The following is a 57,671-nucleotide window of genomic DNA, read 5'->3' as shown; positions in this document are numbered from 1 at the left end:
CAGGAGAACCGCCAACTACCAAAGGGTATACTCCTTCGGTTTTTGCGGCCCTTCCTAAGTTACTTGAGCGGAGTGGCACCTCCAGTAAGGGATCGATTACAGCATTTTATACTGTTTTGGTTGAAGGTGATGATATGAATGAACCGATCGCTGATGCAGTTCGTGGGATTCTTGACGGTCATATCATTCTTTCACGTAAAATAGCGGCGCACAACCATTATCCAGCCATTGATGTTCAAAACAGCCTAAGCCGATTGATGAAGTCACTAGTCGATGACCAGCATTACCAGCATGCAAGCGAATTGCGCGAAAACATGTCTGTTTACGCTGATTCAAAGGACTTGATCGATATTGGTGCTTATAAAGCAGGATCGAATGCAGTTATCGATTATGCTATTTCATTGCATCATCCGATTGATGATTTTCTCTGCCAAAAGGTTGATGAACATTCCACATATGAACAAACGTTAAATCAATTAAATGAGCTGTTTAGTGATGTAACTTCACTTGAAGGACAGCGGCAATAGTGGCTTGAGGGAGGAGATCAATCATCAAACGATTTGAATTTTCATTAGGGAATATCCTTGAATATCGAAAACAGAATGAGCAGCGCATCAAGCGAAACTATACTGCACTTCGCCAAGAACTATCCAGCAAGGAAAACGAAGCAGAAAGATTAAGTATCGAGAAATTTAACCTGATGGACGTCGGTGAATTGACTGTTGGCAGGATGCAAGTTCAGCAACGCTATCTGATTGAGCTTGACCGGCGCATTGGAGAGATAAAAACAGAATCGCTTGAGTTGCAAAATAAAGTTGAGATGGCCCTTCAAGAAGTTGTCCAGGCACAAAAAGAACGCAAGGTACTTGAAAAGCTCGAAGAGAAACAACACTTGGTATATCTTCAGGAAATTAAACATGAGGAACAAAAGCAACTAGATGAAATGGGAAACCGCTCCAAGTTTGCTTTTTAATATTGAAGGGAGGTGAATAAATGCAAAAAATAAGTACTAAAGACATTAGCGTTTCTGCTTCGGGTATTGATGGAACGACAGCCGCTGAGACAAAGGATGCTGGCAGTTTCAAAAAGATACTAAAAAAATGCAGCACTAAGAAAACTGCTTCAGCGATCCAGCAGACGATGAAGGAACAACAGCTCGACAAAAAGCAGAAAGCGCTGCTTGAAGAAGGCACGGATGGACGAGCGCCGAAAAATTCGTCGGACAATAAACAAGTTGATGCAGACGCGAAAGCGACAGTCGCAGTGTCTGCAAAGAAAGATGAAGACGAAGGAGAAAAAAACAAGTCGGTTGTTGGAGAACAAACTTTATTAACAGCAACAATGCAAGAAACTTTGCCAGTACAACCAGTATTGTCAGCGGGCACAGGCGAAAAGGTGGGGCAGTCCGCCGCAAGTACAGATTCAAAGAGTGACAAGCAGGATAAGTGTACAATAACTGCTGCAACAAATGAAAAGGCAATTCAGGTTTCCAGTACACAAACAGAAATAGCGGATGAGACCCAGCCAGAAACGGCGGGTATCCAAGATGATGCTAAGTCTTCAGCAGAAAATCAGCCTATGGCTCAAGTAGCAGGAACAGCAGATGGCAAAAAAAATCCTGAAGCTGCTGCTGGTACGAAAGTAACAGGAACCTCTGATAATGAAAAACAGAAGTTGAGAGTCGGCTCTGATGGTCAAAATGCCGAAAAGCCAAAAGCAGCGGGAAAAATAACAGCGAACGAGGTATTAAAAGCTGTTAAGACAGATGAAGTAACTGCAGAAACTGGTCAGAAAACACAGGAAAATATTCCAAATGAGACAAAAGCAGATGCAACGACACCTCAGAATGAGCAAAAAGAGCCAGCGAATATTCCAGTGGATGAGATTAATGGGGCTGAAAAAAATTTAAATGCAAAAAATTATAAAAATTTGAGTACCGAAAATTTAGACAATACGAGTACAAAAGCACTTAAATTTGGAGTTTCAGATAATACACAAAATCCGGCAATCGAATTGCAAAATGAGGGGGCAAATGCCGCTGAAAAAAATTCTGTAAAGTATGATGATGAATTGGCGGCTGATATTACCCAAAATTCCGGTGGAGTTTCTGACAATACTGTGGAAAAAACAAGTACTAAAGGTCCAACAGTTGTTAAACAAATTGTAGTCGGACAGCTTACTGCTGTTGAAACGCAAAACCCACTTGTTGTTGATCTGCGTCCAAGTGGACAGACATCGGCAAGTGTGACAACAAGTACGGCAGCAGAAAATGGAAATTTGTTGAGCGCAGAGCAGACTTCTGAAATAGCACGTCCAATCGTACAAGATTTAAAGACAATGACTAATGGGGCAAACAAGTCACTGACATTGCAGCTGTTGCCTGAAAATCTGGGAAAAGTCAGAGTTTCCTTGAGTGTGACAGAACAGCAGGTGCGCTTGGAATTTAAAGTCCAAAGTGAACATACGAAACAGTTGTTGGAATCTATTTCAACTAAACTGGAGCAAGTTTTGAAAAATCAAGATACAGGTAACGGGACGGTTGGTGCGAAAGAAAACACTACGCAAGTTAATAATTTCGATTCACTCCAGCTGGACCTTTTGAACCAGCAGTCTTCGCAAAGGCAATTCGAGCAGCGAACCTTCAAACGGCATGCTAAGGGAAGTCTTTATCAAGAAAAATTGGAAGCACAGAAGATAAAGAAAGAGACAAAAGAAGAAAAAAGCAAAAGTACAATCAGTATTTTAGCTTAATAAGGGAGATTGTATATATTGAACAACACGATATCTGATGCTGTTCCATCAATTGCTGATGCAACGGCTTATAATACCACCAAAAATTCTTCAGGCGTTTCGATGGAGTCTTTTCTTAAAATCATGGCTGCATCGATGAGCAACCCTTCAATGAGTGGTAGTGATTCGGGAAGCAGCGGTAGCGGAACAGACTATGTTTCACAGCTTGCGCAATTCACGACACTTGATCAATTGAACGCCATGGGGAAAAACCTTACAAGCTCTGTTATGATCATGCAACAGCAGGAAGCATTTAACCTTTTAGGCAAGAATGTCACGCTCAATGACGGTGGCAGCAATATTACCGGCAAAGTTGATAAAGTCCGTTTTGAGAATGGTTATGCAACCTTAGTTGTAAACAACAAAGAATACAGTATGAGTACCTTGAATGAGGTTGGGTGATTCGATCGATGTCAATGGAGATTTCACGGGTCCATACTTCAGCACTGGCGGCGCAGAATACTGTTTCATCAAAAAAAGAACAGAGTAATGAGCTCTTTTCAAAAGTTCTGGATGAAAAAAAGCAGAATCTTAAGATTTCAAATCATGCACGTAAACGGCTAACGGCACGAGATATGCACCTTCATAATGATGATTATCAGCAAATCTCAAATGCCTTGACTGAATTGGAACAAAAAGGCAGTAAGGAGTCACTCCTGCTGTACAAAGATATGGGATTGATTGCAAATATTCATAACCGAACGATCATTACAGCAATGAACATGCAAGAAATTAATACAGTAACCAACATAGATAGCACAAAATTTATAAAGTAAATAGCTGGACTGAAAAGGGGCTATTGCATTTTCCGAATGACAGAAGAAGATGCGGCAAATTAATAGGGGGAATAATAATGTTAAGATCACTTTACTCAGGCGTTAGCGGAATGAAAAACTTACAGACAAAAATGGATGTGGTGTCAAATAACATTGCAAACGTAAATACAACAGGTTATAAATCAAGCCGTGTATCTTTTCAGGATATGGTGAGTCAAACAATGTCGAATGCGACCGCGCCCACTGGCAATGGCGGCGGAATCAACGGTAAACAGATCGGTTTAGGGGTTCAAACGGGCTCAATTGACACTTCAACAGGCGCAGGGGCACCACAATCGACAGGAAATCCGACAGATTTGTATATTGGCGGTGAGGGTTATTTTGTGGTCCGCAATGCTGACAATGGCACATATTATACAAGAGACGGATCTTTTAAACTCGATGCTAATGGAACTCTTGTCAATTCAGGCGGTTTGAAAGTGATGGGATATGCTACTTCAGGCGGTGCACAAGTTGAAGGCGGAACACCAACTTACAGTGGAACTGCTACTCCAATTACGATTGCTTCACAAATTGGGGGCCAGAATTACAGCAACAACTCATTAGCGGTTGACGAGAATGGGACAGTTACTGCTAAGTATGGCAGTCAGACTTATGTGATTGGTAAAGTAGAGTTAGCAACATTCTTCAATCCGGGCGGTTTGCAGAAGATGGGGGGAAATAACTACGCAGCAACGGCTAACTCGGGTGCAGCAGTTCTGGGTCAGGCTGGGGAAAACGGCAGTGGAAATATTCAATCTGGTAAGCTCGAGATGTCCAATGTTGACCTTTCAAATGAATTTACAGAAATGATCATTGCAAACCGTGCATATCAAGCAAATGCAAGAAGTATCACAACATCGGACGAAATGCTGCAGGAATTAATTAATTTAAAGAGATAGTCGGGTAATTTTAAATAACAATTTATAAAAAAGGGTGGATGTCTATGATTGCTTTGGTTTCTATGAATGGTCATCAGTTTTATTTGAATCCTGATTTAATTTACCGCATTGAAGAAACACCTGATACTGTAGTGATCTTGACTGATGGTAAGACTTTGATTGTTAAGCAATCTGCGGAAGAGATTGTTGACCGGATTATTGAATATCGGAGAAAAGTCTTTCGGGAACTCCCAAAAGACGAAAGAAAATAAGAGATAGAGTTGGTGACATATGGCAAAAGAAAATGAAGAAACAGAAGGTCGTAAAAAAAGCGGAGTGAAGTGGATCATTATTCTCCCCTTGATTTTGATTATTGCTGTAGGAGGCGGGATCGGCGGAACTCTCTTAACTTCGAAGTTTCTTGCGAATGAGAAGACCGAAGCAGCTAAAAAAAGCAGCGATACTGCTAAGATTTCCAGTAAACAAGTTATCGTACCGGTTAAAAAGTTTTTGGTTAATTTGGCAGATGACGGTTCGGGTTCAGATAAGTATGCACGTGTTTCACTTTCACTTTTAGTGGCTAATTCAGATAATAGCAAGAGTATTAAGAAAAACACAGCAGTTGTCCGTGATAGTGTGATTAATGTTTTACGTCAAAAGAAGGCATCAGATATTTTGAATTCTGCGGACAGTATCCCGAATCTGAAAAATGAGTTAAAGAATAATATTAATCGATCTTATGGGCAGCAAATTGTGCAAGAGGTGTTTGTGACAGACCTAGTTGTGCAGTAAAGGAGGGGAGGCCCGCTAATGTATATCTTTTTTTCACTTATCAAAATATGCGTATTTTTGTTGATTATTATTTACTTGATCAACATTTTTCTTAAGTATCTGAACAAGTATACTAATCAAACTAACAGTACGTTTCGGATTTTGCGAAAAATTGCTGTTAGCAAGACCTCCTCGATCGGAGTAGTTCAAATTGTTGATAAATATTATGTTATGAGTTTCTCTGAACAGCAAAACGAGATCTTGAAAGAATTAACAGAAGAGGAAGCAGTGAAGTTCCTTGCCTCATTAGAACGAACACCGAGCAAGGCAGCACCTGAATTTTCAGATGTTTTGAAAAAAGTTACTAAAAAGTTGTCAAATAAAAAAGGAAGTAGCAAATGAGAAAGAAAACAGCACTGCTGAGTGCAGCAGGGACCGCCTGCGGAGCCTTTATTCTTTTCCCTGTCGACGCTTTGGCGATCAGCACGAACGATGTTACATCGACAGTTAATAATTTATTGTCCAGCGGGAATGGGTCAAACCAGATTATTAATACCTTTTTGCTGCTTACACTTTTATCAGTCGCACCGATTTTGCTGGTTATGACAACTTCTTTTACACGGATCATTATGGTTTTGTCGTTTGCCCGCAGTGCCTTAGGAACACAGCAGAATCCACCTAACCAAGTTTTGATCGGGCTGGCACTGTTCTTAACGTTCTTTACAATGCGGCCTGTGTACACGGATATTTATAAAGACGCGATTGTACCATACAATAAGCAGGAAATTTCGCAAAAGCAGGTTTTCAACCGATCTGAAGTGCGTATGAAGGCGTTTATGTATAAACAGACAAGAAACAAAGATATTCAACTGTTTTTAGATGCCTCTAAGGACAAGCACCACTATAGATCGTATAAAAAAATTCCGATGACGGTCATTACACCTGCCTTCATTATCAGTGAACTAAGGACGGCTTTCAGTATTGGGTTCCTGTTGTTTATTCCGTTTTTGATAATTGACATGGTCGTTTCAAGCATTCTGATGTCGATGGGGATGGTAATGCTGTCGCCTGTCATGATAGCATTGCCGTTTAAAATCTTGTTGTTTGTAATGGTTGATGGCTGGTATCTGTTAGTCGAGTCGCTTATTCGAAGTTTTTACTAGGAAGTTGGAACGTGATTTATGACAGTCGAGATGGTTTTAAACGTAGTGCGGGATGCATTTATTCGGATCATTTTAATCGCAGGGCCTGCTGTTTTAGTTGGGATGGTCGTCGGTTTTATAATCAGTATTTTTCAGGCAACGACCCAGATCCAAGAACAGACACTAAGCTTTGTCCCCAAGTTGATTGCGATTTTTGTGACGTTGATTTTAGCGGGAAACTTTATGTTGAATATTCTGCTGGAATTTACGAAGTCTATCTTCAAAATGATTTCTTCATTGTAAATAAGTATAAGTAAGTGAGGTGGAAAAGATGGCTCAAGTTCAGATGGGGGCATTGATTCTTTGCCGTATCATGTCGTTTCTCGTCATTGGGCCGGTTTTTTCACAACGTGATTTTCCGAATATGGCAAAAATGGTCGTTGGTCTCAGTTTAGTAATTGCTGCATTCCCAGCTGTAGGAAACTATAAAGAAGTTTCAATGATTTTATTCTCATTGGCAGCAGTCAAAGAGATTCTATTCGGACTCGCAATGGGATATTTAAGCCAGTTGGTTTTTAATGCAGTGATGATGGCAGGACAGATGATTGATTTTCAAGTCGGATTCTCAATGGCACAGGCTTATGATTCAACGATGCAGATGATGACATCTCAATTTGGGAAGCTATATTATTGGCTTGCGTTATGCGTTTTTTTTCTGTTGAATCTGCACCAGCAATTGATTTTCGGCATTTTAGAGTCATTCAGGATAGTACCCTTGGGAGCAATGGTGCTTAAAGGTTTTACGGTTGAGGGGATCGTCAAACTGTTTGCGCAAACGGTCGAAATGTCTTTAAGTTTAGCAGCCCCCTTGGTCGTTTCAGTTCTTGTAATTGACCTCGTTTTAGGAATAATTTCAAGATCGATTCCCCAGATCAACGTTCTGATGTTAAGTTTGTCAGTTAAAACGGCAGTTGCATTGATTATTTTTCTGCTGCTTTTGCCGAATTTGATGAGTTTTCTAGGTACACATTTAGCTGAATCTATTTCTAACATGATGGATTTTGTCAGATCTATCCAACAAGCGAGGTAAGAAGTCGACATGGGAGATAAGGATGGTAAAACAGAACGCCCAACTGCCAAACGGTTAAAAGACGCACGCAAACGAGGTGAAGTTCCTAAAAGTCAAGAATTGAACGCGGCCCTGGCTTTATTGGTTTTCGCAGTTATTATGGTGCCTTCTTGGGAATTTGTCCTTAGTCATTTCATGCCATATATGGTTCAGATGATCCAGCAAATCGGAAGATTTAAAATCGAGTATCGGGACCTTTCGAAGGTCGGAATTCAAGCAGTTTTGATGATCTTTTTACTATGTGCCCCTTTTATGGCGCTCAGCATGGCAATCGGCTATTTAGCTAATTTTTTTCAGGTTGGATTGCTATTCACGACAAAACCGATAAAGCCAGATTTTAAGAAAATCAATCCTTTGAATGGATTCAAACAAATGTTTGGACTCCGGGCAGTCTTCAATATGGTTAAAACACTCGCTAAATTTGGAATAATCGCATATCTCTGTTATCAGAAGTTTATTCAAACGATCCCGATTCTGATTAACCTCAGTTCGGTTGGCACGGGCAAAATTTTGTTTTTTGTCTTGGATTTTGCCAGAGATCTGTCTTTAAAAATTGCATTGGTGCTGTTGGTATTATCACTAGCTGATTATATGTATCAACGTTACACGCATCTTAAGAGCTTACGGATGACAAAACAGGAGATTAAGGAAGAGTTCAAGCAGATGGAAGGCGATCCTAAGGTCAAGTCCCAGCGAAAAGCTAAGTATCAAGAAATGGTCCGCAACGCGGTTGCAAATGTAAAAAAGGCGACAGTATTGATCACCAATCCAACGCATTTTGCTTTAGCGATCAGATATGATCCTGAAAAGGATGAGGTCCCGATTTTACTAGCTAAAGGTGCCGATCAATTGGCTCAGCGAATGAAAGCAGAAGCACGTAAAGAGCATATACCAATGATCGAGAATCGTCCCTTAGCGCATGCTCTGTATAAAAAAGTTGAACCAGGGCAATTTGTACCAGTTGATATGTATGAATCAGTTGCGGAGATCATAGCGTTAGTCTATCGCTTGGAAGAAGAAAGCAAAAATAAAATTTGACCGTTCGATTATTAAGGAGGAACTAAGTGAATGCAAAAGGCAGTCCAGAAGAAAAAGAGTGGCAGAAAACTAAATTATGCTGACGTACTTGTCTCATTTTTAGTTGTAGGAATTATTGGTTTGATTATCATTCCTTTGCCAGCACCTATTTTAGATGTCTTGATTGTTATCAACTTAACGGTGGCAATGAACATCTTATTGATAACTTTATTCACTAAATCGGTTCTGGAGTTTACAACTTTTCCGACACTGTTACTAATTACTACGATGTTTAAATTAGGTCTGAATATGTCGTCAACGCGCCTGATCTTAACGAATGGAAATGGTGGAAACGTAATTGATGCTTTTGCCAACGTTGTGGCGGGTAGTAATTACATCGTAGGGATCATTTTGTTCGTTATTATTATGGTCGTCCAGTTAGTTGTTGTGACAAATGGTGCTGGAAGAGTTTCTGAAGTGTCAGCCAGATTTACACTTGACGCGATGCCTGGTAAGCAGATGGCAATCGATTCAGATCTAAATTCAGGTTTGATTAATGAGAAAGATGCTAGGAAACGGCGTAAGGATCTGCAGCGTGAAGCGGATTTTTACGGTTCAATGGATGGTGCCAGCAAGTTTGTTAAAGGCGATGCGATCGCGGGAATTCTGGTCACCTTGATCAATCTGATCGGCGGAGCAGTTATTTTTTCTGTTAAGGGAGATATGTCAGTTACCGAGGCACTTTCACAATTCGGCAAACTGGCAATCGGTGATGGCCTTGTCAGCGCTATTCCTTCTTTGCTGATTTCAATCGCATCAGGTGTTATCGTAACGCGTTCTGACAATAACAGCTCTTTTGGTCTGGATATTGCACGGGACGTTGTACGTTATCCGCAGCTTTTTAGAATCGTTGGCGTTATTCTGATGGTACTGTCAGTCATTCCAGGTTTCCCGTTTATCCCATTTGTACTGATTGGAATATTGATGTTTGGAGCCAGCATGCTTGTTAAACAGCAGGAAGAAAAAGCCGTAAAGCAGCGCAAGAAGGAAGAACAGACACTCGCTCTTCAGCGCAAAAAAGAGACACAGGATGAAGAAGAGTCAGTGTCATCATTTCAGGTTGAACCGATCGCAATTGAGATTGGATATGGGTTGATCCCTATTGTTGATAGTTCAGTGGACAATAGTCTGATGAGCAGAATTGTATCAATTCGTAAACAGACTGCACGTGAATTAGGAATATTAGTGAACCCAGTTCGTATTCGTGACAATCTGTATCTTGAATCCAATGATTACTCGATCAAGATTCGCGGGAATGAAGTCGGTAAAGGCGATATTTATCCAGATAAGTTTATGATTATTAGTCCTAGTGACGAGCCCTTTCCATTTAAGGGCATTCCGACTAAAGAGCCGGCATTCAATCTTGATGCGATGTGGATCGATGAAAAAGATAAGGAAACAGCTGATCTGCAAGGCTTTACGATTATTGAACCACTAACAGTAATTGCTACGCATTTAAAAGAGATCATTTATGCCCATGCCCCTGAACTGCTAGGCCGTCAAGAGGTCAAGAAGTTGCTCGAAGGTATCAAAGACCAATATAACGTAGTGATTGACGAATTAATCCCAGATATTATGCGACTTGGCGAAGTCGAGAAGGTACTGCAGAATTTGCTAGAAGAAAAAATCCCAATCAACGATCTTGCAACGATCTTGGAAACCCTAGCTGATTACGGTGTCGTGACAAAAGATACAGAGGTCCTGACAGAGTACGTCAGACAGGCGCTCAAACGAACAATTGCTAACAAGTATTCAGATGAGAACAACCAATTGAACGTTGTGACAGTTCACCCTAAAGTTGAAGAGCTCATCATGCAGAGTATCCAGAAAACGGCAACTGGTTCATATCCGGTTTTAAAACCAGAATCTGTTAATCGTATATTAAGTGCACTTGGAAAAATTCAACAAAATATGATGGTCAAAGATACATCATTTGTTGTTCTAACATCACCTAAAATTAGATTAGCTTTTCGAAAACTGATTTCATTCAATTATCCTAATATGGCTGTTCTTTCGTTAAATGAGATTCCGAATGAGATTGCAATCGAAACAGTCGGAAACATCAATATTTAATGAGTTGTGTCGTCGAGAAGAAACTTTGAGCATGAGAGGGGGATGTTTTTGTGTACGAAACGAGCATAGAAGATGAAGTCTTAAAATACTTGCCGCTGGTTGAGCGTGTGGCCAATCGAATATCAATTAAAAGTACAGAGTATGAATATGGAGATCTATATAATATTGGTGTAATCGGTTTGATTGATGCACTAAGGAAGTTTGATGTAACCAAAAAGGTTCCCTTTGAAAGTTATGCGATGATCCGTATCAAAGGTGCAATTATTGATGAAATTCGAAAACATTCTAAAATTTCGCGCTATAAAATGACGATTGTTAACCAGTTTTATAAAGCAAAACAAGAACTGGAACAGAAACTCAAACGTGAAGTTACAGATAGTGAGATTTGCAAGGAAATGAATATTGATGCCGCTCAGCTGGGAAATATCTATGATAGTATTCACTACCTGGCCAGTATTTCTTTGGAAGATACGCTTTTCTCACACGCAGATGAAGGGATCTCACTCCAAGATATGATCCAAGACACACTGGCTGAAAATGGTGAAGAAACCCTTTTGCAAGAAGAACGTAAGCAGGCATTGATAAGTAGCATCAAAAAGCTGTCAGAGCGTGAGCAGCTTGTCTTGAGCCTATATTATGAAGAAGAGGCCACATTAAAGGAAATTGCAGCTATTCTGGATATTTCGATAGCGCGGGTTTCACAGATCCATGGGAAAATCATAATCAAATTAAAAAATCTTATTAAGGAGGAATTATCATGATACGTGCACTCGATACGCTTCGAAAAAGTGTGGATATACTGCAAAAACGTCAGGAAAATGTTAGTGGCAATATTGCAAATGTTAATACAACTGGCTATCGCGCCAAACACCTTTTTCAAAGCACTTTAAAAGAAGTACAGTTGCACAACTATCAAGGTGGTCCAAATGCAAATCAAAGAACTGAAGTCGGCGGTTTTACATTTGAAAATCAATTAGACGGTTCCTACCTTGATGAAACTAAAGGCGCCTTGCATCAAACCGGAAGGGCAACGGATTTTGCAGTTTCAAATGATGGATATTTCACAGTTAGAATGCCTAGCGGACAGGAAGCTTATACCAGAAATGGTAATTTTAATCTTAATGACCAAAATCAATATGTTACACAAGAAGGCTATACGGTCCTGAATACTGCTGGGCAGCCAGCAACAGCGGGGAATAATAATTTTCAGATCACTGCTTTTGATGATCAGCAGGGATTACAAGATATTGGAAATACATATTTTACAAGTAACGCTCAAGGACGAACGCTCCAAGGCGCGGATGTGAGACAGGGCTATCTAGAGCAATCCAATGTTTCGACTGCTGATGAAATGGTCTCTTTGATCCAAACAGGCCGAGAGTTTGAGGCAAATCAGAAGATATTGAACTCGAATAACGAAACGTTGAATAAAGCAGTAAATGAATTAGGAAAGATATAAAGATGAGGTTAGCACAATGAATATGAATAGTCTTCTATCAATCAGCAAGTCTGGTATGAACGGATTGCAAAAAAGTATGGATGTTGTCTCAAATAATATTGCTAATGTTAATACGGTAGGGTACAAGAGCCGCGATACTAGTTTTCAAGAACTTTTGAATAATCAAACAACTGCCCAAGAAGTCACATTGAGTCCTCAAGCGGCAAACACTGCCTTAAATGAAGGTTTGGAAGTCAATCAAGAAAACATCAATTTTGCTCAAGGAAGCCTACAAAATACTGCTTCACCTTATGATATGGCGATAGAAGGTCAAGGCTTTTTTGGAGTTTATGATCAGAATAATAATCTGTTGCTGACCAGAGACGGTGACTTTCATCGTAATGGAAATGGAGAGCTTGTTAATCAGCAAGGATATCGGTTATCAATTGATGCATCTGTGCCGCAAAATCGCTGGCCTAAAGGAAACGTCAGAATCGATTCTAACGGAAGCATCAATGTTCAAGATGGTGAACGGACAGTCCAAGTTGGAAGAATCCCTCTCTACAGCCCTAATAACACAAATGATCTGCAAGCATTAGGCAACAATCTTTATCGAGTTACCGCTGGGGCACAATTGAATACAGCCTTCAATGGCGGGTTGGGTTCTATCCAGCAGTACCATCTAGAAAATTCGACAGTCGATCTGTCTGATTCGATGAGTAATATGATAATTACGCAGCGTGCGTATGGATTAAATGCAAAGGCAGTCCAAGCAACTGATGACATGCTGAGTGTTGTTAATAAATTCTCTGAATGATTAAGGGAGGAGTAAATTGATCAGTTTAAAAAATGTCAACAAACGATATGGTGAACGCGTCAAAGCTTTGATCGATGTTTCTTTTAATGTAAAGCAAGGAGAATTTGTGTATCTTGTCGGCCCCAGCGGAGCGGGCAAGTCGACTCTGCTGAAGTTATTAACACGCGAGGAAACATTGACAAGCGGTTCAATCAAGCTCGGAAATATGCAAGTCGAAAAAGTTGCGTTGAATAAGTTGTATTTGTTGCGTCGGCAAATTGGGATCGTTATGCAAAAAGACCTATTTATTCCATATTATTCCGTTTTTGAGAATATCGCATATTGTTTAGAGGCACTGGGAGTAAGGGGGGCTCTAAAAGAGGAACGAGGATTGGAGGTTCTTGAATTAGTGGGCATGTCTGCATATAAAGATAAAATGCTGCAAGAACTTTCGATTGGACAACAGAAAAAAATAGCCATTGCCCGTGCCATTGTGAATAAACCTTTTGTGCTGATCGCCGATGAACCGACCGCTAATTTGGATACAAAGTCGTCTGCGGAAATCATGAAACTGTTTTTTCGTTTAAATCAGAGGGGAACAACAGTGATAATGGCAACGCACGACAGTACGATGGTCAATTCAATTAGAAAGCGTGTCCTTGAGTTACAAGGAGGCCGTTTGATCCGTGATGATCACGACGGTGGATACACAAGTTATGCTGATCCAAAAGATATTTATGTCTGGTGAGAATTGATGCTTAAAATTTTATGCGAAATCGCCGATATTGAAAGTAAGGGATTGCTATTTTCAAATTCAAAAAAGGAGAGCGGACTTATAAAGGAAAATTGAATAGCATCTTTGAATCTTAAATACTTTAATTAAGTATATCTATTGGAAGGGGTATAACCATGGGTAAAAAATTTTTGAACTTTTTTAAGAAACTTAAGCTGCGTCCACTGATTCCAGCGGGTGTAACAGCACTGATCTTGATTCTGTGTTACTTCTTCATCGTGAAGGGGGCAGGCGACACTCAAGCAGCACATAATTTTATTGTATTTGGAGTAATGGCTGTTATCATCTATGCGATAGCGAGTGAAATCTTTGCATTGATAGCAAATGGTGCTTTTTATACTGAAATGAAGAACTTGCAGAAAATACTAGACGCTGTTAGTTCTGGCGATATGTCTCAATTGGATAAATTTAAATCAAATAACAATGATAATCCAATCATTGCGAAGGTCAAGGATGGTTTCCATGGTGTCATCAATGCGTTTGTTGCGATGATCATTGGAATCAAGGAAGAAAGCGGGCATATGAATGATATCGCAGGGACACTTGCGAAGATGTCTAAGAAATCTTCAACGGCAATTGAGAATATTCGTTCGACGATGAATAGTATTGCAGATGCATCGACTTCACAAACGACAGAAGCTGAACAGACTGCAAGTGACATGCAGAAACTGGCTTCTAATATAGAAGAGATCCACAAAGAAGTTGGCCGAATGAGCGGCTACGCAGAAGAAGCCAAGCAAACTAATACAAGAAATACGGATATGATGGTTCAAGTTTCTGAGAGTTGGGAACAAGAAAGAACTGGCCAATCTGAGATAGTTGAAGAGATGGATAACATGAACAAAGATATTCAGAATATCGGCAATATCGTTCAATTGATCAATGATATCTCAGAGCAGACAAACCTATTAGCACTCAACGCCTCAATCGAAGCTGCCCGCGCAGGTGAAGCGGGACGTGGTTTTGCCATTGTTGCTGAAGAAGTGCGGACACTAGCTGAGGAAAGCGGAAAATCAGCTAAGAATATCCGTGACATTATCGAAGTTATCAGAGACAAGTCAGAACACATGACGGCAGCCTTAAATGACTCTTACGCGAGCGGTGAGAAACAGACTGAAAATGTCAACAAAGCGATCGATTCTACCAAGGAAATCTCTGGGATGGTTGAAAAATTTGTTGAAAGTATTCAAGCCATTGAAAAACATATTGTTGGAGTGGTCGAAGAGAAGGACACTGTGACACAATCAGTCGAAAATATTACGTCGGCGATCTCTGAAACTTCTGCTGGAACGCAAGAAGCAACTGCTAACGTTGAGGAATTCTATAATATTGTTAAGAAATTTGAATCATCTGTTAAGGATATTGAAGACATCGCCAGTGTTCTGAAATTCCAAGTTGACAGTTTCAAGGTTTGATCGCTTTACAGGTGATTGAAAATTACATTTTCAAAGAAAGGGTTGGCGTTAATGGAACAATATGTGGTGTTCAAGAGTCATAAACAGCTATTTGCGATGCCAGTCAAAGCTGTTACACGGGTGATTGAAGCTAGCAATTTTATCACTTTGCCTGAAGTGGCAGATTATATTTTGGGCGTATACGAATATCAGGACCATATGATTCCTATTGTAGATCTGCGAAGAAAACTTTTTGGACAGTACACTGAATCTTCGGATGATAACAAGGTAATTTTATGTGACTGGAAAGAAAATTCGCTGGGGATCTTCGTTGAGAATATTTTGGGAATTTCTTATCTTGAAGAAACAAATTATGAAAAAGAATTGGCAAAAGCTGATTTAAAACGTGGTTATATTGATAAATTCCTGAAGCTGGAAGACAAAGTCGTGATTTCTGTCAAATTAGATTACCTCTTTGATAACCGGCAAGAAACAGAATTGTTAGCAACGGTTGATCAATTAAATGCTGATAAAGGTAATGCTAGTGATGGAACTGATTCAGAATGAAGTTAGAGTGGGGATTGCAGATTATAAAATAGCTCTTGCACCAGCAAAATTGATAACAGTCGGGCTTGGTTCCTGTATTGGAACTATCATCTATAACGAGCAAGCTGGAATCGGAGGCTTGAGTCATATCATGTTGCCTGATAGTCACCCATTCGCCAAGAAACAAGCATTGAACACTGCAAAATTTGCTGATCTTGCGCTTCCAGAAATGGTAGACAAGCTTAAACAAAAGGCCCCTCGTGCAAGATTTAAGGCTAAAATAGTTGGCGGAGCCAACATGTTTGGTTTTAACGCACTTTCTAAGACAGGCAATATTGGTCAACGAAATATTGAAGCAGTTGAAGAAATGTTGAAAGAATTAGGAATACCGCTCATTGCGAGTCATGTGGGTGGAAATAGTGGGCGAACAATGATCGTTGATTTGAAGAATTTTGAAACGATGGTTCGTATCGTTCATCACGATGCAGTATATATATGAAGGAGCTATTAGAGAGAATGAATATTTTAGTAGTTGATGACTCGGCTTTTATGCGTAAAATCATCGTTGATCTGCTTAATGAGATGCCCGGAATCGAGGTGGCTGCCATTGCACGCAACGGCAAACAAGCCCTGGAAACTCTTAATTCGCAAAAAATCGATCTAGTGCTGATGGATGTTGAAATGCCTGTGATGGGTGGACTTGAAGCATTGAAGAATATAAAGAAAACAACGGATACCCCAGTCATCATGCTAAGCTCACTGACTAATAAAGAAATTACGATTGAAGCTTTAGAGTTAGGCGCGGCTGATTTTGTTGAAAAACCGGTTAATTTGATGGCTATTCAAGATGAATGGATTCTTGATTTTCATATGAAAATCAAGAGCGTGCGGACGAAGAGCAAACCGATCTTAAGAACAAGCGAATCTAATATACGGACAATTTCAACTGATGCTGATGCAGGAGAAAAGGTTACAGGCAGTCAACTGGCATCACATGTCAGAGCGCTGGTAATTGGGGCATCGACCGGCGGACCGCGAGCGTTATTAACTATTATTCGTTCTCTTCCAGTTGCGACAAAAGTGCCAATTTTTATTGTGCAGCATATGCCAAAGGGCTTTACAAGTTCTTTTGCACAAAGAATGAATCAGGAGACAAACATTCCGGTATGTGAAGCAGAGGATGGAATGACAATCGATCGAAAAGTTTATCTTTGTCCAGGGGATTATCATATGACCCTTAAGGATGGCAAAATTAGATTGAATCAAAAACCTAAACTGCATGGAACACGGCCCGCGGTTGATTATCTTTTCACATCCGCAGCACAAATTTACCGCAGGAATTTAGTTGCAGTTTTGCTGACAGGGATGGGCAAGGATGGCACCGTTGGAATGCATGATATTCAAGAAAATGATGGTTATACGATTGCTCAAAATAAAGAGACCTGTGTTGTTTTTGGAATGCCGCGGAATGCAATTGAGAATCATGTCGTGAATGAGGTTCTTGATCTGGATTCGATCGGACGCAAAATTAGGCAGATAGTTGGGTGACAAAATGGAATTGAATTTTGAATTTTTTAATGATTGGGTACAGCGTAAATTAGGTATTCGGCTTGAGGCGTATAAGGAAAGACAGATGCAGCGCAGAATATCCAATATTATGGAATCGGCAGGAGCTTCTTCGCTTGAGCAATATGCCAAGATCTTGGAAGCTGACAGTGTAGCGCGGCACGACTTTGTTGAACATCTGACGATTAATGTTACTGAATTTTATCGCAACAAAAGTATTTTTGAAATGTTTGAACAAAGATTGATGTCGCAGATTGTCCCGCAGTTTGAACGACCTAAGATTTGGAGTGCGGCGTGTTCGATCGGTGCTGAACCTTATACTTTAGCAATGATTTTGGCCAAGAATAACGTTGCCTCGGGCAGAATTGTTGCGACGGATATTGATGATGAAATCTTGAAAAAGGCCAAAGATGGTCTTTATCAAAGTAACGAGGTCAAGAATGTGGTCGCGAGTGACTTAGACCGGTACTTCAGCAAAAATGCTGCTGGGATGTATCAAGTTAGTCCGGCTTTAAAAAATAAAATAACATTTAAAAAACACGATCTTTTGAAGGATCGCTATGAGGATAATTGTCATGTGGTAGTTTGCCGCAATGTGACGATTTATTTCAAACCCGATGCCCGTGATGAGGTTTACCGCAAGTTGAGCGAATCACTGGTTCAGGGTGGAATACTGTTCACGGGAGCGACTGAGACAATCAGCCTTGCAGATCAGATCGGACTCAAAAAAATAGATTCGTTTATTTATCAAAAGGTTTAATGAGTAGGAAAGGAGTTGAAATTAATGGATGATAACAGTGTTTATCGCAGTTTGTTTTTTGAAGAAAGTGACGATAATCTTCAACAATTAAATGACAACGTTTTGGAACTGGAAAGCGAACCGGATAACATGGATCTTGTCAATGAGATCTTCCGTGCGGCCCATACGCTAAAAGGCATGGCTGCAACGATGGGTTACGATGTGATGACGAAGCTGACACATAAGATGGAAAATCTGTTTGATTTCTTTAAATCGGGCAAGCTTAAGGTGAACAGTGATTATATTTCACTGATCTTTCGCTGCTTGGATCGTTTATCTCAATTAGTGGAGGATCTGCGTGACGAAAAGGAACTGAGTCAAGATCAGATCAGTGACTTGCTGGAAGAGCTTGAAAAAGTTGAGGAGAGCGTCAATGGAAGTGACCAGGCTGCAAAAACTCCCGAAGAAGAGCAGGATACGGGTGCATTAACGAATGTTTTTGAACATCTGGAAGAAGCTGATCTGGATGTGATCCATCAGGCAATCACCGGTGACTACAAAGCTTATAGCATTGCTATAAGGATTGACAAAGAATCATTACTTAAGGGTCCGCGCGTCTTTTTGATTATGGAGAAGCTCGAACAAGAAGGCGATGTTCTCCACACCGAACCAAGTGTTGATATTCTAGAAGATGGTGATTTTGACACTGATTTCAGGCTCGTTTATCTGACTAGAGATGATCTAGACATGGTCAAGCACAATGTTGAGAGCAACAGTGAAATTGATGAAATAATTGTTGAACCGTTTGATGAAGAGAAACAACAAGCAGGTGAGAAGCAACAGGCTGAAGCACCTAAAACGGTTGAAAAACAAAAAGCCCAGCAGAAGCAGACCCCCGTTAAGGCAGCCGCTAAGGCAAAGCCCAAGACAACCAAGAACAATAAAACTTCTGCCGCACACCAACATGCTAATGCACGCAACCAATCCATCAGAGTTGATCTGACAAGACTGGATCGTTTCTTGAACTTGGTCTCAGAACTGGTGGTTTACCGCAATCAGCTGGATGATGCCAGCATGCGCAATAATGCGGATGCAATGCGGGATGCGTTGGAACAGGTCTCACGTTTGACGTCAGAATTACAGGATCTTGTGTTGAAGATCAGAATGCAGCAAGTCAGTGTTGTCTTTAGCCGATTCCCACGCATGGTGCGCGATCTTGCCAAGGAATTGAATAAAGAAATGGAATTAGTGGTCGAGGGAGAAGAGACTGAGCTTGATAAGACTGTCGTTTCTGAGCTTAGTGAACCGCTGATCCACTTACTGCGAAACTCATCTGATCACGGGATTGAAGCGCCGGATATCCGCGAAAAAGAGGGCAAGGATCGTAAAGGAACGATCAAGCTGTCAGCTTACCAAGAAGGAAATCGGGTCATTATTACACTTGAGGATGATGGTAAAGGACTTGATCCAGCCGTTATCAAGGAAAGTGCTGAGAGCAAGGGAATCAATACTGAGGGAATGTCTGATGACGAGATCAAGAAGTTGATCTTCCATCCAGGCTTTTCCACGGCTAAAGAGATCACGAATATTTCTGGACGTGGTGTTGGTCTTGATGCAGTGCAAGCTAAAATCAGTGAATTGGGCGGCTCGCTTGAAATGAAGAGCGAACTTCATGTGGGAACTAAGTTCATTATCAAGCTTCCACTGACTTTGTCGATTATTCAAGCATTAATGGTCAGGATCGGTAATGAAAGCTTTGCTGTTCCACTAGATGTTGTCGAAAGAGTTGTTATGCTCAAAGAAAATGAGATTGTGAAGACGACTAACCAAGAAGTCTATCGTTTCCAAGAGGGTCTGATCCCGATTATTCGAACTGACCGTCTGCTTCAGATTGAACCTGATCCTAATAAGAAGAAATTCGCAATCATTGTTAAGATTGATCAGAAATATTATGGTATCTTGGCCGATGAGCTGATTGGACAGCAGGAAATTGTTATTAAGAAGATTGATCCAATGTTGCAGAAAATCAACAAGTATCAAGGTGCGACGATTTTTGGCAATGGCTCGATTGCCTTGATCCTGGATGTAAACGCCATTTGCAATGAGAAAAAAGGTACTGAATGATGGCATACTCAGAATTGGAACTAGACGGCTTAAAAGAAGTTATTAATATCGGCGGTGGACATGCGGCAACTAGTATTTCCAAATTAGTTAATCAGAAAATCGACATGCATGTTCCAGAAATCAGCATTTTAAGTTATCATGAAATGTACAAACAGGTAATCGCCGATGATGTGGAAGTCCATGCAGTGGTCAGCAGCATTGTCGGAGACTATAACGGGATGATTCTGTTTGTTGTTTCAGATGATTCGGCAGATAAGCTTTCTGAACTGATGCTTGGAACTAAGACTGATGATATCAATGTCAAGATGTCAGCGGTCAGCGAGTTGACGAATATTATTTCGAACTCTTTCTTAGGTGCTATCGGGAATTTATTAAATGTCCAATTAGTATCTGCATTACCAGTGATTCAAGACGATTATTTTGGTGCGGTCATCAGTAGTATCTATATGGCCCTTGATCAATATGATGATCATATCATGGTGATCAGAAATGAATTTACTTATTCTGAAGAAAAACTAGATGCGTCGTTATTTTTTATTCCAGAAACGGGCGTATTAGAACAAATACTAAAATCTTTAGGAATCTGAGAGGAGCAAATATTTTGGGGAAAAAAGTTTTGATCGTAGATGATGCGGTATTCATGCGCATGAAGTTAAAGGATATTTTAAGTAAAAATGGATATGAAGTAGCTGATGAGGCTCAAAACGGGCAAGAAGCGTTTGAAAAATATCAAGCAACCCAACCCGATCTAGTGACGATGGATATCACAATGCCTGAAGTAGATGGTATTCAAGCATTAAAGATGATTCGTGAAGCTGACGCGAATGCGAAGGTTATTATGTGCAGTGCGATGGGACAACAGGGAATGGTTATGGATGCCATTCGCGCCGGTGCAGTCGACTTTATCGTTAAACCGTTCGATACAGATCGGGTCATCAAAGCTATAGATAAAGCTCTTTCCTAAATAGTCAGGAGATGATATTAAATGCAAATGATCCTGTTTAAGATGAATCAACAGTATTATTTGATTTCAGCAGCTTCTGTCGAGGAAGTTATCGACACGGTGCGGATCACTCGTGTCCCACTGGCCCCCAACTGGGTTAAGGGTCTGATCAATCTTCGAGGGACGGTTATGACCGTGATCGGTTTATCCGAATTAATTGGTGTTCCTTCATCGAAAAATAATCGCAATATCTTGATCATGAAAAAGGATGAAGAGCGCAAGGGACTGTTAATTGAAGAAGTAGTTGAAGTTGTTGATATTGATAAGAAAGATATTCAGTTAGAAAAAACAGATAAAGAGAAACATTATCTGGGAGTAGTTTCCTTAGAAAATAAGGTAGCTAATGTAGTTGACGTAAACCATTTGATTTTTTGATAAGTGAGGGATCTGTGTGGATCAAGTATTGACGCAACAAGAGATCGATGCACTGCTGAATGCAATGAGCACCGGTGAGATCGATCAAGAAAAAATTGAAGAGGAAAACGATGCAGCCAAAGTAAAAAGCTACGATTTTAGAAGACCTACAAAGCTCTCAAAAGAATACGTCAATACTCTGCATATGATCTTTGAGGACTTTTCAAAAATGGGTAGCAATGTACTTTCAACGCAGCTGCGAGCTAATGTTAGGCTTCAATTGGCGGCAATCGAACAGGTAAGTTATGATGAATTTATTCATTCGATTCCGCGTGTGACGCTGCTGGGGCTCTTTCATTCTGAACCTCTAAAGGGTATTCAGATTATTGAGATGAATCAGCAGTTGTGTATGAAGCTGATCGAAATGCTTTGCGGTGGTGTTGAGATGGTAACGCAGGAGCAAAAGCATGAAGAAGCGGACAAGGAAAAGTCCGCAGATGAAAAAGTAAAAACCACAGATAAAAAAGAAGAAGCAACAACAAAGGCAACAGAAGAGAAACATACAGATGCAGAAGAAGGAAAAAGAAAGTCTCATGACAAGAAGGGCTTTACCGATATTGAGTTAGCTGTTCTTGAAGAAGTTGTGAAAGGCTTGACAGATGTCTTTCAAAATTCATGGAAAGAAATCGTTGAACTTGATACGACTTTAGACGGACTTGATACGAATCCGCAGTTATTGCAGAATATGTCGCCGAATGAACCGGTCGTTTTAAGTACCTTTACAATCAATATCGGAGACACAAGCACATTCATTAATTTATGTATCCCATATGTTTTCTTTGAAGGGATTACGGATAAGCTGAGTTTTGGAAATTGGTTTGATTCAAGTCAAAAATTTGACCGCAATGACGAGCGTGAACTTCGTAAAGGATTAAACGGAGTCGATATGAATATTGAAGTCCTGCTGGGGGAATCTGAGATGGAGTTGTCTGACTTCCTGCATTTAGAAGTTGGAGACGTCATTAAACTGGACAGCAAAATTGCGGAGCCGTTGGATGCCTTTATTGAAGGCCAGCCATTCTATAGCGTGAAACCAGGTAAGAAGAATGGTCAATTAGCAGTTGAATTGATAGACAAATTGGAAGGGGAACAAGACGAATGAGCGACGGTTTATCACAAGCAGAAATTGATGCATTAATGAATGCAAATTCAGGAGCAGATGATGCACAGAAAGACAAAAAACCTGAAAATACAGGAGTTGACGAGCAGACTAAGCAGGATATTATCGGAGAAGTTGGTAATATTTCAATGTCGCAAGCAGCAACCACACTTTCTTCAATTCTTGCACGCCGTGTCAGTATCACGACACCGCGTGTTACCAAAGTTAAATTTGATGATCTGCTTTCGGGGATAGAAGCACCTAAAGTTGCGACAACCGTTGAATTTAAAGAAGGTCTGATGGGCACGAATTTAATGCTGCTCGAAGTTAAGGATGCAATTATTATTGCAGATTTAATGATGGGCGGCGACGGGACACCTAAGTCGGATAAGTTTACTGAGCTTGAACTGAGCGCGGTGGCAGAAGCGATGAACCAAATGATTGGTTCGGCCTCAACTTCGATGGCAACTATGATTGATCGCAAAGTCGATATTTTACCTCCATCAGTCAAACTTTGGGAGGAACCATCTAATGTTGAATATGATGGGATCGTTAAAGACCAAGTGATCTATCGAATTTCTTTCAACTTGTCAGTTGAAGGTTTGATCGAAAGTGAGATCATGCAGATCTTTACAGAAGACATGGTTTCCGATATCACAGATGCAATGATGTCTGACAAGGCAACAGTTGTTGACAGAGAAGATGACAAGGCAGGCTCAGGGGAACCGACTGCAGCACCGGCTGATACTACTGCTGAGACTGAACAAAAACAAACAACTGCGCAACCAGAGCCACAAGTGCAACCTCAACCTGAAAATAAAGTACCGGCACAGCCTAAACATGCAACAAGTAAAGCTAAGCCACAGCCAAAAGTTGAAGTTAGCGCACCCGACTTCCAACAGTTGAGCGACAAGGAAGTTGCTGAAGGTGATAATCTTGATTTAATCTTAGATGTGCCTTTGAATTTGAGTGTTGTTTTAGGAAGAAGCGAGAAAACGGTTAGGGATATCCTCTCCTTTAATTCGGGTTCAGTAATTGAACTAGATAAGTTGACGGATGAACCTTTAGAAATTTTGTTGAACGGCAAACCAATTGCTACGGGAGAAGTTGTTGTCATCAACGAAAACTTCGGGGTGCGGATAACAAATATTCTTTCACCCAATCAGCGAATCAATCGTATGAATTAGAAGGCAGTAAGGGACAGCTTTTTAAGTTGAAGCCTAATTCATTTTCTTAAAAAAAGCTTAAGATTAAAAAAAGTTAGCCGTGAGGTTTAACTTTTTTTAATTTCGCCGATAATGTTAATATAGGACATTTCAAAACGGGGAAGGAGCGGCTCTGATGAAAATAGAAGGATTCCAAAATAATAGTTATAATGATCAGATCAATCGACTTAAGGTTGATCAAAACAAGACAAAACAAGTAAGACAGCAGGAAAACAGTAAAGCTTTAGACGTCAGCCTGTCAGCAAAAACACAAGAAATCCGTAAAAATAGTCAGTCAGAAGCAGGCCTTGATCCTGAACGTGTGGCAAGCTTAAAGCAGGCGATCAAGGATGGAAGTTATAAAGTTTCGGCTGAAAGTATCGCTTCAAAAATGATGGCTGATTTCGATACAAAAAAAGGTAATTAATTATGAATGAAATTGAGTTTCAACGGCATTTGGTGTCTTTTTCGCGATTATTGAAAAAAGAGAAAAATTTTTTGATCAAGGATAAAGCAGAGGAACTAGTAGAGCTGGTGGAACAGAAAGAAAAATTTGTTCCGGTCCTCAATGAGTATGATGGGACGCTTACGTCTAAAACAAAGGGCTTGATTGAACAAATTAAAGTGCAGCAAGATGAGAATCTGTTGCTGACTAAGCAGGCACTCAGCTACCAGAAGATGCTGATGACAGCGATCAAAGATAATATCAAAGCACCTGCTGCTACATATTCGAAGTATAAAACAGTAAAGCAACAAGCGAGAACAGCACTGATCGATAGAGAAGTGTAAGGAGGAATTTGAATGGTTGGATTATTTGGTACTCTGGGAACAGCAACCAGTGGAATGGGCGCAAACCAGATTGCACTTCAAACGAGCAGTCATAATATTGCAAATACGAATACAGACGGGTACTCGCGGCAGCGTGTGGACATGAAGACAACTACTCCTTACAATATGGCGGGCGTTGGGATGATTGGAACCGGGGTTGAAGCTACCGGGGTTGAACGTGTTGTCAATGACTTTGTTCGTTCACAGATTCGTGATGCTAATTCGCAGTATCAATTTTATAATGAAAAATCAGATGTCTTGGGACAGCTTGAAGATACATTGAACGAGCCGTCTGATAGTGGGGTCGTCAGTCAATTATCCAGCCTGTCTGATAGTTGGACACAGTTGTCGAAGAACCCAGAAATGGGAACCTCGAAGGCGACAGTTGTTGAGACAGCCAGTAGTTTTGCAGATACGGTTCGGGGAATGGCCGACAAGGTCAGCCAGCTAAAAGCTGATACGACGCAAAATATTGCTAAGACCGCACTTGATTTTAATGAAAAGGTCAAACAGCTGCAGTCATTGAACAGCCAGGTCTATAACCTATCTAGTTCAGGCGATACGCCCAATGATCTATTAGATACGCGCGATACTCTGTTAAAGGATATTTCAAGTCTAGCGAATGTTACAACTTCACTCGACAAATACGGACGGGCATCGATTCAGCTTTCAGGACAAACCATTCTTAATGGGGATGAACGTAATACACTTAGTGTAGTCGTTGGGAATCAAGATGGTCAGGCACAAGTTGCTAAGGATGGCGATACAACAGCGGGAACGCAGACGCTTTCTGAGGACTATGCGGCTGGTACGATTTTGCTGACTAAGAGTGATGCAGATGCTAATACAGCCTATACTAAGCTGGATGTATCTTCTGGTAGTTTAGGTGGTTTGCAGGCTTCTGTTAATGAGATCCAGACGCATCTGCAAGAGTTGAATGATTTTGCTGCAACAGTAGCTAAAACGACCAATATGGTCTTCACTGATGGTAAACAGAGCACGAGCGGTTTTTTCAGTATCGGAGATGATTCCGAGAACTACGCTGCAAATCTCAAAGTTGATTCAACGATTGCTGCTAACCCATCATTGATTCCAGCAGGAACAACGACAGCTGCCGGTGATGGTTCACGCGCGCTTGCGATCGCGAATCTCAACAACTTGAAACTGAATTATCCGCTCTCTGACAGTGATCTAGCGAGTTATGATGCAACTAGCATGACGTTTACGCAGAAGGACGGCGGTTCAAGTTTTGCGGATGCTTTCAATAATATTGTGACTAAGAACGGTATTTCGAAGCAGCAGGCAGATAACACTTCATCAGCGCAGCTCTCGTTGTTGAATCAGCTTGAATACAAAAATGAATCGGCATCTGGAGTTTCGATCAATGAAGAAATGTCGGATGTTATTCGCTTCCAGCAAGGCTTTCAGGCTAATGCGCGTATCATTTCAGTTGTGTCTGAAATGCTGGACACGTTGATCAACAGAACGGGAGTGTAGGTTTATGCGAATTTCAGATAACATGACATACAATGATTTTCTCAAGAACTTAACGACGAATACGAATAAAGTCCAAAAAACGATGAGCCAGTTGTCATCCTTCAAGGAAGTCAGCAAATCATCTGACAATCCCTTGTTAGTCTCAAAGATCATGGATCTGAATGTTTCACTGGCACAAAACAAAACATATGCCAGCACGATTTCTGACGGCATTTCATGGTCGCAGACGCAGTATTCAGCCTTGAGTGGTGTCACTACTTCAATGCAGCGGATCAGTACCCTGATTCAATCCTCGGCTAATGCTTCAACCGCAGATAGCGATGTTAAGGCGAATAAGGATGAAGTCGAGCAACTTATTTCGGGTGTGGTTGATTCGCTGAATACAAACTTCGACGGACGTTACGTTTTTGGTGGGCAAAATACGACAACAGTACCGTTTGAAGTTGAAAAAGAAAATGGCGAAATTACTGGCATCAAGTATAACGGGACCGCACAGGATCTGCCCCGCGAGATCGCTAAGGGTGTCGGCGTTAATTTATTTGCCGATGGTACAAAGCTGACAGATCTGTCAGATAGTGCACAAACAGGTGAGAATATTAGCGGGTACTTCAACAAGTTGATTACGGCATTAAACAGTGACGATAAGGATTCACTGTCTGGTGATCTCTTGAAGGAAAACCAAAATTATACCGATAATTTCACGAATGTACAGGCCAAGATCAGTACAATCACAACGCGGCTGCAGGCAGCTTCATCAAGAAACGAGACCGAAAAAAGTAATCTAACAGATGTTTTGTCAGATAAACAGGATGTTGATGTTGCACAAAAATACATGGAGTATCAGAACCAGATGACTTCGTACAAGGCAACACTTGCAATGGGTACAAAAATCATGCAGACAACGATTTTGGATTATTTAAATTAAAAAATGAATATAGGAATAAAAGCTTTGAACGGTTGTGGGGGGCCTTCAGGGCTTTTATTTTTCATTTATAGTGCACAAGATAACAAAAAACTATCAGGACAATTAAGTTCAAGTTTGTTGTTAGCACAGTGAATTGGGAGTTGCGAAGCATCCAGATAATCCTCTAAAGTAATTCATCTATCCAGATGAATTACATATACGGGGGACGATATCTAAGAAGTAACTTCTAACGCGCCAAAATTTTCGTTGTAATGGGCCAATTGTTGTTGTTTTGGCAGTTTCTAATTTTGGGTCAATCATTATAAAAAGTGGTACTTAATTAATCATGGTGTGTCTTTAAATTTTTCAAGTTGTATATCATTTCTTCAATAAAAAACAATTTTTTTCAAAAAACTATTAAACACCCCCGTTTTCGTCCGATACATATAGCATGAGGGGGAAACCTCAGAAGATAAATAATCAATCATTGGAGGAATCTAACATGAGAATTAATACAAACGTTGCTGCTATGAATACTCTTAGCAGCTTAACAGCCGCAACAACATCAAAAAGCAACTCATTAGCTAAGTTATCATCCGGTTCACGTATCAACAAAGCCGGCGACGATGCAGCTGGATTAGCTATTTCAGAAAAAATGAAGGGCCAAATCGGTGGCTTGAGCCAAGCTACACGTAACGCACAAGATGGTATTTCATTGATTCAAACAGCTGAAGGTGCTTTAAATGAAACACATAGTATCTTAGGCCGTATGCGTGATCTCACTGTTCAAAGCGAAAACGGAACTTTAAGTGATGATGATCGTTCTGCTATCAACAAAGAATACAGTGCTTTAAGTGATGAAATTGATCGTATCAGCAGCACAACTGAATTTAACACAAAGAGCTTGTTAACAGGTGATACTAGCGAAAGTGATGGTAAATCAGCATTTACTTTCCAAATCGGTGCTAATGCCGGTCAAACAATGACTGTTGAAATTGGCAATATGAGTGCTTCAGCTTTAGGAGTTAGTGGGTTAAACCTTTCTCAAGCAAGCAGCGATTTAACTAAATCGACAGCATTCCAAAGTGCAATTGCAGCAGATACAGCAACATACGGTACAGATGGTACTGTTACATCTACTGGTAGCACATTGTCAGCTTTGAAAACTGCAGCAGAAGCTACAGATGCTACAACTGATGCTAAAGCAACATACGCTGCAGCAGTAAAAACTTTCTCTGCATCAGATGCTGGGAAAACAGCTTTAACCCAAGCTAAAGCGGATGATCCAATTACTAAGATTGATGCTGCTATTAATCAAGTTTCAGCTCAACGTGCCGATTTAGGTGCTGCTCAAAACCGGTTAACACATACTGTTAACAACTTGGGTACAACTGAAGAAAACTTATCTGAAGCTAACTCACGCATCCGTGACGTTGATATGGCTGAAGAAATGACTAACTTCACAAAGGCAAACATCTTGACACAGGCTTCGACATCAATGCTTGCACAAGCAAACTCAATGCCAAACAGTGTATTGTCCTTGTTACAAGGTTAATTTTAATAATAGATTTTCGTTTTTGGCAAAGGCCGATCGTCGGGTATATTCGGCGGTCGGTTTTTGTGGCATACATAACTTTTTTAAGCTACTCTTTTAGAGGGGGAGGATGTATGGATGGAAATTGAAAAAATTCAACCGGTTCCGCCAACAACACGAGTTCAGCCGATTGAGACTGACAATGATTTAGACGGTACTAACCTAGATCTGCGGCGTTTAGCCCAAGATCTGTTGGCAGATAGTGACGGCAAGTCTGAAAAGGATGAGATCACTCCTGAAGTTGCATCAAATTCTAAAAGTGATGAAGAATTTCAGGCAATTTCACATGAAGATTTAAACAACGCAGTTGATGAAATGAACAAGCAGCTTCTAGGGCGGAATGTCCGTTTAAAGTTTAAAGTGCACAAAACAACTGGTCGGACCTATGTTCAGCTGATCAATATGAAAAATGATGACGTGATCAAAGAAATACCACCAGCTAAAATGTTGGATGTAATCGGCAGCATTTGGCAGCAGATGGGGATCGTTGTCGATAAGAAAGGATAGTGATGGAAAATGGCAAGTATTACAACAACTAGCGGCATTAGTAGTACTTTAGGACAATATTCAGGTATTACTGCTGATGATGTCGAGGCTTTATTGGAAGCTGATTCAGTTGGGAAAACTAAAGCACAAAATCAGATAACGACCCTAACGAGTCAAAAAACGGCCTGGAGCGATGTTAAAACTCGTTTAAACAACTTTTTAACCAAAGTCACAGCTTTGCAGTCTGACGACACTTATCAGACTAAGAAGACCTCAAGTTCAGATGCAACGATTGCCTCGATTACCGGGGATACTACATCTGCTGAAGGAACTTATGATCTAAAAGTCGATCAGTTAGCAACTGCCAGCAAAATAACGGGGACACGTCTCGATGTTAAAACCAGCAAAACAGCTTTGGGCATATCTGGTTCATTGACACTGACGAGTGCTGAAGAAGATACAGATGGTAATGCGAAAACTTTTGATTTTGACATCAGCGACACGGACTCTTTAAATGATATCGCGACTAAGATCAATAAAGAGACCAGTAATTCAAGCATTAAAGCCAGCGTGGTTGATAACCGGTTGGTATTGACAGACAGTAAAATGGGCGCGCGTGACATCAGTGTATCGGGTGGTGCCGCTGATAGTCTTGGTTTAGGTTCGAGTGCAACAACATCAAAGGGTCAGTCTGCAATTTTTGAACTTGATGGTATGAAAATTACGCGTGATACTAATACAGTTAGTGATGCGGTTGAAGGAACAACATTCACACTTTCAAAAGTCAGCGATGATCATGTCACACTTTCCTTAACAAACGACACCTCTAAAACAGTTTCGGCAGTTAATGATATGGTGACACAATATAACAGCCTAATGAGTTTGATCAGTGATGATCTCAGTGTCGGTGATCCGAGCCAGTCGGATAATACGACAGGTAAATTGGCTGGTGATAGTGAGTTAATGAGGTTGCAGTCATCATTGCGCAATATGATCACAAATCCTTACATCACTGGCAGCACCTTGAATCCCAATAAAGTTGGTATTTCAACGGTTGATCGTGAGGGAACCTTAGGCTTAGATCAAGATAAGCTAAATGCAGCTATTGCTGATGATCCGACCGCGGTCAAGAATATGTTCTATCAGTCAACTAAAAGCTCGTTAGGAACGGTTACTTCTGAGTCTGGTTATGCGGCTGATTTGTCTAAGATGCTCAATACTTATTTGGTTGATAGCTCGGCTAATAAGGGAATCATCGCAACTAAATCTGCTGGATATGATACTACTATCAAGGATTTAAATAAGCAGATTGACGATTTCAACACGATGTTGGAAGCTAAAAAAACGCAGTACGTTGATATGTTTACCCGCCTCGACCAAGTCATGATGGAGGCACAGTCACAAATGAGCTACATCACGAGTCAGACATCGTCGCTTTCAAGCTAGAAAATAGGTGATATGAATTGAATAAGAACAAAGAACTGCTTGAAAAACTGCAGCAGCTGAATTCCCTTTTAGGCTCTTGGGATGGTCAGGATCTTGATCAGGCTGAGCGTATTCTAAAAGATTCGCGGGCTATGATTACTGTTTTGGACAGCGTATCGCTTAAGCAACTGACCAGTTCTGAAAAAGAAGTCATTGACCGAATTGTGGCACAATATGGTAAACTAGTGCATGTTCTTTCCGTTAAAAAAGGGCAACTGGCAAAAAAAATTGCTCAGTTGAATAAACCTAATAGTACGATCAGAACATACTTGCAGCAAGAACAGGGTGCGTCACTTATTGACGTTGATTTTTAAGGAGTGGAAATAAAAAATGGGCTATGAAAATGCCAAAAACAGTTATCTGAGGAATCAAGTAATGGGTGCTTCACCGACCAAATTAATTGAGATGCTGTATCAAGGAGCGATTAAAAGTGTCAAAATTGCAGAGATTGCGATTGAGAATGACGATGCTAAAAAGGCACATAAAGAATTGATTCGTGCACAAGATATCTTAATGGAGCTTAAGGGCTCACTCAACACAGAGGTTGAAGGCGATGTACCTGAAGATCTTGAATCTTTATATGAATTCATGTATCAGCAGCTTGTTAAAGCTAATATGAATAAGGACCAAACTTTATTGCCACCGGTTGTTAAAATGCTGACGGAATTGCTTGATGCGTGGGAACAGATAACCACAGAAGTGAAATAGTTGGGAATTAAAAAAACCGCCTTGATTAAATGCTTTCAGGGCGGTTTTAATACATAATGATTAGCAAAAATTCGATAAGGAGTAAACTTATTTATGAATAGAACAATTGATAATAAGGTGTGGGAGTCCCCGACAGCTAAAAGTACAAAATGTTTGTTGACAATTTCTTTATTAGTTTCAAATAGTATTACAACAATTCATAATTGTTTGGAATCATTGCGGCCACTGCTTGAACAGGTAGATAGCGAGTTGATCGTTGTTGATACTGTTGGTGCGGAAAAAAGTGACGGTTCACTTGAAGTTGCGAAAAAATATGCAGATAAGATCGTTCGGTTTGAATGGTGTGATGATTTTGCTGCAGCACGCAATGCAGGATTAAAATTGGCACAGGGTGAATGGTTTCTTTTTATTGATGATGATGAATGGTTTGACAATGTTAAAAGTCTGCTTGCGTTTTTTAATAATAAAAAAGAATACACTCAATATAACACGGTCTATTTCAACAAGCATAATTATCAAAATCTTGAGGGAACAATATATAGAGAAATAAAAACACCGCAATGTATTAAATTATTCAAAGGGTTAAAATTCGAAGGCAGAATTCATGAGCGTTTTTCATTAATGCACTTGCCTTTCAAGCATGTCGATGCATTTGTGCATCACTATGGTTACGTTGGTAAGAGTAGTAAGAAAAAGCTTGAGCGCAACGAGAAGCTGCTTAAAGAGTCCTTAATAGAAGATCCGCGGAACATGCATATGTGGGCACAGCTACTGGCTGGCTATGGTGTCAGGACGGAAGAAGAACGAAAAAAAGTTAAAAAAGAAGCTGTTAAGGCTTTAAAGCAGTTTGCGCAAATCGATAAGCCAGATGGTAGTATCCAACGAGACGCTTTTACTATATTTGCTTACTTATTAAGAGCATTGATAGCTGAAAAAAAATGGAAAACAGCATTAGAAGTAAAACAAAAGTATGAACCACTGTTGCATCTTGTACAATATGAGTGCTGCATTTTAGATAATCTTACTTATATCATTTTTATCAACTCTAAAAGAGAAAATGAAGCTGCAAAATATGTTTTAGACTATGTCAAGAATTACCACTGGCTAAAGAAACATAAAGAAGAATATCTTAAGCAAGAGTCTTTCTATTTTAAAAGTGATGTTTCACTAACTAAGCTTTTTGGGTTAAGCGCGGATCTTTTGATTCACGAAAAGAAAAACAAAAATTGGCAAAAAGTCCTGCATGTAGCGGAAAAACTCCCGTGGGCAGGCAGTGTTGAGCATATCAATCAAACTTTGCCAATTGTAATGATGGCTGCATACCATGCAAATAATTTAAAAATTTTACAGGAAATTTGTGAACAGATAGCGGATAAGGGAGGCAAACTTCCAGTCATTTTTGGAATTGCTGTCAGAGCAGTGAAAGAAGATCTAGAGGTTGATGAGAAAAAATTTGTAAAGTTTATTGCAAAGCTTCAAAGTGAAGATGCATTTATTTTGATCCAAAGAGCTTTAGATGCAGAAAAAACGGGCATGTTTACACAAAGAATGAGTAAACTGCAAAAAGCCCAAGTTAAATGTACCGTACCTTATGATGAGCTATTTGCATTATTGATTCGCAATAAAATTGATCCAACTCCACATATCGAATCGCTTACTTATGAAGAATATTTGGCAACTGTAAATCAAATTGTAATCGTCTATGCTAAAAAACGCGCACAAATTCCAGCCTTTGCTGAACAGATCGAGCAAGTTTGGGATAGTTGTTCAAAACGCGAGCTGCTTTTGATGTCATTGAGGCATAAGTATCTGTTCAGTCCTGACATTACGACGGCTGAGATTAAGAATGAGCTAGGAAATTATGCAGATAATGTAGTTAATTTTGCTCAAACGATTTATTTGCCAGAATTATTAGAAGGTGAAACATCTAGTATGTTGCCAAGTGAAATTCGTTTTGGAATTTTTGTACAGCGTGCGATTGCGGAAAGAAAAGCAGAGCATGAAGCACAATATTTAGCTGATCTGAGACAAGGTCTGAAATATTATGAAGCTGCAGATCGATTGATAAAAAGACTACTGCGGGAGTACGATGAAAAGAATCAAAAACAGCAGCAGGTAAACGCTGAAATGGCTCGTTTAGGGAGCCAAGTCAAAGTGCAGGTGCTTGAGATGCTCCAGCGAGGTGAGAACAAGCAAGCAGAACCATTAATTCTTGAACTTGCGGAATTATTGCCAGGAGATTTGGAAGTTAAAAAATTATGGGTCTTGTGTCACCGGGGGTTGTAAGACTAATTTTTAGGGGGAGAAAAACTAATGAGATTGAACAGAAAATTAGTTTTGTTTTTGGTGTTTACAGGACTAATGATGGTGGTTACTGCCTGCGCTTCCAACAAACAACCAGCTTTTGCCAACAAGGACAGCAGCACATCGACACAGAAAAAGACGGTCAAGGACTCAACTAGGAAGAATCAAAGTGATGTGTCAGCTTCTTCTAGTTCGGAAGGTACTAGCTCAAGTAGCGGTTCTACCAAGCATGAAACAACTCGTTGGAACAGTGCCAAAGCGGCTGCACTGCATAAATTTATGGATCAGTGGCAGCAGACGATGGACCAGCAATATGAAAGTTACACACCCGCCAAGAATGTTAATTTTTATGGGGTGAAGTATCCCAATGAGCTGGCGCAGAAGACAACAGCAGTTGATGACCAACAAGTTTCAATTGAATGGTCAGATACAGGCAGCGGTACTAAAGAATATGAAGTGGTCGCCGTCTATTCTGATGCTGAACACACTCAAAATATGGGTGAGCATTTATATCTTTTCGCGTTGCATAATGGACAGCCTGAAGTGCTGATCACACAACAGAATCAGGGGATGCCTAATCATTTGATCCATTTTAAGCAGACAGAAAATAAAGTATTGAGCACTGGATTTGCCAACCTTGTTAAGGGGCAAAGTGCGACGGTCCCAAATTCAAGCAGTCAGAGCAAGAGTCAGAAGACAGCTTCAATTGTCCCAGCAGCTCTGAAACGGACGTGGTATGGTTATGACCAGGATGGTAAGCTTAATACGGTCACAATTACGGACGATACTTTGACTGCAGATGGGTCTAAAGTTTATCTGCATGTGCACGATAGCAACACTGACTCATCGCAGAACACTGAACACTCAGATTGGGCTAGTGTAAGTCAGCAAAGTATTCGCGGTATCAACTTTGTGAACCTTAAAGGCTGGAATCAAACAGCTGGTGCTGGTGAATACTATGGTGTTAAACAAGAAAGTTATAACGGCCAAAGCATTGAGGTTATGGTAGAAGCTGGCGGGGCTGGAGCTTGGTGCTCCCAAACTTATTATAATACGGTCGATTTAGCCCAAAAAATGCAAGGGCAAAAGTATGATGATATTACGTATTATGATGATGCTGACTAGAGCTAGATAGTTCGTCCAGTTTGCAAAAAAATACAGCGCTTTTTATAAAGAGTGCATTTGAAAGCTTTGAATTATTTTAAAATCCTGTATTGAAAAAGGCGGATTAAAATTAGACAACAGGTTCAGTTAAATATTTGTCGGGTTTTCTGAATTCGTTATGTTTTTTGGGTTTTTGATGTACTTTTTCTTTAAACTTTTTAAAAATATGGTTCTTTGTTAGCGGCTGCTGATGAGAAAATGTGACCAGTTTTTGTATCCGCATACGAATCTTCTGTCAAAGGGTCTTTTATTTAGCACTTTGGCATACTAGGTTCTATTATAAGGAAGTGTCTACAGTATAAATAAATATTAAGGAGTTTTTCATCATGAAGCTATTTGATCCCACGCTGGCCCTTGACTCGCTGCCAACAATTCTCAGTGGATTGCCGCTTTCGCTCTTTTTACTTGCAGTTTGTTTTTTTCTGGCCAATATTGGGGGTATTTTTATAATGTTTCTGCGAATTAGCCATAATCGCTTATTTAGCTTGTTTGCCCGTTTCTACATTTCGTTTTTCAGAGGAGTCCCTGTGCTTGTAGTTTTGTTCTTGACCTACTTTGGTGCCAACATGGATGCGATTCCTGCTGCTATTCTATCATTAACACTCGTTTCCAGCGCCTTTGTGGCAGAATACTATCGTTCCGCTCTTATTGGAATTAATGAGACACAATCTGATGCAGCCCGGGCGCTTGGACTTTCAAATTTTGCAGCAATGCGTTACGTGATTCTCCCCCAGGCTTTTCGTATTGCGTTGCCCGCCCTGGGTAATGTGCTCCTCGATATGTTTAAAGGAACTTCCCTTGCTGCGATGATCACTGTCTCAGAAATGTTTATGAAGGCTAAGATCACTGCTGGTGCCAGTCAGGACTATATGACTATTTACATCGTGATCGCAATTATTTATTGGCTAGTCTGTTGCGGTCTAAGCTTTCTTGAACAGCTGACAGAACGACGTTTTCACTACTGATTTCTATTAAGGAGCTTTTTTATTTGTGACAGCGCTTGCTAAAGCTTATTATTAAAACGGTTGGTAATTAAACTGTTATCTAAGGGGAGGAATTTGCATATGTTACGCAAAAAATGGTTATTTTCTTTAGTACTTATGATCACCTTTGTTATTGGACTCGTTGGTGCGAGCAATGTCAGTGCCGCTAACGGTACTTTGACAGTTGCTACTTCGGGGACTCTTTATCCAACCTCGTATCATGATTCCAAAACAAAGAAGCTGACTGGATATGACATTGAGGTTATTAAGGCAGTTGCTAAAAAAATGCATAAGAAGGTGATTTTTAAGGAGTACGGAGTTGATGGCATGCTGACTGCAGTCAAGTCTGGCAAGGCAGACGTGGCAATTAATGACTTTGCAATTTCACCTGTCAGGAAAAAGAACTACTTGATGTCAGTGCCGATAAAGCATTCTTTCGACAGTTTAATAGTCCGTGCAAGTGACAATTCTGGGATTCACAAGTGGGCTGACCTTAAGGGAAAACGTTCTGCAGGTGAAGCAGGTACTAGTTACCAGCGGCTCGCCCAACAGTTAGGTGCTAAACCGGTCAACTATGATAACGTGACTAATGATGTTTACCTCAGGGATGTTAAGAGTGGCAAAACTGATTTTATTATGAATGATTACTACTTGCAGAAACTGGCACTTAAGGCAGTACCTAATAACGGGCTTAAGATTATTCCTAATATGTACTTCACTACTAATGAAGGCAGCAAAGGTGAAGGAATTATCATTGGTAAGAGTAATAAGAAACTTCAAAAGCAGGTCAATGCTCAACTTGCTAAGCTGAAAAAGAGTGGTTCACTGTCTAAAATGGCGAAGAAGTACTATGGTGCTGATGTCACAAAGAAACCGAGTGCTCACATCTCGAAAAAGTTTACTATTCAAAGTAATAAATATGATGGGCAATAATTCATCATTGTAATTGTTTTGAAGAAGAGTTAAACTGTTTCTATGAATATCGAAATAGAAAAAGAAAATAAACTAGCAGAATTGTTCGGCGCCCTTAGTGAGCCTAATCGTATTCGAATCATTAAGATCTTAAGGGATAGTGACCATGAATTGAATTGTGGTGAAGTAAGCCGTTTATTGCAAATAGCACCTTCGACGGTTTCATATCATTTTAAGGCATTGCGCCAAGCTGGACTAACTAAAACTAGGCAGCAGGCTCAGACTAAATATTTGTCTTTAAATATGGAAACATTCAATAGATATCTGCCCAGCTTTTTGGATTCATTATGAATCCTTTTTATTTTAAATTGTTATTTCGATGGATATAAAAATAAAGAAAGAAGAATTACTATGAAATTATTTTATGCTTCTGGTTCCAGCTCCATGGCACCGCATATTTTGTTGGAGGAAAGTGGTATGTCATATTCATTGGAGAAGGTCAATTTGGACGCTAAGACTTGGGATGGTGGAGATTATAATTTACTGAATCCTAAGTCTTATGTTCCAGTCTTGAAAACGGATAGTGATAGTGTGCTGACAGAATGCGCAGTTATCTTGGAATATATTGGTGGGCAGACAAACGGAAATCACTTGATAGAGAAATATGGGAGTAGAAGCTATTGGGAACAAAGGATGTGGTTAAACTACATAGCCACTGAGTTACATAAAAACTTCATTTCGCCCTTTAGAAAAGGCAATTGGCTGCCAAATACAGATGACTCGAAGAAATTTGTCTATAATCGGGTTCTTCCCAGACTGAAGTTGGTCGACAATGTCCTGAAACAACAGGAATATTTAGTTAACAACAAATTTTCCGCTCCAGATGCCTATTTGTTTGTAATAACTAACTGGATCAAAAGATTAGGGTATAGTTTCGATGCTTTTAAGAACTTACAGAGATTTGACTCTAAGATGAGGGAACGTACAGCAGTTCAACGCGTTTTGGATCAGGAGGGCAAGGCGCACACTTTGCAAGAAAAAGGTTGACGAGTTCGTAGCTTGCGTAAGGTTTGAAAAAATAATTTAAAATTGGTTCCTATAATAGCTAAGCAGGAGGTATTGGATTACAGCAGTCACATCATGCTTAAATAATTAATTTTAAAACAAAGATTGGAATTTTTATTACGTAATCTAAACATTGCATATTGTTCAATTTATTTTTACTTGAAAAAGTATACAAAAAGTGAGAATATTGTTTTATGGATATCAAACAATTAAATACAGATACAGAAATTAAACAACGAGTTTTCTTTGCTCTCTCCGATCCGGGACGATACAAAATTATTTCTATGCTTTATCATGTTGGTCACGAAATGGGGTGCAACGAATTGAATCAGCATGTGGAAATTGACAAATCAACTATGTCGTACCATTTGCGGACATTAAGAGAGATTGGAATTACCAATACCCGTACGCAAGGAAGACAGAAGTATGTTAGTTTGAATAAAGAGAAAATTGAAACGCTGCTTCCTGGGTTGCTGAAATTACTCTGATAGGCACATTTGTGCTTATTTTTTTGAAGTATTGTTTGATAATCATAAAACTATAAAACAGTTGGAGGCCAATCTTGAAATATCGTCGACTCTCATTCTTATTTTTCCTAGTTATGTTTGTAATTGGAACAGATACTTTTTTAGTTTCACCTTTACTGCCAACTTTAACGCAGTACTATGGAATTTCAACAAGCATCTCTGGGTTCATGGTTAGTACTTACGCATTTGGTTATATGCTCTCAGCACTTATTATCGGGCCTATCTCAGATAAGTACGATCGCAAAAAAATTCTGATTATCGGATTAACTATTTTTACGCTGGCAACAGCAGCTTGCGGTTTAGCTAATAATTTTCCATTAATGCTGTTTACGCGCTTTATTGCTGGTGTCGCTGCAGCATCTGCTGGGCCGCAAATCTGGGCTGCTATCCCATTACTGTTTCCTAAAGGGCAAGTCGTGAAAACTATGGGTTACGCAACTTCGGGTTTAGCAATTGCACAAATTATCGGGGTACCTCTAGGCAGTTACTTAGCCGGCTGGTCTTGGCGTTTTCCATTTTTCTTTGTGGGCAGTATTGCGTTAATACTGACTATTTTAGTAGTTAGTTATATGCCAGACTTGAATGAAGCGGCGGCTAAACCGCATTCAGTTAATATCTATCGAGAAGTTTCCCAAAATAAATCGGTGTTGAAATTATTGTTTTCTTATTTATTATTTCAAACAGCTAACTTTTGTGGTTTCTCGTTTATCGGAACATGGTTTGCAAAAAGTTTTGCACTGCCGGTTGCTTCAATTGGAAGCCTTATTTTAATTATCGGTGCCGGACAATTTATTGGCAGTCTTATTGGTTCCCGTTTAGTGCAGCTTTTTACTTTACCAAAAGCATTCTTACTGGAATTCTTGTTGTTTATCACAGGCTATCTGATTTTGCCCTTCTCTTCGTCAGCAATTGCAGCAACAATAATCTTAGCTTTTATTTATCTGATCGGTGGGGCGATCTTCCCGTTGTTCATGAGCACACTGCAGTCGCAGGCAGGCAACGCGCGTGGCACGATCTCTTCGTTATCAAATGCGGCGATGTATCTTGGCGAAGCAATCGGCGGAGTGTTCGGGGGAATACTTATTAAAAACTTTCCAGGTTTTTACGGCATTGCTGCCTTTACTGTTATCGGAGTAATCTTAGCAATGCTGTTGTACGCACAGCAAGGCTACTTTAAAAAAGTAAAAAGCAATAATTAGTAAACACTGTGCAGTTGCAATGATTATATAAACTAGATATTTATATCTGAAAAGTCAAAAATATAATCTATTTCTTTTGCAGTTAGATATTTTGCCAGATAATTCTTTTCGTTTAGTAAGAATCGGGGCTCATGTTCAGTCAAATGAGCAATTAGATTTGCTCTTTTGAGCAGTATTAAACCCTCTTTCTTTTTCCCCTTAAGGTAAAGAGTCAGACCTTTTAAATTGAAAATTCGTGTCCGATGATAGTAATCCTTATCCTGATTTTTGAAATAGGTCTCTAGTTTAGAAACTAGTGATTCTGCAATTTCAAGGGAATCACTGCTGTCCAGTAGGAATAAAATAATATTATTATAAATGTAAAACAGCAAGGAAAAATTATCATGTCTGAAGTTCTCATAGATGATTTCTTTTTTCTGAAGTTCTTCAAACAAGGTAAACATGAACGCTTTATCTAAAAAGGGAATAGAATGACCGAACAAGTATAATTCGAAGAAAGTCCAGTTGCTGATATTTTTAAAATAATCTTCAAGAACCAACAGTTCGTTGTCCGTGATGCTCGCAGCTTCTAAAGTTGTGAGCATCATTTTTATTTGAATGGTTTGTAATTTGGCAAACCTTCCTGATTGACTTTGCCAAGTACGCAGATATTCTTGCAGTCGAGCGATATTGCCACTTTGATAAGCTCGCTGAAAATTGGGTAATAGATCATTATCGGCAGTACTTCTAGTCTGATACAAAAACTCCAGTTCGGATAATTGAACGTTGATACGATTCAGTAATTCTAATAAGTGCGTAAATGAAATATCTGTGAGACCACGTTCAAAACGAGACAAAAAGGGGACCGAAACGATTCCCTGACTTGCTTCTTGAAGTGTGATATTTTTGCTGGTTCTGAATTCTTTGAATGTTTGACCTATTTTTATCATTTATTTTAACCTATATGCAATTTTTTATTCTTAATTTTAACTCTGACTTAGAATTAAAGCTACCATACAAGGTTTAATTAGGAGGAATAAAATTGTTTACACATAATTCAAAATTTATTTATCTTTGGCTGGGGTTCCTGATTTCTTCACTAGGTGACTGGCTGTATCGTCTAGCTTTACCGCTTATTATTCTTGAAAAGACTGGTTCAGCCTACCATGCTGCGACGACTTTCGGGGTATCATTTATTCCGTGGGTTTTCTTCTCATTAATAGGTGGAAGTTTGGCAGATAATTACACTCAAAAGAATATTTTGATTACCGGTAATATTTTTGCTGCTGTATTTAGTCTATTTTTGATTTTTGTTTTGCGGGGCAGTGGTATTAACTTTGGCTTGTTGTATGCAGCTGTGTTTTTGCTGGCATCTGTTGATCCCTTAATCCATCCCAGTTTTCAAAGTATTATCCCAGAAATTATTGCTCAAAATCAGTTTGCTAGTGCTAATGCAGCTATTCAGACAATTGATAATACACTATCAATCATAGGACCATTGCTGGGTGGTTCATTAGTTACGCTAATGGGCGGGGTCAACGCTTTATGGCTTGATATGATTTCTTTTCTAGTGACCGCGTTTGTTCTGCTTAAACTGCCCACGCCAATTGCTGCTGTTCAGCAAAAAATAAGACATCCGTTAAGCAAACTGGGACATGATGTGATAGAAGGTGCTATATACAGTTTTCATCAACGTGTTATTTTCAGCGGCTCAATGATGTTTTTATTCACTAATTTTGCACTCAACATGTTTGAAGCTAATTTTATTTTTTATATGACCAAAACATTAAATTATCCCATTACTGCTGCAACGATTGCAATGGCACTCGGGGGTAGTGGATCGCTCGCTGCGGGTCTAGTTGGGAGCAGAATCGTTAATCGCTTTAAAGCTGGTTTCTTATTGTCATCAAGTACCATCTTAGCCGGATTAAGCACATTGCTCTTATTGGTCAGTCAAAACTATATTTTTATAGGGGGTATTTTAGGTCTTGTAAGTTTTTTTGGCACCGTTAATGTTATTACTTACTTTACTTTGCGTCAGCGGACAGTTCCCAAGAATATTCTGGGACGCGTTGTCGCAGTGACACGCATGGTTTCATATGCTTCAATTCCAGTTGGTTCATGGTTTGGCGGGGTGCTGTTAGCGCATGGTCAATCGATGGGTAGTGTTATCTTATTAGCTGGTATTATTCGGACTTTAGCCGGTTTAGGTGCCAAGCTGTCCTCTTTGGGAAAGGAAAAATAAAAAATGGAGTCAGTAACACTTCTAGCACAATTAAGTCTAAAAAGATTTAAAAAAGGCTTAAAAACGCGGCGGTAATTTATACAATTGGTTAACAAATTCAATTCCATATCGACTGATAGAGTACACAACATGTGGACTGGCTTCATGGTATTCCTTAAGGATAATCAACCCATCATTTTCAAGTTCTCTTAGAGATTGGGTCAGCATGATGTTAGTGACAATTTTGAGTTCTCGTTTTAATTCGTTGTAGCGTAGTCCTTCTTTTTGATGGAATAGTTGCCATAGTATTAGGGATCTTCCACTTGCCTTTAATAGTGGCAATGTGTGACATCACAGGGCGATTATTGTTAGTTGCATACATAAGCATATCTCCTTATCAGTATTCTAGGGCAGTTAAAACTGCGTACTTATTTTTGCTGCCATACGTCATTATAATATGAATAAACAAAGGGAGGCTATTATTATGAAAACAATGGTTGTTGTGGGAGCAGGTAAATTATTGGGATTGTCCCTAGCAAAAAAATTTGGAAAAAATGGCTATCATGTTATATTAATTTCGCGTAATCCTGCTAAACTTGCTCTTTTGCAGTCGGAATTAAATAAAGATAACATTCAATCTTCTTACTTTACAGCAGATATGTATGATTTGAATTCGTTGAAAACCAGTTTCAGTGAAATATACCAAAAGTTCGGGCAAGTAAACATTATGGAATTCAGTCCTAACCTGGGTCATCAAAATCCAATCAATGTTAAAGATCTGCGGCCAGAGAACCTTGCCTCTAGTTTGCAAGGAAATTTGTTGGCAGCTATTCAATCTGTGCAAGAAGTTTTACCAAGTATGCTGCGTAGAAAGAAAGGTGCGTTGCTGTTTACCACTGGTTTATCTGCTATTTATCCCAATCCTAACATGGCTGATGCTAGTGTTGCCAAAGCTGCACTAAGAAATTATGTTTTGAATTTAGACCAAAGTTTGAAAGATAAAAATATCTTTGTTGGCCATATTTCTTTAGGAGTCTTTTTAAAAGAAAGGACGCGTAAAGCCAATGATCCGGATAGTGTGGCTGATCGCTGGTATCAGAAATACGTTAATAATGAACACGGTGAGGAAGTTTATCCTAAGGGTGTGACTCAAGCTACAGTAATCAGGTAAATTGAGCTAAATTAGTTAAATAAAGCCTATTTTTTTCATTGAAAAATTGTTTTAATAAAGTGTAAAATAAAAATTATTTTTTTATACTTTAATTTAGGGAGTTTCATTTGTAGTGGGAATAGGAACTTTAGTTAATGCAAGTGCTATTATTGTTGGGGGAATTATAGGTTACTTGTTTCAAAGAATTATTCCGATGAAAATTCAAAAAACGTCTTACAGGTGATTGGACTGGGAATTATATTTATTGGTTTTTCGGGCACTTTGAGCAAAATGCTAGTCATTAAAAATAATGCGATTACAGTAATTGGAGCAATTATGCTGGTTATTTCGTTGGCGGCTGGGACAATCATTGGTGAACTGATAGATATAGATGCATGGTTGAACAACCTTGGAGCGATTCTCGCGCAATGTTTTAGGCGAAGTCAAACCTCCAAATTCAGTGAAGGTTTTGTTATATCAACATTAACTGTCTGTATTGGGGCGATGGCAATGGTTGGAGCACTTCAAGATGGGTTGAACCATGATCCATCGATTTTATTCACTAAATCATCCATTGACTTTATCATTGTTCTGCTGCTGGCATCTTCATATAGTATCGGATGTGCCTTTTCTGCACTTCCGTTGCTTTGTTTTGAAGGTGGGATAACTTTACTTGCGACGCTCATTAAAGCTTTTTTAACCGCAGATATGCTGTGGTAATGACAGGTAATTTAGCTAATATAGAAAGGGGTGATTGTTATGCGTATCAACATTTTGCAGCATACTCCTAATGAAGGACCGGGATCAGTTTCAGCTTGGGGTCGGGCACATGGATATGAGATTTACATTTATCATCCATATCAATTTGGCTTTTTGCCCAAAGCTGAAGAGACTGACATGCTTATTATTTTAGGTGGGCCGATGAGCCCTAATGATGATGCGGCTTGGATTATAAAGGAACGCATACTTATTCAACAACTAATAGACATGGAGATACCAATGTTTGGAGCTTGTTATGGAGCGCAGCAGATTGCTAAAACTTTAGGTTCTTCAATCAGCCAAGCACCAGCAAAAGAAGTTGGGTGGGCACCAGTTTATCGTCAAAGTGAGGCAATCCCGAACTTGCCCAAACAGTTGTTGGCGTTGCATTGGCACGAAGAAATGTTTGAGATACCTCAAGGAGCTGAATTACTTTTCTCAAGCGATAGAGTGAAAAATCAGGGTTTTGTCATAGGTCACCGTATCATAGGACTGCAGTTTCATTTTGAACCGCAGCCGGATAATGTCCGTGAAATGGTGATTAACGATTTTCCATATATCGAAGGATCAGTACTTAAACAAACTGCGGCTGATATTTTGAAAACACCGGTACCTGAAGATAATGAGCAAGTTATGTTCAAGTTATTGGATTACCTTAGTGCAGATAAATAGAAAAAAGGGAATGTGCCAATATTCGTTAGGCTTTAAATAAAAGCAAGACTATTAAAAAGCTGCTTCACATAATGCAAAGCTAAAATAAAGGATTGGGCCAAATGTTTATATTTGACTCAATCCTTTGTTAAATCACTATTATTGGCATGCGCCAGATTTTTGTTTGGACTTAGACTGTGCTTTTTTACCTAATCGTAAACAAAAGCCGTAGCCGTATAAAGGGTCATTTTCTCGCACTTCTAACCTCTATAGAATAAGCAATTAGCATGAGTATAACTAATGTGGCAACGTAAATAGGAAGGCTTATGATTGAGCCGCTGTGAAGTAAGCTCATCAAATAAGTGAAAAAGCTGATGACAAGGTAATATAAAAAACTGAAAAGGCCACTCGCAGTACCAATTATGTTTTCATATCCCACTAATGCCAGTTCGAGTGTAATTGGTAGTGTGATATTTAGTCCCCAAAATGTAAAAAATGTAGCTATGATCATACCAGTCATTGAATTGCTAACGGCTGCGATGATTAATCCGACTGTTCCTAACAGTGCAATAAACAATCCCTTTTTTACTAAAAATGTCTTTGAAAACTTAAGGACATAATAGTTTATAACCATTGCACCTGCAATGGGGTTGATAGGGCAATAACGATACCAATCAAACCATATTGAATTGATGTCATTTTGAAATGTTCAATAAAGATGAACGGAGCTTCAGCGTAGTAGCTGAAGAGAATGCCATTAATTCCACTGACTAATAGACCATATGTTAAAACTGTCTTATCCGTCATAATCCTGATTAAGATTTTAAGCATACCAATCTTTGCGCTTTTTACCACAGTTTTTCGGGTTTCTGGGAGGTAAAACCCTGTATAAAGCAGAATCAATATAGCAATCAATATTAGTGTTGAGAACACGCTGCGATACCCAAAAAAGGTTTGTGCACAACCGCCAATCAGAGGCCCTAGCGCAGGAGCCAGTGACATCGCTGCTCCAGTTTTAGCGAATACCTTTGATCTAGTGGTGTCAATATAAGCCTCACGCATGATTGTTTGAGTAATTACCGAACCTGAACTGGCACCAAAGGCTTGAATCAAACGTGCAAGCAGTACAATATTGAAGTCCTGTGCAAAGTACAATCCTAAGTTTCCAGATAGGTAAATAACAATTCCACTAAGCATTGCTAATCTGCGGCCTATTTTATCAGACAATGTTCCCCAAAATAAAACGCCAATGGCGAATGCAATAAAATATGTGCTCATTGTTAATTGGCAGTTTGTGCCGACACATGTAGATGCGTCCTCAAAGCGGGCAACACGGGTGTAAAGATGGACTCGCTGATTTGCGGGAATCCAATAAGAACAATAATGAGTAAAATGGATGGAACATTTTTCTGGGCGTTTTTCATAATGATTCTCCTAATTTATAAAATATGCGGAAAAACGCCCTTATACAATTACAGTTGCTTTGCATATGAAACAAGTATATTCAGTCATTAAAAGATTTCACTCCCTCAAATACATATTTGAAAAATGCACAATAACCAGCGAAAAAATATTTGCAATAAATATTAATATTCTAACATAGCTGAGTGTTGCATTAGTGCCTAGTGTAAAAAAATGTTGTACAATTCAAGCACAAGCTGTGATTATGCAACGCATGGTCCTAACAAATTGAACGTCTAAATTAAGAGCAAAAAGTGATATAGGTATGTTCATGAATACATTATAAGATGTTTATTACTTGTTTAAGGGAGATGATGGTTTTGAGACAATCTAGTTTAGAGAGACTCATCGAAGAATATTTTAAAGCATGGGTCACGCGTGATTTCCCTAATATTGAATATTTTTTCACACATGATGTTTACTACCGCGAATGTAATGGAGCAAGTTACCGTGGCTTAAACGAGCTTAATGGGTGGATAAATTCTATGTTAAAAAAGCAAACAGTCTTAGAATGGGATATCAGCAATATTGAAAAAACAGATTCTGGTGTTTTCATTGTAATGTGGTTCTTTCACGCAAAAGAAGAGAAAGAATATAATTTTGATGGAGTTTCGTTAATTGATTTTACTGACGACAAAATCAGCCATATTAGTGAGTACGCTGCTAGCCATGATCTTTATCGGCCCTTTAAAGAGACAGGCAGCAACTAAACTAATACAGCTTGATGATGTGGAATGAAGCAATTCATTAAATAAAAATACTTGTTGGCTACTCTAGAGCACTGATGACAACTTTGCCGATCATGTGATTAGATTCGACCAATTGGTGCGCTTCTTTTAGATTTTGCACATTTATGGGAGACAAGGTTTTATTCAAGGTACTTTTTAGTATGTCTTTGTCTAGCAAGTCAGCAACCTGATCGAGAATTTGATGCTGGGTGATCATATCAGGAGTTTGATAGAAGGACTTGGTGTACATCCATTCCCATGCAAACTTGGCGCGTTTTTGCGTAAGTTTGCGTAAATTAACTGGATGGCGATTTTCAGTAATGGAAGCAATCCGGCCGCTGGGTTTAATCAATTCAGCCATTTCATTCCAATGACCATCCAAGTCGTTTAGTTCCAAAATAAAATCAACGTATTTATAACCAAGATTTCGGACCTCTTTTACCAGATCTCGTCGGTGATTGACTGTTTGGTCAGCTCCAAACCCTGTTACCCATTCAATTGTTTCGGGACGCGAGGCACTTGCAATGACCTTTAAGCCAGCCCAGTGAGCTAACTGAACGGCGATTGATCCCACTCCGCCAGAGCCGTTGATAATTAAAATTGTTTTGTTATGATTCGATTCTTGATTGTGTGGATCGATTTCTAACTGTTCAAAAAGGGCTTCCCAGGCTGTCAGAGAGGTTAAAGGCATAGCTGCAGCTTGCTGGATAGATAGCTTCTTTGGGGCATGCCCCACGATCCGCTCATCAATTAATTGGAATTCACTGTTGCTGCCGGGACGTTTAAAAGAACCAGCATAAAAGACCTGATCACCTTCTTTAAACAGCGAAACTTTATCACCAATAGAGGCAACGGTGCCGACCGCATCCCATCCAATTACTTTAGGTTCTTTAAGTACTCCATGCCCGCTTTTCCTAACTCCTGTATCAACAGGATTAACAGAAACGGCCTCTACCTTGATCAGTAGATCATGCCCCTTCGCTGTCGGTTTAGGTAATTCAAATTCTATTAAACTGTTCTTGCTTTCGATTGGAAGATGTTCTTTAAATCCGATTGCTTTCATTATCGTAGTCATTTTTGCATTCCTTCTTTCACAATCATTATTAATTACGGACAAAAATGTTGCAATAATGAAATTTTTGTAAGATGATCACAAAAGTGTTACAGCAAAGACTTGTGCAAAATAGATTGAAGGACGGCTGAAGTGTTATTGTATTAGTTAGATTAATGAAGCTGGTCATTGAAAGAGGGAGTTAATTATGCAAAGACATATTTACGCATGCCAAGACGGCTGCCCAGTTCAAAGTACTTTACAGATAATATCGGGAAAATGGAAAGCAGTTATTTTATATCATCTGCTCAAGAATGATACCTGTCGTTTTGGTGAACTGCAGAGAAAAATAGAAGATTGCTCCAGCAGAATGTTGGCCCTGCAACTGAATGAACTCGAAAAAGATAATGTGGTTAAGAAAAACGTGTATTCTGTAATGCCTCCTAAAACGGATTACACACTGACTGAGTTTGGAAAGAGCCTTGCACCAGTTGTCGAAGCAATGGAAAAATGGGGAGATCATTATAATCAAACAATCGTTAAAGAAGGTCATGCAAATGCCGAAGATTGCAGGGCGTTAGGGTACGAATCTTAAGTGAAGTTAAGCGAGCTAAGCTATCTTCAACGGCAAGAAATGCGGTTACCATGGATCTGACGTAATCTCAAAAAAATTTCACAAAATTAAACACTTTGTACGATTTGGACCTCAGCGTCAAGTCGTGCAAGGTGTTTTTTTAGTGGACTAAGATTGCGACAAGAAAAAGGGTTATATTATATGACATTTTGCCGAGAAAATATACTACTGACAGTTTTCTTTGAGTTTATGAAAATTAAGAAAATAATCTTATTTAATGAAAATTATTGTGAAACAAACATATGCAGCAAAAAAAGAGTTATATACACGGAATTGGTCTATGCCTATTTACAATGCAAAAATCTAAGTATAGAATCTCAACCAACAGCTGTACTATTGCTGTTTAACTGTTTTTGCGTAGACAGTTAGTTAATAAAATAAGCCTTTATTAAGATTTAGGTGGAATTGCTTTTTGTGAAAGCTAAAAGAAAGGAGGATGAAAATGTTTGAAAAAGGCAATGAGGATTTAAATAGTGAAGGAGCTGAATTCACGACAAGGGAAATCGAGCAACAGCCTGAATTGTGGGCCGAAGTCTGTGAAAATTACACTGAAAATATAGATCAGCTTGATAATTTTTTTACATGTCTAGAACAAGCAGGTGGGCAGAGAGTACGTGTTATTCTCACCGGAGCTGGGACCTCGGATTTTGTCGGTCAAACGATTGTTCCATATTTGAATTTGAAAGGCGACAGAAAAAAATACAGTTTTGAAGCAATTGCTACCACCACATTAGTTTCCGCTCCATTAGAGTACTTTGAAAGTCATACCCCAACATTGTTGGTATCTTTTGCCCGCAGTGGCAATTCACCCGAGAGTGTTGCAGCGATTCAACTGGCACAAAAAATAGTTACTAAATTATGGTCACTGGTTATCACATGTAATCCGAGTGGGAAGTTAGCCCAAGTCTATTCAACTGGAGAAAATAATCTTGTCTTACTTCAACCTGCACGCTCAAATGATAACGGTTTTGCAATGACGGGGAGTTTTACCTGTATGCTTTTAACGGCAGTGCTTGTTTTTGATTCAAGTGCGCTGGAAGAAAAGAAAGAATACGTAAAACTAATTGAGCAAATGGGCCATGAAGTTATTAAACGTGAACCTGAAATAAAAGCTCTATCAGATTTAGATTTCGAGCGAGTTATCTACCTGGGATCTGGTGGTTTGGCAGCTTTAACACAGGAAGCGCAACTAAAGTTATTGGAGCTAACAGCAGGTAAAATTGCAACATTATTTGAGTCATCAATGGGAATTAGGCATGGGCCTAAATCATTCATTAATACAAAAACAATAGTTTTTTGTTTTATAAATAATAATCCATACTCAAGACTCTACGACTTAGATATTCTTGCGGAAATTAGAAAAGAAAAAATTGCTTTGAAGGCAGTAGGAATTGATATGCAGGAGGGGGATAGGAGAGAGAAAGAAAATTTTGTATTTATCGGAGGAAATAAGCAGATCCCTGAGAGTTATTTAGCTCTGCCTTATATCATGGTGGCACAGACTTTTGCTCTTCTAACATCTGTAAAGATAGAAAATACTCCAGATAGGCCTTCAATTACGGGCACAGTCAACAGAGTTGTCAAAGGTGTTACTATTCATCACCTATAGCTTTTTATGGAAGGTGGAAACTATGCATTACTATATTCATGCTGATAAGTTTTTTTTGAAGAGCGGAATCGAAAATGAAGGATATCTTGAAATTATCGACGGACATTTTGGAAATTTTATACATGCTGAACCGAACGGAAAAATATTGAATTATCCTAACAAATTAGTTGTGCCTGGTTACGTTGATACACACATTCATGGGATGGTTGGACATGATGTTATGGATGGTGCCTGGGAAGACATCGATGCTATTTCACAAGCATTGTTAGAAACTGGTGTGACCAGCTGGCTGCCAACCACATTAACAGCAAGCATTGAACAGTTAAGTCATGTTACTAAGAATATTGGGGAACACGCAGGCAGTGAAAAAGGTGCGAAAATTCAAGGGATTTATTATGAAGGACCATTTTTTACGGTGGAACACAAAGGCGCGCAGAACCCGCAGTATTTCCGTGATCCGAAAATTGAGATATTAAAAAAGTGGCAAAAATTGTCTGGCAATCTGGTTAAAAAAATTGCTATTGCCCCAGAGAGAACGGGAAGCATTGATTTTATCAGAGAGGCTGTAAGGATGGGGGTTCACGTTGCACTTGGACATTCCAACGCTACATATGATCAAGCAAAAGAAGCAATTGATGCAGGGGCTGACATTTTTACACATGCTTTCAATGGAATGCGAGGTTTTACACACAGAGCTTGCAGGATAATTATACAAGCGACTTCTTGTAATGATATCACTGCAAAAAGATTTTTGGAAAAAGCGGATAGAAATGTAAAAGCCGCAATTGTTATGATCCTTTTAGGATTGGATAAGAATGCCGCAATCAAGTTTTTACGTGATAAAAATGGGTTTGTTCGGCAGGCCCTAGAGTAACGGAGCAAAAAAGTCGTCTTTGAGCAGTGATTGTAGACTACGCTCTGATTGTGCTTACAAGTAAGTTTATGCTTGGCAAAAGGGCTGGTTATTGGGGTAGGCTAATGCAAAAATTATACAAAAAAAGACTAAGCCAAATTTTTCGACTTAGCCTTTTTATAATTTTAAGTGAGACATCAATTAATGGTTCAAGTCAAACTTCATTTTAAAAAGAATTTCTTCCAAAAAAATATCGGGGCTTAGCTTCTTCGCGGCCATAGAGCAAATTTCGGACGCGGCATCACGACTAATGCCAACAATACAGCACCATAATCAAGATAAGTATCGATTGGACTGGTATCGAAGAGATAACCGCGAAGAATAACCAGCGAAATGATTACCAATGCTAAGACAACACGTAAATCTTTGTTCATAATGACCGCCTCCTAAGTATTATCTGTTTAAATGATAGCGCTTTAGATGGTTAAACTCAAACAAAGAAGTGCTGCCGAGCTTAAGAATGTTGAAATAAAAGAATAATCTTTGTTTGGGTTAATTAAATACTTTTTTTGACCAAATTGACTTTGTAAAAGTAATTTAGAATATTTACAAATTACTTTTAATCAACTATCATTTAAGAGGACAACTTAGGAGTGAGTTTTATGGGAGAAAAAGAATTACATGGTATTAAGAGAACGATTTTTGTGTGGACATTGCTCGCAGGGACCTTTACGATGTCGATTAGCCAATCTTCGCTATCGACAGCATATCCGACGCTAATGAAGTATTTTGGAGTTGATGCACCTACGATTCAATGGCTGACAACGGGTTTTATGTTGATCATGTGTGTTATGATGCCGCTGAGCCCCTGGTTGTTGAATAATTATTCGTTCAAAAAAATCTATTTGAGTGTTTTACTGATTTTTATGGTTGGAACTGCGATGATTATTTTGTCACCGAACTTTATTTTTGCATTGATAGGAAGAGCACTTGAAGCGATTGCGGTTGGAGTGTTGTTCCCATCATTTCAAACAGTTTTGCTGACAATTACACCGACTAAGAAAAGGCCTTCTGTCATGGGACTAGCGGGGCTTGTAATGGGATCAGCATTAGCTTGCGGTCCAATCATATCAGGAATTATCTTGAATTATCTCAGTTGGCAGAGCCTTTTCTGCTTTTTCTTGATCGTGATTCTGATCGTATTCGTGAGCGCATTTTTCAATATATATGATGTTCTGCCGCGACAGAAAAGCGGTTTTGATTTTGTTTCAGTGGTTGCATCATTTGGTTTGATCGGTATTTTGTATGTTGTTCAAACCTACGGCAGCAGGTTGAAAATGACTTCTTCATTACTGTTATTGTTGATCGTTAGTCTGGCGTTTACAGGTTATTTCATTTATCGGCAGTTTACACTTGATCAACCGCTTTTAAAATTAAGTGTCATGCGGGTCGTGAATTTTGATTTAGCAGTGCTGCTCACAGGGATTGCTTATATTTCGTTGATCGTTATTACAGTTATTTACCCGTTATACTATCAAAAAATACTGCATACTTCAGTTTTAGTATCCGGTTTGGCGTTAGTTCCACCAGCGCTCTTGTTAAGTGCTCTGAATCCGCTGACTGGAAAGTTAGCTGAAAAAATTGGGTTCAAGAAAACCTTAATCATTGGAATGCTGATGCTAGTTTGCGGCTGGGGGGCATTGGCTGTCTTCGCGAAGGAGCTGACGCTCGTATCAATGATCGTTTTTGCAATGCTGATTGAAGGTGGAAATGCTTTTGTCATGATGCCAGCAACAACTTTAGGGGCTGATTCACTAACAGAAGCGCAAATATCTCATGGAACAGCAATCATTACGACAGTTCGCCAGCTTTTGGGGGCGCTTGGTGTCACGCTCGCGACCCTGATTGTAGTTGCTGGAAGCAAATCAGTCAGTTCGGTCAGCGGCTATCGGAATGCTTTCTTATTCTTCTGTGTATTGGAAGTTATAGGATTCATTTTAGCCTGTGCCATTCGTCAAACGAAAAAGAATCAGTAAGTAAGATAACTTTATTTGCTGATAATTAAACAACAAGAGAAGGTATGGAAAAAGTCGCTTTAAAACCATGCCTTCTCTTGTATTTAGTTCTAAAATACTTTAAACTAAAGTAGTGTGTGAAACATATTGTTTCACAAAAAGAAATATCAATTTAAATTAAGATATGAAAGAGGAATATTATGACTCCAGAGCGTTTCAGACAAGAACTTGCCCAACATGGCATTGATTTGACAACAGAGCAGATGCAGCAATTCGAGACATATTATCATTTCTTAGTTGAAGCCAATGAACATGTTAATCTGACGGCAATTACTGCCCAAGAAGAAGTGTATCTGAAACATTTTTATGACTCGTTGTTGCCGGCGCTGGTTATTAAAGACCTTCAACATAAGGAATTGCGGATCTGTGATGTCGGAGCAGGCGCGGGCTTCCCTTCAATACCGTTGAAGATTGCTTTCCCTAAGCTGCAGGTTACAATTGTTGATTCGCTCAATAAACGGATCAAGTTCCTCGATGAGTTGGCGGATAAACTACAATTAACAGGTGTGGAATTTCATCACGCTCGAGCAGAAGAGTTCGCGGGCAAAAAGAGTTCTTTTCGGGAAAGCTTTGATATTGTAACTGCCCGAGCTGTGGCGCGCTTGTCCGTTTTGGCAGAATTATGTCTACCGTTGGTGAAATTGGGAGGCAATTTTATTGCACTTAAGGCACAAAAATCGCAAGCTGAGCTGGAAGATGCCCGCTACGGGATTAAAAAATTAGGTGGGAAAATTATTGCAGACGATGAACTGTTTCTGCCTGAAAATGGCGATGAACGGCATATTATTACTATTGCAAAAACGGGTGTGACACCTAAAAAGTATCCGCGGAAACCAGGGACTCCTGCTAAGAAGCCACTGGTAAAATCTGACGTCAAGGGGGAAGGATGATGGCATTTTCATTTTGGAACAAAAAGAAAAAAACAGTGGATGATACACAGCAGCGAATCACGGAAATCCCACTTGAACAAATCGTTCCTAATCGTTTTCAACCGCGTAAGGTTTTTGCCAAAGATAAGATTAGCGAGCTAGCTGATACGATTAAGGAGCATGGCTTGCTGCAGCCAATCATCGTCCGGCAATACGAACCGGAACATTATGAAATCATTGCTGGAGAGCGTCGTTTTCGTGCGATAACTCAGCTGGAATGGGAAAAGGTTCCCGCGCTTATCAAAGAAATGACGGATACTGAAGCAGCTTCGATGGCAGTCATTGAAAACTTGCAGCGTGAGGGATTGACGGCGATCGAAGAGGCACGTGCATATAAGGAGCTGATGGGATTAAATCGGCTGACCCAGAGTGAATTAGCACGGGCGATAGGCAAAAGCCAATCTTTTGTGGCTAACAAGCTGCGGTTATTAAAGCTTTCAAAGTTTGCACAGCAATCTATTTTAGACCGAAAAATCACTGAACGTCATGGTCGGGCGGTTTTGGCCTTGGAGGAAAAACAACAAGAAGAGGTTGTTAAACAAGTTATCGCCAAAGAAATGACAGTTAAGGAAACCGAAGCCTTGGTCCAAAAGCTAAATAATGATGGCAAGGCTAAAGAGGATCGCCCCAAAAAACGTTCCAAGGGGTCTACCAGTGATTTGCGTGTTGCAGTTAACACGATTAAAAAGGCACTTAAAATGGTCAATGACAATGGGATGAAGATCAAGACACATGAAGAAGATAATAAAGATTTTCATCGCATCATCATCGACATTCCGCTCGAAAAAGTAAGCAAGGAAGATACAAAGAAAAAATAGGGGGCGAAAGATTCATGGGAATCGTGATTGCATTGGCAAATCAAAAAGGCGGTGTCGGTAAGACAACTACTAGTGTCAATCTTGGAGCATGTTTAGCAGAGCTAGGCAAAAAGGTTCTGTTGATAGATTCTGATGCACAGGGCAACGCCACAAGCGGTGTCGGGATTCATAAGGCGAAGATCGAGAAAGATATCTATGATGTTTTGGTCAATGAATATCCGATTGCCGAGACGATTATTCCCAGTAGTCATCCGGGGCTTGACATTGTTCCAGCAACGATCCAACTTTCAGGTGCTGAGATCGAATTAACTTCACAGATGGCACGAGAGTCACGTCTTTTAGATGCAGTTAAGCAGATCAAGGATCGTTATGATTATATTTTGATCGACTGTCCACCTTCTTTGGGATTATTGACAATCAATGCTTTCAGCGCAAGTGATTCGATTTTAATCCCAGTTCAAAGTGAATACTATGCTTTGGAAGGATTAAGTCAATTGATGAATACAATCCGTTTGGTCCAAAAACATTTCAATCCAGATTTAAAAATCGAAGGAGTTCTGATGACGATGCTTGATGCACGAACGAATCTTGGAACACAAGTTGTTGCCGAGGTACAGAACTACTTTAAGAATAAGGTATATACAACTGTTATTCCACGAAATATTCGTCTTTCAGAGGCGCCTAGTCACGGGAAAGCAATTATTGATTATGACCCTAATTCACGCGGCGCAGAAGAATATATGTCTCTGGCCAAGGAGGTGCTGGCTGCTCATGACTAATAAGAATAATAAAGGATTAGGTCGTGGTATCGAGGCCTTATTTCAAGAATTTGACGAAACAAGCGATACGGAAGAAGTTGTAACTGAGTTAAAATTGACTGAAATCAGGCCAAATCCTTATCAACCGCGAAAAACTTTTGATGAAGAATCTTTAGCTGAACTAACAGATTCAATTAAGAAAACCGGTGTTTTTCAGCCGATTATTGTCCGCAAGTCGACTGTCAAAGGTTATGAAATCATTGCTGGTGAACGTCGTTTTCGAGCTTCCAAACTTGCTGGCAAGGAAACGATTCCAGCAATTGTGCGCCAAATAGACGAGGCTAGCATGATGGAAATCGCTGTTTTAGAAAATCTTCAGCGTGAAGATCTGACTCCCCTCGAAGAAGCGGAAGCTTACAATACCTTGATGGAGAAACTTAGCTTGACGCAAAATCAAGTTTCTGAACGTTTAGGTAAGAGCAGGCCGTATATTGCAAATTATCTTAGGCTTCTAGGCTTGCCATCAGAAGTTAAAAAGATGCTTCAGACTGAGAAGCTCTCAATGGGACAGGCACGAACTTTGTTGGCTTTAAGAGACAAGAAGCAGTTGGTTCAGTTGGCTGAAAAAACGATTCATGACAATTTGACTGTTCGGCAATTGGAACAGCTGATTGCTGAAATGAATGGCAAAAATTCCAAGAAAAGCAAAAAAGTCGTCAAAGACCCGAATGAGCCATATTATAAACAAAGTGAGACGGCTTTGCAGGAAAAATTCGGGACAAAGGTCGCGATTAAGAAAAGATCAAAATCAGGTAAAGGTAAAATAGAGATTGATTATTTATCAACCAAAGATTTTAACCGAATCTTGGATATTTTGGGAATCAGCTTGGATTAGAACGCAAAGACTAAATTGGGGGAATTCAAATGCCAACAACAGAATATGCGTTACATGATATTGTTGAAATGAAAAAACAGCATCCATGCGGAGTTAATCGGTGGGAGATCATCAGAGTGGGTATGGACATCAAGATCAAATGTACTGGCTGCAATCATTTAATTATGATGCCGCGGCGTGAATTTAATCGCAAATTCAAAAAGGTTCTCGAACAAGCTAAAAAAGAACAAGATTAGGAAAGAGTGAAGAATAACTATGTCATTAACTGCAGGAATCGTCGGCTTGCCTAATGTAGGCAAATCGACTTTATTTAACGCAATCACAAAGGCCGGAGCTGAGATGGCCAACTATCCTTTTGCTACAATTGACCCAAATGTTGGGATGGTAGAAGTTCCAGACAAGCGTCTGCCTAGAATTGATGAACTGATCCCAGCCAAGAAGATCATCCATACAACTTTTGAATTTACTGATATTGCGGGAATCGTTAAGGGAGCAAGTAAAGGCGAGGGCTTAGGCAACAAATTTCTTGAAAATATTCGACAAGTCGATGCAATTGTTCATGTTGTTCGTGCCTTTGATGATGATAACATCACACACGTCAGCAATAAAATTGACCCGTTGGACGATATCGATACAATTAATCTAGAGCTAACATTGGCAGATCTGGAAAGTGTTAATAAACGCTATACACGTGTTGAAAAGGTCGCACGTACAAAGGACAAGGAAGCTGTTGCGGAATTTGAGATTTTAAAACGTATCAAACCTGTTCTGGAAGCTGGTAAGCCTGTTCGTTCGCTGACATTTGACGAAGAAGAGCAAAAAATTGTCAAAGGGCTGTTCTTGTTAACATCCAAACCGGTCCTCTATGTTGCTAATATTGCTGAAGATGACATGGCAGATCCTGAAGCAAATAAATATGTTCAGCAAATTAAAAAGTTTGCTGAAGAAGAAGGCTCTGAAACCATCGCAGTTAGTGCCAAAACTGAGGAAGAAATTGCTGAACTCGACGACGCCGATAAGCAGGAATTTCTGGAAGCTGAAGGTGTCGAAGAATCTGGGCTCGACCGTTTGATCAAGGCTTCTTATAAATTGCTTGGACTTGCTACTTTCTTCACTGCAGGTGGCAAGGAAACACGTGCTTGGACTTTCAAGCGTGGGATGAAGGCTCCACAAGTTGCCGGAATTATTCATTCAGATTTTGAACGTGGCTTTATTCGTGCCGAAACGATCTCATTTGAAGATTTAGATAAATATGGCAGTATGGCAGCCGTTCGTGAGGCTGGACGTCTGCGCTCTGAAGGTAAGGAATATCTTGTACAAGATGGCGACATTATTGAGTTTAGATTCAATGTATAATTATGAGATGCAAGAGATAAAGGTGGAGATTACTTGTGACGGAAGAGAACAAACAAAATAATAAGCAACGCAATCAGGAAGTAGCCAAAAAACAAGCTGAAAAGCTCCAAACGAAAAAAAACGAAGTCGTTCCCACAAGTACTTTTGAAGGATTGACGAAACGGAATGAGGATTACATGTTTCGCCTAAATCGAATGCTTGAAGAGAAAGGCATTCCCGCTGAGAAACGGAAACAGGCTGTTGATGAAATGGTAGCTGAGTTGCGTGATAAACAACGGCAGGGTGTTACT

At 39.6% G+C, this 57,671-nt stretch carries 66 protein-coding genes and 2 pseudogenes (2 of these 68 cut by a window edge); 63 read left to right on the top strand and 5 right to left on the bottom strand.

All coding sequences use genetic code 11. The features are described 5' to 3' along the window. The 47 genes from fliI to FC19_RS02420 all read left to right on the top strand — a co-directional run. Positions 1-527, top strand: partial view of a flagellar protein export ATPase FliI gene (gene fliI / locus FC19_RS02645; protein ID WP_057875586.1) — the end only. It extends 820 nt beyond the left edge of the window; only the last 527 of its 1,347 coding nucleotides appear in the window; its start codon lies off the left edge, out of view; its stop codon occupies positions 525-527. Positions 528-547: 20 nt separating this feature from the next. Further along, positions 548-973 carry a flagellar export protein FliJ gene (gene fliJ, locus FC19_RS11295; protein WP_083488303.1) on the top strand — a complete coding sequence of 142 codons (426 nt, stop codon included), beginning with the start codon at positions 548-550 and terminating at the stop codon, positions 971-973. 20 nt (positions 974-993) lie between these two features. After that, positions 994-2,751 carry a flagellar hook-length control protein FliK gene (locus FC19_RS02635; protein ID WP_057875445.1) on the top strand — a complete coding sequence of 586 codons (1,758 nt, stop codon included), beginning with the start codon at positions 994-996 and terminating at the stop codon, positions 2,749-2,751. Positions 2,752-2,769: 18 nt separating this feature from the next. Next, entirely contained in the window at positions 2,770-3,192 is a 423-nt protein-coding gene (locus tag FC19_RS02630; RefSeq protein ID WP_057736877.1) for a flagellar hook capping FlgD N-terminal domain-containing protein, read from the top strand. Positions 3,193-3,200: 8 nt separating this feature from the next. Then, positions 3,201-3,566 carry a hypothetical protein gene (locus FC19_RS02625; protein ID WP_057875444.1) on the top strand — a complete coding sequence of 122 codons (366 nt, stop codon included), beginning with the start codon at positions 3,201-3,203 and terminating at the stop codon, positions 3,564-3,566. Positions 3,567-3,643: 77 nt separating this feature from the next. Next, positions 3,644-4,507 carry a flagellar hook-basal body complex protein gene (locus FC19_RS02620; RefSeq protein ID WP_057875443.1) on the top strand — a complete coding sequence of 288 codons (864 nt, stop codon included), beginning with the start codon at positions 3,644-3,646 and terminating at the stop codon, positions 4,505-4,507. Between the two features lie 44 nt (positions 4,508-4,551). Further along, on the top strand, positions 4,552-4,758 hold the full coding sequence (locus FC19_RS02615) for a flagellar FlbD family protein (protein ID WP_057875442.1): 207 nt from the start codon (positions 4,552-4,554) through the stop codon (positions 4,756-4,758). Positions 4,759-4,777: 19 nt separating this feature from the next. After that, positions 4,778-5,278, top strand: coding sequence for a flagellar basal body-associated FliL family protein (locus FC19_RS02610; RefSeq protein ID WP_057875441.1), 501 nt, complete (start codon positions 4,778-4,780; stop codon positions 5,276-5,278). A gap of 18 nt (positions 5,279-5,296) precedes the next feature. Further along, positions 5,297-5,659, top strand: coding sequence for a flagellar biosynthetic protein FliO (locus tag FC19_RS02605; RefSeq protein ID WP_057875440.1), 363 nt, complete (start codon positions 5,297-5,299; stop codon positions 5,657-5,659). Next, positions 5,656-6,420 (top strand): flagellar type III secretion system pore protein FliP, encoded by a 765-nt coding sequence (fliP, locus tag FC19_RS02600; protein ID WP_057875439.1) that lies wholly within the window; start codon positions 5,656-5,658, stop codon positions 6,418-6,420. The genes FC19_RS02605 and fliP overlap by 4 nt, the downstream gene beginning before the upstream one ends. Before the next feature lie 18 nt (positions 6,421-6,438). Beyond that, positions 6,439-6,702, top strand: a complete 264-nt coding sequence (gene fliQ / locus FC19_RS02595) for a flagellar biosynthesis protein FliQ (protein WP_057875438.1) — start codon at positions 6,439-6,441, stop codon at positions 6,700-6,702. Between the two features lie 28 nt (positions 6,703-6,730). After that, positions 6,731-7,489: a flagellar biosynthetic protein FliR gene (gene fliR / locus FC19_RS02590; protein ID WP_057875437.1), complete on the top strand. Its 759-nt coding sequence runs from the start codon at positions 6,731-6,733 to the stop codon at positions 7,487-7,489. 9 nt (positions 7,490-7,498) lie between these two features. Next, positions 7,499-8,566: a flagellar biosynthesis protein FlhB gene (gene flhB / locus FC19_RS02585; RefSeq protein WP_057875436.1), complete on the top strand. Its 1,068-nt coding sequence runs from the start codon at positions 7,499-7,501 to the stop codon at positions 8,564-8,566. A gap of 30 nt (positions 8,567-8,596) precedes the next feature. Next, on the top strand, positions 8,597-10,678 hold the full coding sequence (gene flhA / locus FC19_RS02580; RefSeq protein ID WP_057875435.1) for a flagellar biosynthesis protein FlhA: 2,082 nt from the start codon (positions 8,597-8,599) through the stop codon (positions 10,676-10,678). Positions 10,679-10,728: 50 nt separating this feature from the next. Beyond that, positions 10,729-11,439, top strand: a complete 711-nt coding sequence (locus FC19_RS02575; RefSeq protein ID WP_057875434.1) for a sigma-70 family RNA polymerase sigma factor — start codon at positions 10,729-10,731, stop codon at positions 11,437-11,439. Further along, positions 11,436-12,137: a flagellar hook-basal body protein gene (locus FC19_RS02570; RefSeq protein WP_057875433.1), complete on the top strand. Its 702-nt coding sequence runs from the start codon at positions 11,436-11,438 to the stop codon at positions 12,135-12,137. The genes FC19_RS02575 and FC19_RS02570 overlap by 4 nt, the downstream gene beginning before the upstream one ends. Before the next feature lie 16 nt (positions 12,138-12,153). Further along, complete coding sequence (locus FC19_RS02565; RefSeq protein WP_057875432.1) at positions 12,154-12,933, top strand: flagellar hook-basal body protein; 780 nt, start codon at positions 12,154-12,156, stop codon at positions 12,931-12,933. Positions 12,934-12,949: 16 nt separating this feature from the next. Beyond that, on the top strand, positions 12,950-13,660 hold the full coding sequence (locus FC19_RS02560) for a cell division ATP-binding protein FtsE (RefSeq protein WP_057875431.1): 711 nt from the start codon (positions 12,950-12,952) through the stop codon (positions 13,658-13,660). 161 nt (positions 13,661-13,821) lie between these two features. Beyond that, positions 13,822-15,120, top strand: a complete 1,299-nt coding sequence (locus tag FC19_RS02555; RefSeq protein ID WP_057875430.1) for a methyl-accepting chemotaxis protein — start codon at positions 13,822-13,824, stop codon at positions 15,118-15,120. Between the two features lie 51 nt (positions 15,121-15,171). After that, positions 15,172-15,666, top strand: coding sequence for a chemotaxis protein CheW (locus FC19_RS02550; protein ID WP_057875429.1), 495 nt, complete (start codon positions 15,172-15,174; stop codon positions 15,664-15,666). Then, positions 15,647-16,144: a chemotaxis protein CheD gene (locus tag FC19_RS02545; RefSeq protein WP_057875428.1), complete on the top strand. Its 498-nt coding sequence runs from the start codon at positions 15,647-15,649 to the stop codon at positions 16,142-16,144. The genes FC19_RS02550 and FC19_RS02545 overlap by 20 nt, the downstream gene beginning before the upstream one ends. 17 nt (positions 16,145-16,161) lie before the next feature. Beyond that, a complete protein-coding gene (locus FC19_RS02540; RefSeq protein WP_057875427.1) occupies positions 16,162-17,193 on the top strand; it encodes a protein-glutamate methylesterase/protein-glutamine glutaminase in 1,032 nt (343 codons plus the stop codon). A gap of 4 nt (positions 17,194-17,197) precedes the next feature. Further along, positions 17,198-17,971 (top strand): CheR family methyltransferase, encoded by a 774-nt coding sequence (locus FC19_RS02535; protein WP_057875426.1) that lies wholly within the window; start codon positions 17,198-17,200, stop codon positions 17,969-17,971. A gap of 24 nt (positions 17,972-17,995) precedes the next feature. Further along, a complete protein-coding gene (locus tag FC19_RS02530; protein ID WP_057875425.1) occupies positions 17,996-20,074 on the top strand; it encodes a chemotaxis protein CheA in 2,079 nt (692 codons plus the stop codon). Continuing rightward, positions 20,074-20,661: a chemotaxis protein CheC gene (locus FC19_RS02525; protein ID WP_057875424.1), complete on the top strand. Its 588-nt coding sequence runs from the start codon at positions 20,074-20,076 to the stop codon at positions 20,659-20,661. The genes FC19_RS02530 and FC19_RS02525 overlap by 1 nt, the downstream gene beginning before the upstream one ends. Before the next feature lie 14 nt (positions 20,662-20,675). Beyond that, a complete protein-coding gene (locus FC19_RS02520; protein ID WP_057736918.1) occupies positions 20,676-21,038 on the top strand; it encodes a response regulator in 363 nt (120 codons plus the stop codon). 21 nt (positions 21,039-21,059) lie between these two features. Next, a complete protein-coding gene (locus FC19_RS02515) occupies positions 21,060-21,452 on the top strand; it encodes a chemotaxis protein CheW (protein ID WP_057875423.1) in 393 nt (130 codons plus the stop codon). Between the two features lie 16 nt (positions 21,453-21,468). Next, entirely contained in the window at positions 21,469-22,593 is a 1,125-nt protein-coding gene (locus FC19_RS02510; RefSeq protein WP_057875422.1) for a flagellar motor switch protein FliM, read from the top strand. Next, the gene (fliY, locus tag FC19_RS02505) at positions 22,590-23,777 is read left to right on the top strand and encodes a flagellar motor switch phosphatase FliY (protein WP_057875421.1); all 1,188 of its coding nucleotides are present in this window, start codon (positions 22,590-22,592) and stop codon (positions 23,775-23,777) included. The genes FC19_RS02510 and fliY overlap by 4 nt, the downstream gene beginning before the upstream one ends. A 154-nt stretch (positions 23,778-23,931) precedes the next feature. Further along, positions 23,932-24,222, top strand: a complete 291-nt coding sequence (gene flgM / locus FC19_RS02500; RefSeq protein ID WP_057875420.1) for a flagellar biosynthesis anti-sigma factor FlgM — start codon at positions 23,932-23,934, stop codon at positions 24,220-24,222. 2 nt (positions 24,223-24,224) lie between these two features. Continuing rightward, positions 24,225-24,584 (top strand): hypothetical protein, encoded by a 360-nt coding sequence (locus FC19_RS02495; protein ID WP_057875419.1) that lies wholly within the window; start codon positions 24,225-24,227, stop codon positions 24,582-24,584. A 12-nt stretch (positions 24,585-24,596) separates the two neighbouring features. Beyond that, entirely contained in the window at positions 24,597-26,120 is a 1,524-nt protein-coding gene (gene flgK, locus FC19_RS02490) for a flagellar hook-associated protein FlgK (protein ID WP_057875418.1), read from the top strand. 4 nt (positions 26,121-26,124) lie between these two features. Next, positions 26,125-27,045 carry a flagellar hook-associated protein FlgL gene (gene flgL, locus FC19_RS02485; protein ID WP_057736932.1) on the top strand — a complete coding sequence of 307 codons (921 nt, stop codon included), beginning with the start codon at positions 26,125-26,127 and terminating at the stop codon, positions 27,043-27,045. Positions 27,046-27,048: 3 nt separating this feature from the next. Further along, positions 27,049-27,177, top strand: a complete 129-nt coding sequence (locus FC19_RS11885) for a hypothetical protein (protein ID WP_268872807.1) — start codon at positions 27,049-27,051, stop codon at positions 27,175-27,177. Positions 27,178-27,526: 349 nt separating this feature from the next. Further along, positions 27,527-28,579: a flagellin N-terminal helical domain-containing protein gene (locus FC19_RS02480; RefSeq protein WP_057875417.1), complete on the top strand. Its 1,053-nt coding sequence runs from the start codon at positions 27,527-27,529 to the stop codon at positions 28,577-28,579. 117 nt (positions 28,580-28,696) lie between these two features. After that, positions 28,697-29,125 (top strand): flagellar protein FlaG, encoded by a 429-nt coding sequence (locus FC19_RS02475; RefSeq protein ID WP_057875416.1) that lies wholly within the window; start codon positions 28,697-28,699, stop codon positions 29,123-29,125. 9 nt (positions 29,126-29,134) lie between these two features. Beyond that, the gene (gene fliD, locus FC19_RS02470) at positions 29,135-30,550 is read left to right on the top strand and encodes a flagellar filament capping protein FliD (protein ID WP_057875415.1); all 1,416 of its coding nucleotides are present in this window, start codon (positions 29,135-29,137) and stop codon (positions 30,548-30,550) included. 17 nt (positions 30,551-30,567) lie between these two features. Then, on the top strand, positions 30,568-30,903 hold the full coding sequence (locus FC19_RS02465) for a hypothetical protein (protein WP_057875414.1): 336 nt from the start codon (positions 30,568-30,570) through the stop codon (positions 30,901-30,903). Between the two features lie 16 nt (positions 30,904-30,919). Next, on the top strand, positions 30,920-31,297 hold the full coding sequence (fliS, locus tag FC19_RS02460; protein WP_057875413.1) for a flagellar export chaperone FliS: 378 nt from the start codon (positions 30,920-30,922) through the stop codon (positions 31,295-31,297). Between the two features lie 93 nt (positions 31,298-31,390). Further along, positions 31,391-33,583, top strand: a complete 2,193-nt coding sequence (locus tag FC19_RS02455; protein WP_057875412.1) for a glycosyltransferase — start codon at positions 31,391-31,393, stop codon at positions 33,581-33,583. Between the two features lie 27 nt (positions 33,584-33,610). Next, on the top strand, positions 33,611-34,726 hold the full coding sequence (locus tag FC19_RS02450; RefSeq protein WP_057875411.1) for a DUF4767 domain-containing protein: 1,116 nt from the start codon (positions 33,611-33,613) through the stop codon (positions 34,724-34,726). 365 nt (positions 34,727-35,091) lie between these two features. Then, on the top strand, positions 35,092-35,730 hold the full coding sequence (locus tag FC19_RS02445; protein ID WP_083488301.1) for an amino acid ABC transporter permease: 639 nt from the start codon (positions 35,092-35,094) through the stop codon (positions 35,728-35,730). Positions 35,731-35,829: 99 nt separating this feature from the next. Continuing rightward, positions 35,830-36,681: a transporter substrate-binding domain-containing protein gene (locus FC19_RS02440; protein ID WP_057875409.1), complete on the top strand. Its 852-nt coding sequence runs from the start codon at positions 35,830-35,832 to the stop codon at positions 36,679-36,681. 42 nt (positions 36,682-36,723) lie between these two features. Next, positions 36,724-37,011 carry an ArsR/SmtB family transcription factor gene (locus FC19_RS02435; protein ID WP_057875408.1) on the top strand — a complete coding sequence of 96 codons (288 nt, stop codon included), beginning with the start codon at positions 36,724-36,726 and terminating at the stop codon, positions 37,009-37,011. Between the two features lie 60 nt (positions 37,012-37,071). After that, positions 37,072-37,707 (top strand): glutathione binding-like protein, encoded by a 636-nt coding sequence (locus FC19_RS02430; RefSeq protein ID WP_057875407.1) that lies wholly within the window; start codon positions 37,072-37,074, stop codon positions 37,705-37,707. Between the two features lie 212 nt (positions 37,708-37,919). Continuing rightward, on the top strand, positions 37,920-38,213 hold the full coding sequence (locus FC19_RS02425) for an ArsR/SmtB family transcription factor (protein WP_057875406.1): 294 nt from the start codon (positions 37,920-37,922) through the stop codon (positions 38,211-38,213). A 74-nt stretch (positions 38,214-38,287) separates the two neighbouring features. Beyond that, a complete protein-coding gene (locus FC19_RS02420) occupies positions 38,288-39,451 on the top strand; it encodes an MFS transporter (protein ID WP_057875405.1) in 1,164 nt (387 codons plus the stop codon). A 32-nt stretch (positions 39,452-39,483) separates the two neighbouring features. Here FC19_RS02420 and FC19_RS02415 read toward each other — a convergent pair whose 3' ends face one another. Then, the gene (locus FC19_RS02415; protein WP_057875404.1) at positions 39,484-40,380 is read right to left on the bottom strand and encodes a helix-turn-helix domain-containing protein; all 897 of its coding nucleotides are present in this window, start codon (positions 40,378-40,380) and stop codon (positions 39,484-39,486) included. A gap of 92 nt (positions 40,381-40,472) precedes the next feature. On the opposite strand from FC19_RS02415, the gene FC19_RS02410 reads away from it, so the two are divergent. Beyond that, positions 40,473-41,675 (top strand): MFS transporter, encoded by a 1,203-nt coding sequence (locus FC19_RS02410; protein WP_057875403.1) that lies wholly within the window; start codon positions 40,473-40,475, stop codon positions 41,673-41,675. A 57-nt stretch (positions 41,676-41,732) separates the two neighbouring features. On the opposite strand, the gene FC19_RS11290 is transcribed toward FC19_RS02410, so the two are convergent. Further along, complete coding sequence (locus FC19_RS11290) at positions 41,733-41,996, bottom strand: winged helix-turn-helix transcriptional regulator (RefSeq protein WP_083488299.1); 264 nt, start codon at positions 41,994-41,996, stop codon at positions 41,733-41,735. Between the two features lie 142 nt (positions 41,997-42,138). Here FC19_RS11290 and FC19_RS02405 point away from each other — a divergent pair, with 142 nt between their 5' ends. From FC19_RS02405 to FC19_RS02395, 3 genes and pseudogenes are all read left to right on the top strand, one after another. Then, positions 42,139-42,825 carry an SDR family NAD(P)-dependent oxidoreductase gene (locus FC19_RS02405; RefSeq protein WP_057875402.1) on the top strand — a complete coding sequence of 229 codons (687 nt, stop codon included), beginning with the start codon at positions 42,139-42,141 and terminating at the stop codon, positions 42,823-42,825. A 112-nt stretch (positions 42,826-42,937) separates the two neighbouring features. Next, positions 42,938-43,524 (top strand): annotated as a pseudogene (locus FC19_RS02400) (DUF554 domain-containing protein). A gap of 39 nt (positions 43,525-43,563) precedes the next feature. Beyond that, positions 43,564-44,235 (top strand): type 1 glutamine amidotransferase, encoded by a 672-nt coding sequence (locus FC19_RS02395; protein ID WP_057875400.1) that lies wholly within the window; start codon positions 43,564-43,566, stop codon positions 44,233-44,235. Positions 44,236-44,458: 223 nt separating this feature from the next. On the opposite strand, the pseudogene FC19_RS02390 reads toward FC19_RS02395, so the two are convergent. Beyond that, positions 44,459-45,638 (bottom strand): annotated as a pseudogene (locus FC19_RS02390) (multidrug effflux MFS transporter). Positions 45,639-45,995: 357 nt separating this feature from the next. Between FC19_RS02390 and FC19_RS02385 the strand changes: the two are divergent. Further along, positions 45,996-46,385 carry a nuclear transport factor 2 family protein gene (locus FC19_RS02385; protein ID WP_235809302.1) on the top strand — a complete coding sequence of 130 codons (390 nt, stop codon included), beginning with the start codon at positions 45,996-45,998 and terminating at the stop codon, positions 46,383-46,385. A gap of 58 nt (positions 46,386-46,443) precedes the next feature. Here the strand turns inward: FC19_RS02385 and FC19_RS02380 are convergent, their stop codons facing one another. Next, positions 46,444-47,466 carry a zinc-binding alcohol dehydrogenase family protein gene (locus FC19_RS02380; protein ID WP_057875585.1) on the bottom strand — a complete coding sequence of 341 codons (1,023 nt, stop codon included), beginning with the start codon at positions 47,464-47,466 and terminating at the stop codon, positions 46,444-46,446. 196 nt (positions 47,467-47,662) lie between these two features. Here FC19_RS02380 and FC19_RS02375 point away from each other — a divergent pair, with 196 nt between their 5' ends. From FC19_RS02375 to FC19_RS02365, 3 genes are all read left to right on the top strand, one after another. Beyond that, entirely contained in the window at positions 47,663-48,049 is a 387-nt protein-coding gene (locus FC19_RS02375; protein WP_057875398.1) for a winged helix-turn-helix transcriptional regulator, read from the top strand. Between the two features lie 481 nt (positions 48,050-48,530). Next, entirely contained in the window at positions 48,531-49,697 is a 1,167-nt protein-coding gene (locus FC19_RS02370; protein ID WP_057875397.1) for an SIS domain-containing protein, read from the top strand. 22 nt (positions 49,698-49,719) lie between these two features. Continuing rightward, positions 49,720-50,571, top strand: coding sequence for an N-acetylglucosamine-6-phosphate deacetylase (locus tag FC19_RS02365; protein ID WP_057875396.1), 852 nt, complete (start codon positions 49,720-49,722; stop codon positions 50,569-50,571). Between the two features lie 239 nt (positions 50,572-50,810). On the opposite strand, the gene FC19_RS11425 is transcribed toward FC19_RS02365, so the two are convergent. Further along, a complete protein-coding gene (locus FC19_RS11425; RefSeq protein ID WP_157061237.1) occupies positions 50,811-50,984 on the bottom strand; it encodes a hypothetical protein in 174 nt (57 codons plus the stop codon). Positions 50,985-51,212: 228 nt separating this feature from the next. Here FC19_RS11425 and FC19_RS02360 point away from each other — a divergent pair, with 228 nt between their 5' ends. The 8 genes from FC19_RS02360 to FC19_RS02325 form a co-directional block, all read left to right on the top strand. Then, positions 51,213-52,586: an MFS transporter gene (locus FC19_RS02360; protein ID WP_057875395.1), complete on the top strand. Its 1,374-nt coding sequence runs from the start codon at positions 51,213-51,215 to the stop codon at positions 52,584-52,586. Between the two features lie 179 nt (positions 52,587-52,765). Beyond that, positions 52,766-53,515, top strand: coding sequence for a 16S rRNA (guanine(527)-N(7))-methyltransferase RsmG (gene rsmG, locus FC19_RS02355; RefSeq protein ID WP_057875394.1), 750 nt, complete (start codon positions 52,766-52,768; stop codon positions 53,513-53,515). Then, on the top strand, positions 53,515-54,372 hold the full coding sequence (noc, locus tag FC19_RS02350) for a nucleoid occlusion protein (RefSeq protein WP_057875393.1): 858 nt from the start codon (positions 53,515-53,517) through the stop codon (positions 54,370-54,372). The genes rsmG and noc overlap by 1 nt, the downstream gene beginning before the upstream one ends. Before the next feature lie 14 nt (positions 54,373-54,386). Next, entirely contained in the window at positions 54,387-55,151 is a 765-nt protein-coding gene (locus FC19_RS02345) for a ParA family protein (RefSeq protein WP_057738614.1), read from the top strand. Then, positions 55,144-56,025, top strand: a complete 882-nt coding sequence (locus FC19_RS02340) for a ParB/RepB/Spo0J family partition protein (RefSeq protein WP_057875392.1) — start codon at positions 55,144-55,146, stop codon at positions 56,023-56,025. Before FC19_RS02345 ends, FC19_RS02340 begins: the two co-directional genes overlap by 8 nt. Positions 56,026-56,054: 29 nt before the next feature. Further along, the gene (locus FC19_RS02335; RefSeq protein ID WP_057875391.1) at positions 56,055-56,261 is read left to right on the top strand and encodes a DUF951 domain-containing protein; all 207 of its coding nucleotides are present in this window, start codon (positions 56,055-56,057) and stop codon (positions 56,259-56,261) included. A 19-nt stretch (positions 56,262-56,280) separates the two neighbouring features. Further along, a complete protein-coding gene (ychF, locus tag FC19_RS02330) occupies positions 56,281-57,381 on the top strand; it encodes a redox-regulated ATPase YchF (protein WP_057875390.1) in 1,101 nt (366 codons plus the stop codon). 35 nt (positions 57,382-57,416) lie between these two features. Further along, positions 57,417-57,671 carry the 5' end (the start) of a DUF1129 domain-containing protein gene (locus FC19_RS02325; protein WP_057875389.1) on the top strand. The gene runs 480 nt beyond the window's last position, so 255 of the gene's 735 nt are visible here — the first part of the coding sequence; its start codon is at positions 57,417-57,419; its stop codon lies off the right edge, out of view.

The sequence above is a fragment of the Liquorilactobacillus aquaticus DSM 21051 genome (assembly GCF_001436755.1).
Classification (GTDB): domain Bacteria; phylum Bacillota; class Bacilli; order Lactobacillales; family Lactobacillaceae; genus Liquorilactobacillus; species Liquorilactobacillus aquaticus.
Note: the sequence above shows the minus strand (reverse complement) of the source record. Positions and strands in the feature narration are given on the sequence as shown.

Excerpts from the sequence above, each read along its gene's own strand:
- FC19_RS02635 (WP_057875445.1), top strand. The coding sequence starts at position 994 with ATGCAAAAAATAAGTACTAAAGACATTAGCGTTTCTGCTTCGGGTATT.
- FC19_RS02625 (WP_057875444.1), top strand. The coding sequence starts at position 3,201 with ATGTCAATGGAGATTTCACGGGTCCATACTTCAGCACTGGCGGCGCAG.
- FC19_RS02620 (WP_057875443.1), top strand. The coding sequence starts at position 3,644 with ATGTTAAGATCACTTTACTCAGGCGTTAGCGGAATGAAAAACTTACAG.
- FC19_RS02615 (WP_057875442.1), top strand. The coding sequence starts at position 4,552 with ATGATTGCTTTGGTTTCTATGAATGGTCATCAGTTTTATTTGAATCCT.
- FC19_RS02610 (WP_057875441.1), top strand. The coding sequence starts at position 4,778 with ATGGCAAAAGAAAATGAAGAAACAGAAGGTCGTAAAAAAAGCGGAGTG.
- FC19_RS02605 (WP_057875440.1), top strand. The coding sequence starts at position 5,297 with ATGTATATCTTTTTTTCACTTATCAAAATATGCGTATTTTTGTTGATT.
- fliP (WP_057875439.1), top strand. The coding sequence starts at position 5,656 with ATGAGAAAGAAAACAGCACTGCTGAGTGCAGCAGGGACCGCCTGCGGA.
- fliQ (WP_057875438.1), top strand. The coding sequence starts at position 6,439 with ATGACAGTCGAGATGGTTTTAAACGTAGTGCGGGATGCATTTATTCGG.
- fliR (WP_057875437.1), top strand. The coding sequence starts at position 6,731 with ATGGCTCAAGTTCAGATGGGGGCATTGATTCTTTGCCGTATCATGTCG.
- flhB (WP_057875436.1), top strand. The coding sequence starts at position 7,499 with ATGGGAGATAAGGATGGTAAAACAGAACGCCCAACTGCCAAACGGTTA.
- flhA (WP_057875435.1), top strand. The coding sequence starts at position 8,597 with ATGCAAAAGGCAGTCCAGAAGAAAAAGAGTGGCAGAAAACTAAATTAT.
- FC19_RS02570 (WP_057875433.1), top strand. The coding sequence starts at position 11,436 with ATGATACGTGCACTCGATACGCTTCGAAAAAGTGTGGATATACTGCAA.
- FC19_RS02565 (WP_057875432.1), top strand. The coding sequence starts at position 12,154 with ATGAATATGAATAGTCTTCTATCAATCAGCAAGTCTGGTATGAACGGA.
- FC19_RS02555 (WP_057875430.1), top strand. The coding sequence starts at position 13,822 with ATGGGTAAAAAATTTTTGAACTTTTTTAAGAAACTTAAGCTGCGTCCA.
- FC19_RS02550 (WP_057875429.1), top strand. The coding sequence starts at position 15,172 with ATGGAACAATATGTGGTGTTCAAGAGTCATAAACAGCTATTTGCGATG.
- FC19_RS02545 (WP_057875428.1), top strand. The coding sequence starts at position 15,647 with ATGGAACTGATTCAGAATGAAGTTAGAGTGGGGATTGCAGATTATAAA.
- FC19_RS02540 (WP_057875427.1), top strand. The coding sequence starts at position 16,162 with ATGAATATTTTAGTAGTTGATGACTCGGCTTTTATGCGTAAAATCATC.
- FC19_RS02535 (WP_057875426.1), top strand. The coding sequence starts at position 17,198 with ATGGAATTGAATTTTGAATTTTTTAATGATTGGGTACAGCGTAAATTA.
- FC19_RS02530 (WP_057875425.1), top strand. The coding sequence starts at position 17,996 with ATGGATGATAACAGTGTTTATCGCAGTTTGTTTTTTGAAGAAAGTGAC.
- FC19_RS02525 (WP_057875424.1), top strand. The coding sequence starts at position 20,074 with ATGGCATACTCAGAATTGGAACTAGACGGCTTAAAAGAAGTTATTAAT.
- FC19_RS02515 (WP_057875423.1), top strand. The coding sequence starts at position 21,060 with ATGCAAATGATCCTGTTTAAGATGAATCAACAGTATTATTTGATTTCA.
- fliY (WP_057875421.1), top strand. The coding sequence starts at position 22,590 with ATGAGCGACGGTTTATCACAAGCAGAAATTGATGCATTAATGAATGCA.
- flgM (WP_057875420.1), top strand. The coding sequence starts at position 23,932 with ATGAAAATAGAAGGATTCCAAAATAATAGTTATAATGATCAGATCAAT.
- FC19_RS02495 (WP_057875419.1), top strand. The coding sequence starts at position 24,225 with ATGAATGAAATTGAGTTTCAACGGCATTTGGTGTCTTTTTCGCGATTA.
- flgK (WP_057875418.1), top strand. The coding sequence starts at position 24,597 with ATGGTTGGATTATTTGGTACTCTGGGAACAGCAACCAGTGGAATGGGC.
- flgL (WP_057736932.1), top strand. The coding sequence starts at position 26,125 with ATGCGAATTTCAGATAACATGACATACAATGATTTTCTCAAGAACTTA.
- FC19_RS11885 (WP_268872807.1), top strand. The coding sequence starts at position 27,049 with ATGAATATAGGAATAAAAGCTTTGAACGGTTGTGGGGGGCCTTCAGGG.
- FC19_RS02480 (WP_057875417.1), top strand. The coding sequence starts at position 27,527 with ATGAGAATTAATACAAACGTTGCTGCTATGAATACTCTTAGCAGCTTA.
- FC19_RS02475 (WP_057875416.1), top strand. The coding sequence starts at position 28,697 with ATGGAAATTGAAAAAATTCAACCGGTTCCGCCAACAACACGAGTTCAG.
- fliD (WP_057875415.1), top strand. The coding sequence starts at position 29,135 with ATGGCAAGTATTACAACAACTAGCGGCATTAGTAGTACTTTAGGACAA.
- fliS (WP_057875413.1), top strand. The coding sequence starts at position 30,920 with ATGGGCTATGAAAATGCCAAAAACAGTTATCTGAGGAATCAAGTAATG.
- FC19_RS02455 (WP_057875412.1), top strand. The coding sequence starts at position 31,391 with ATGAATAGAACAATTGATAATAAGGTGTGGGAGTCCCCGACAGCTAAA.
- FC19_RS02450 (WP_057875411.1), top strand. The coding sequence starts at position 33,611 with ATGAGATTGAACAGAAAATTAGTTTTGTTTTTGGTGTTTACAGGACTA.
- FC19_RS02445 (WP_083488301.1), top strand. The coding sequence starts at position 35,092 with ATGAAGCTATTTGATCCCACGCTGGCCCTTGACTCGCTGCCAACAATT.
- FC19_RS02440 (WP_057875409.1), top strand. The coding sequence starts at position 35,830 with ATGTTACGCAAAAAATGGTTATTTTCTTTAGTACTTATGATCACCTTT.
- FC19_RS02435 (WP_057875408.1), top strand. The coding sequence starts at position 36,724 with ATGAATATCGAAATAGAAAAAGAAAATAAACTAGCAGAATTGTTCGGC.
- FC19_RS02430 (WP_057875407.1), top strand. The coding sequence starts at position 37,072 with ATGAAATTATTTTATGCTTCTGGTTCCAGCTCCATGGCACCGCATATT.
- FC19_RS02425 (WP_057875406.1), top strand. The coding sequence starts at position 37,920 with ATGGATATCAAACAATTAAATACAGATACAGAAATTAAACAACGAGTT.
- FC19_RS02415 (WP_057875404.1), bottom strand. The coding sequence starts at position 40,380 with ATGATAAAAATAGGTCAAACATTCAAAGAATTCAGAACCAGCAAAAAT.
- FC19_RS02405 (WP_057875402.1), top strand. The coding sequence starts at position 42,139 with ATGAAAACAATGGTTGTTGTGGGAGCAGGTAAATTATTGGGATTGTCC.
- FC19_RS02395 (WP_057875400.1), top strand. The coding sequence starts at position 43,564 with ATGCGTATCAACATTTTGCAGCATACTCCTAATGAAGGACCGGGATCA.
- FC19_RS02380 (WP_057875585.1), bottom strand. The coding sequence starts at position 47,466 with ATGAAAGCAATCGGATTTAAAGAACATCTTCCAATCGAAAGCAAGAAC.
- FC19_RS02375 (WP_057875398.1), top strand. The coding sequence starts at position 47,663 with ATGCAAAGACATATTTACGCATGCCAAGACGGCTGCCCAGTTCAAAGT.
- FC19_RS02370 (WP_057875397.1), top strand. The coding sequence starts at position 48,531 with ATGTTTGAAAAAGGCAATGAGGATTTAAATAGTGAAGGAGCTGAATTC.
- FC19_RS02365 (WP_057875396.1), top strand. The coding sequence starts at position 49,720 with ATGCATTACTATATTCATGCTGATAAGTTTTTTTTGAAGAGCGGAATC.
- FC19_RS11425 (WP_157061237.1), bottom strand. The coding sequence starts at position 50,984 with ATGAACAAAGATTTACGTGTTGTCTTAGCATTGGTAATCATTTCGCTG.
- FC19_RS02360 (WP_057875395.1), top strand. The coding sequence starts at position 51,213 with ATGGGAGAAAAAGAATTACATGGTATTAAGAGAACGATTTTTGTGTGG.
- rsmG (WP_057875394.1), top strand. The coding sequence starts at position 52,766 with ATGACTCCAGAGCGTTTCAGACAAGAACTTGCCCAACATGGCATTGAT.
- noc (WP_057875393.1), top strand. The coding sequence starts at position 53,515 with ATGGCATTTTCATTTTGGAACAAAAAGAAAAAAACAGTGGATGATACA.
- FC19_RS02345 (WP_057738614.1), top strand. The coding sequence starts at position 54,387 with ATGGGAATCGTGATTGCATTGGCAAATCAAAAAGGCGGTGTCGGTAAG.
- FC19_RS02340 (WP_057875392.1), top strand. The coding sequence starts at position 55,144 with ATGACTAATAAGAATAATAAAGGATTAGGTCGTGGTATCGAGGCCTTA.
- FC19_RS02335 (WP_057875391.1), top strand. The coding sequence starts at position 56,055 with ATGCCAACAACAGAATATGCGTTACATGATATTGTTGAAATGAAAAAA.
- ychF (WP_057875390.1), top strand. The coding sequence starts at position 56,281 with ATGTCATTAACTGCAGGAATCGTCGGCTTGCCTAATGTAGGCAAATCG.